Source organism: Bradyrhizobium sp. CCGUVB23 (assembly GCF_024199885.1).
Lineage (GTDB): Bacteria > Pseudomonadota > Alphaproteobacteria > Rhizobiales > Xanthobacteraceae > Bradyrhizobium.
Window position 1 is genome coordinate 1478752 of record NZ_JANADQ010000001.1, and the last position, 57671, is coordinate 1536422.

At 63.6% G+C, this 57671-nt stretch carries 52 protein-coding genes and 2 pseudogenes (1 of these 54 running past the window's edge); 12 read left to right on the forward strand and 42 right to left on the reverse strand.

All coding sequences use genetic code 11. The annotated features are described in order from the left end of the window. Nucleotides 1-215 precede the first annotated feature (215 nt). A complete protein-coding gene (locus tag NLN62_RS06925) occupies nt 216-389 on the forward strand; it encodes a hypothetical protein (protein ID WP_254108134.1) in 174 nt (57 codons plus the stop codon). 395 nt (nt 390-784) lie between these two features. Here NLN62_RS06925 and NLN62_RS06930 read toward each other — a convergent pair whose 3' ends face one another. After that, nucleotides 785-1357: a transglutaminase-like cysteine peptidase gene (locus NLN62_RS06930; protein WP_254108135.1), complete on the reverse strand. Its 573-nt coding sequence runs from the start codon at nt 1355-1357 to the stop codon at nt 785-787. A 588-nt stretch (nt 1358-1945) separates the two neighbouring features. Between NLN62_RS06930 and NLN62_RS06935 the strand changes: the two genes are divergently transcribed. Together NLN62_RS06935 and NLN62_RS06940 are read left to right on the forward strand one after the other, a co-directional pair. Next, nucleotides 1946-3352 carry an EAL domain-containing protein gene (locus NLN62_RS06935; RefSeq protein WP_254108136.1) on the forward strand — a complete coding sequence of 469 codons (1407 nt, stop codon included), beginning with the start codon at nt 1946-1948 and terminating at the stop codon, nt 3350-3352. Nucleotides 3353-3482: 130 nt separating this feature from the next. Beyond that, the gene (locus NLN62_RS06940; protein ID WP_254108137.1) at nt 3483-3848 is read left to right on the forward strand and encodes a VanZ family protein; all 366 of its coding nucleotides are present in this window, start codon (nt 3483-3485) and stop codon (nt 3846-3848) included. Between the two features lie 198 nt (nt 3849-4046). On the opposite strand, the gene NLN62_RS06945 is transcribed toward NLN62_RS06940, so the two are convergent. From NLN62_RS06945 to NLN62_RS07010, 14 genes and pseudogenes are all read right to left on the reverse strand, one after another. Further along, nucleotides 4047-4202 carry a hypothetical protein gene (locus tag NLN62_RS06945; protein ID WP_254108138.1) on the reverse strand — a complete coding sequence of 52 codons (156 nt, stop codon included), beginning with the start codon at nt 4200-4202 and terminating at the stop codon, nt 4047-4049. Between the two features lie 94 nt (nt 4203-4296). Further along, a pseudogene (locus NLN62_RS06950) lies at nt 4297-4593 on the reverse strand (CHRD domain-containing protein); the annotation flags it as partial. After that, nucleotides 4592-5701 (reverse strand): IS630 family transposase, encoded by a 1110-nt coding sequence (locus NLN62_RS06955; RefSeq protein ID WP_254108139.1) that lies wholly within the window; start codon nt 5699-5701, stop codon nt 4592-4594. The pseudogene NLN62_RS06950 and the gene NLN62_RS06955, both read right to left, overlap by 2 nt. Then, the gene (locus tag NLN62_RS06960; protein WP_254108140.1) at nt 5653-5895 is read right to left on the reverse strand and encodes a hypothetical protein; all 243 of its coding nucleotides are present in this window, start codon (nt 5893-5895) and stop codon (nt 5653-5655) included. The genes NLN62_RS06955 and NLN62_RS06960 overlap by 49 nt, the downstream gene beginning before the upstream one ends. 173 nt (nt 5896-6068) lie before the next feature. After that, nucleotides 6069-6350, reverse strand: a complete 282-nt coding sequence (locus NLN62_RS06965) for a hypothetical protein (RefSeq protein ID WP_371932927.1) — start codon at nt 6348-6350, stop codon at nt 6069-6071. 349 nt (nt 6351-6699) lie between these two features. After that, nucleotides 6700-8223: a sugar ABC transporter ATP-binding protein gene (locus tag NLN62_RS06970; protein ID WP_254108142.1), complete on the reverse strand. Its 1524-nt coding sequence runs from the start codon at nt 8221-8223 to the stop codon at nt 6700-6702. Then, nucleotides 8220-9338, reverse strand: a complete 1119-nt coding sequence (locus NLN62_RS06975) for an SMP-30/gluconolactonase/LRE family protein (RefSeq protein WP_254108143.1) — start codon at nt 9336-9338, stop codon at nt 8220-8222. The genes NLN62_RS06970 and NLN62_RS06975 overlap by 4 nt, the downstream gene beginning before the upstream one ends. 4 nt (nt 9339-9342) lie before the next feature. Further along, nucleotides 9343-11490, reverse strand: coding sequence for an SMP-30/gluconolactonase/LRE family protein (locus NLN62_RS06980; RefSeq protein WP_254108144.1), 2148 nt, complete (start codon nt 11488-11490; stop codon nt 9343-9345). A 57-nt stretch (nt 11491-11547) separates the two neighbouring features. Then, the gene (locus tag NLN62_RS06985; protein ID WP_027524893.1) at nt 11548-12570 is read right to left on the reverse strand and encodes a sugar ABC transporter substrate-binding protein; all 1023 of its coding nucleotides are present in this window, start codon (nt 12568-12570) and stop codon (nt 11548-11550) included. Nucleotides 12571-12632: 62 nt separating this feature from the next. Beyond that, nucleotides 12633-13658, reverse strand: coding sequence for an ABC transporter permease (locus tag NLN62_RS06990; protein WP_254108145.1), 1026 nt, complete (start codon nt 13656-13658; stop codon nt 12633-12635). Between the two features lie 270 nt (nt 13659-13928). Next, on the reverse strand, nt 13929-14384 hold the full coding sequence (locus NLN62_RS06995; protein ID WP_254108146.1) for a hypothetical protein: 456 nt from the start codon (nt 14382-14384) through the stop codon (nt 13929-13931). A gap of 218 nt (nt 14385-14602) precedes the next feature. Then, nucleotides 14603-14821: a response regulator transcription factor gene (locus NLN62_RS07000; protein ID WP_254108147.1), complete on the reverse strand. Its 219-nt coding sequence runs from the start codon at nt 14819-14821 to the stop codon at nt 14603-14605. 59 nt (nt 14822-14880) lie between these two features. Then, nucleotides 14881-15135, reverse strand: coding sequence for a hypothetical protein (locus NLN62_RS07005; protein ID WP_254108148.1), 255 nt, complete (start codon nt 15133-15135; stop codon nt 14881-14883). After that, nucleotides 15132-15284, reverse strand: coding sequence for a hypothetical protein (locus NLN62_RS07010; RefSeq protein ID WP_254108149.1), 153 nt, complete (start codon nt 15282-15284; stop codon nt 15132-15134). Before NLN62_RS07010 ends, NLN62_RS07005 begins: the two co-directional genes overlap by 4 nt. 254 nt (nt 15285-15538) lie before the next feature. Between NLN62_RS07010 and NLN62_RS07015 the strand changes: the two genes are divergently transcribed. Next, entirely contained in the window at nt 15539-16582 is a 1044-nt protein-coding gene (locus NLN62_RS07015) for an AraC family transcriptional regulator (protein WP_254108150.1), read from the forward strand. Here the strand turns inward: NLN62_RS07015 and NLN62_RS07020 are convergent. The 14 genes and pseudogenes from NLN62_RS07020 to NLN62_RS07085 form a co-directional block, all read right to left on the reverse strand. Beyond that, a complete protein-coding gene (locus NLN62_RS07020) occupies nt 16525-18756 on the reverse strand; it encodes an adenylate/guanylate cyclase domain-containing protein (RefSeq protein ID WP_254108151.1) in 2232 nt (743 codons plus the stop codon). The two genes, NLN62_RS07015 and NLN62_RS07020, sit on opposite strands and share 58 nt — an antisense overlap. Next, entirely contained in the window at nt 18684-19700 is a 1017-nt protein-coding gene (locus NLN62_RS07025; protein WP_254108152.1) for a transporter, read from the reverse strand. The genes NLN62_RS07020 and NLN62_RS07025 overlap by 73 nt, the downstream gene beginning before the upstream one ends. 61 nt (nt 19701-19761) lie before the next feature. After that, nucleotides 19762-21189, reverse strand: a complete 1428-nt coding sequence (locus NLN62_RS07030; protein WP_254108153.1) for a DUF1254 domain-containing protein — start codon at nt 21187-21189, stop codon at nt 19762-19764. Between the two features lie 11 nt (nt 21190-21200). Next, nucleotides 21201-22142 (reverse strand): HlyD family secretion protein, encoded by a 942-nt coding sequence (locus NLN62_RS07035; protein WP_254108154.1) that lies wholly within the window; start codon nt 22140-22142, stop codon nt 21201-21203. Further along, entirely contained in the window at nt 22142-22381 is a 240-nt protein-coding gene (locus NLN62_RS07040) for a DUF3302 domain-containing protein (protein WP_254108155.1), read from the reverse strand. The genes NLN62_RS07035 and NLN62_RS07040 overlap by 1 nt, the downstream gene beginning before the upstream one ends. Nucleotides 22382-22575: 194 nt before the next feature. Next, a pseudogene (locus NLN62_RS07045) lies at nt 22576-24249 on the reverse strand (arylsulfatase). 93 nt (nt 24250-24342) lie between these two features. Continuing rightward, a complete protein-coding gene (locus NLN62_RS07050; RefSeq protein WP_254108156.1) occupies nt 24343-25743 on the reverse strand; it encodes a BatD family protein in 1401 nt (466 codons plus the stop codon). Next, nucleotides 25740-27263: a VWA domain-containing protein gene (locus NLN62_RS07055; protein WP_254108157.1), complete on the reverse strand. Its 1524-nt coding sequence runs from the start codon at nt 27261-27263 to the stop codon at nt 25740-25742. Before NLN62_RS07055 ends, NLN62_RS07050 begins: the two co-directional genes overlap by 4 nt. Beyond that, the gene (locus NLN62_RS07060; RefSeq protein ID WP_254108158.1) at nt 27256-28254 is read right to left on the reverse strand and encodes a VWA domain-containing protein; all 999 of its coding nucleotides are present in this window, start codon (nt 28252-28254) and stop codon (nt 27256-27258) included. Before NLN62_RS07060 ends, NLN62_RS07055 begins: the two co-directional genes overlap by 8 nt. Continuing rightward, nucleotides 28247-28738, reverse strand: a complete 492-nt coding sequence (locus NLN62_RS07065) for a DUF4381 domain-containing protein (protein WP_254108159.1) — start codon at nt 28736-28738, stop codon at nt 28247-28249. The genes NLN62_RS07060 and NLN62_RS07065 overlap by 8 nt, the downstream gene beginning before the upstream one ends. Continuing rightward, complete coding sequence (locus NLN62_RS07070; RefSeq protein WP_254108160.1) at nt 28731-29717, reverse strand: DUF58 domain-containing protein; 987 nt, start codon at nt 29715-29717, stop codon at nt 28731-28733. The genes NLN62_RS07065 and NLN62_RS07070 overlap by 8 nt, the downstream gene beginning before the upstream one ends. Before the next feature lie 7 nt (nt 29718-29724). Further along, entirely contained in the window at nt 29725-30744 is a 1020-nt protein-coding gene (locus NLN62_RS07075; protein WP_051389899.1) for a MoxR family ATPase, read from the reverse strand. A gap of 82 nt (nt 30745-30826) precedes the next feature. Continuing rightward, complete coding sequence (locus NLN62_RS07080; protein ID WP_254108161.1) at nt 30827-32467, reverse strand: arylsulfatase; 1641 nt, start codon at nt 32465-32467, stop codon at nt 30827-30829. Nucleotides 32468-32477: 10 nt separating this feature from the next. Then, nucleotides 32478-33485: a formylglycine-generating enzyme family protein gene (locus tag NLN62_RS07085; RefSeq protein ID WP_254108162.1), complete on the reverse strand. Its 1008-nt coding sequence runs from the start codon at nt 33483-33485 to the stop codon at nt 32478-32480. A gap of 467 nt (nt 33486-33952) precedes the next feature. Here NLN62_RS07085 and NLN62_RS07090 point away from each other — a divergent pair, with 467 nt between their 5' ends. The 3 genes from NLN62_RS07090 to NLN62_RS07100 all read left to right on the forward strand — a co-directional run bounded on the left by NLN62_RS07090 (nt 33953) and on the right by NLN62_RS07100 (nt 37940). Then, a complete protein-coding gene (locus NLN62_RS07090) occupies nt 33953-34930 on the forward strand; it encodes a helix-turn-helix domain-containing protein (RefSeq protein WP_254108163.1) in 978 nt (325 codons plus the stop codon). A gap of 178 nt (nt 34931-35108) precedes the next feature. After that, a complete protein-coding gene (locus NLN62_RS07095; protein WP_254108164.1) occupies nt 35109-35777 on the forward strand; it encodes a hypothetical protein in 669 nt (222 codons plus the stop codon). An 18-nt stretch (nt 35778-35795) separates the two neighbouring features. After that, nucleotides 35796-37940, forward strand: coding sequence for an adenylate/guanylate cyclase domain-containing protein (locus tag NLN62_RS07100; protein ID WP_254108165.1), 2145 nt, complete (start codon nt 35796-35798; stop codon nt 37938-37940). 21 nt (nt 37941-37961) lie between these two features. Here NLN62_RS07100 and pobA read toward each other — a convergent pair whose 3' ends face one another. Next, nucleotides 37962-39134 (reverse strand): 4-hydroxybenzoate 3-monooxygenase, encoded by a 1173-nt coding sequence (pobA, locus tag NLN62_RS07105; protein ID WP_254108166.1) that lies wholly within the window; start codon nt 39132-39134, stop codon nt 37962-37964. A gap of 51 nt (nt 39135-39185) precedes the next feature. Between pobA and NLN62_RS07110 the strand changes: the two genes are divergently transcribed. After that, nucleotides 39186-40088: a helix-turn-helix domain-containing protein gene (locus NLN62_RS07110; protein WP_254108167.1), complete on the forward strand. Its 903-nt coding sequence runs from the start codon at nt 39186-39188 to the stop codon at nt 40086-40088. A 33-nt stretch (nt 40089-40121) separates the two neighbouring features. Here the strand turns inward: NLN62_RS07110 and NLN62_RS07115 are convergent, their stop codons facing one another. The 4 genes from NLN62_RS07115 to pcaH all read right to left on the reverse strand — a co-directional run bounded on the left by NLN62_RS07115 (nt 40122) and on the right by pcaH (nt 43918). Continuing rightward, entirely contained in the window at nt 40122-40661 is a 540-nt protein-coding gene (locus NLN62_RS07115) for a hypothetical protein (RefSeq protein ID WP_371933105.1), read from the reverse strand. Between the two features lie 204 nt (nt 40662-40865). Continuing rightward, nucleotides 40866-42350, reverse strand: coding sequence for an ATP-binding protein (locus NLN62_RS53320; protein WP_371932928.1), 1485 nt, complete (start codon nt 42348-42350; stop codon nt 40866-40868). A gap of 136 nt (nt 42351-42486) precedes the next feature. Further along, nucleotides 42487-43113: a protocatechuate 3,4-dioxygenase subunit alpha gene (gene pcaG / locus NLN62_RS07130; protein ID WP_027524914.1), complete on the reverse strand. Its 627-nt coding sequence runs from the start codon at nt 43111-43113 to the stop codon at nt 42487-42489. Nucleotides 43114-43117: 4 nt separating this feature from the next. Continuing rightward, entirely contained in the window at nt 43118-43918 is an 801-nt protein-coding gene (gene pcaH, locus NLN62_RS07135) for a protocatechuate 3,4-dioxygenase subunit beta (RefSeq protein WP_254108169.1), read from the reverse strand. 89 nt (nt 43919-44007) lie between these two features. Between pcaH and NLN62_RS07140 the strand changes: the two genes are divergently transcribed. Then, on the forward strand, nt 44008-44937 hold the full coding sequence (locus NLN62_RS07140) for a LysR family transcriptional regulator (RefSeq protein WP_254108170.1): 930 nt from the start codon (nt 44008-44010) through the stop codon (nt 44935-44937). Between the two features lie 67 nt (nt 44938-45004). After that, nucleotides 45005-46309 (forward strand): nicotinate phosphoribosyltransferase, encoded by a 1305-nt coding sequence (pncB, locus tag NLN62_RS07145; protein ID WP_027524917.1) that lies wholly within the window; start codon nt 45005-45007, stop codon nt 46307-46309. A 94-nt stretch (nt 46310-46403) separates the two neighbouring features. Here the strand turns inward: pncB and tcuB are convergent, their stop codons facing one another. Both tcuB and tcuA read right to left on the reverse strand, forming a co-directional pair. Continuing rightward, nucleotides 46404-47504, reverse strand: coding sequence for a tricarballylate utilization 4Fe-4S protein TcuB (gene tcuB, locus NLN62_RS07150; protein ID WP_254108171.1), 1101 nt, complete (start codon nt 47502-47504; stop codon nt 46404-46406). Next, the gene (tcuA, locus tag NLN62_RS07155) at nt 47491-48882 is read right to left on the reverse strand and encodes an FAD-dependent tricarballylate dehydrogenase TcuA (protein WP_254108172.1); all 1392 of its coding nucleotides are present in this window, start codon (nt 48880-48882) and stop codon (nt 47491-47493) included. The genes tcuB and tcuA overlap by 14 nt, the downstream gene beginning before the upstream one ends. Before the next feature lie 143 nt (nt 48883-49025). On the opposite strand from tcuA, the gene NLN62_RS07160 reads away from it, so the two are divergent. Then, nucleotides 49026-49706: a GntR family transcriptional regulator gene (locus NLN62_RS07160; protein WP_027524920.1), complete on the forward strand. Its 681-nt coding sequence runs from the start codon at nt 49026-49028 to the stop codon at nt 49704-49706. 120 nt (nt 49707-49826) lie between these two features. Beyond that, the gene (locus tag NLN62_RS07165) at nt 49827-50066 is read left to right on the forward strand and encodes a hypothetical protein (protein ID WP_027524921.1); all 240 of its coding nucleotides are present in this window, start codon (nt 49827-49829) and stop codon (nt 50064-50066) included. 31 nt (nt 50067-50097) lie between these two features. Here the strand turns inward: NLN62_RS07165 and ybaK are convergent, their stop codons facing one another. From ybaK to NLN62_RS07195, 6 genes are all read right to left on the reverse strand, one after another. Next, nucleotides 50098-50568: a Cys-tRNA(Pro) deacylase gene (ybaK, locus tag NLN62_RS07170; RefSeq protein ID WP_254108173.1), complete on the reverse strand. Its 471-nt coding sequence runs from the start codon at nt 50566-50568 to the stop codon at nt 50098-50100. Between the two features lie 107 nt (nt 50569-50675). Continuing rightward, entirely contained in the window at nt 50676-53441 is a 2766-nt protein-coding gene (gene fdhF, locus NLN62_RS07175; RefSeq protein ID WP_254108174.1) for a formate dehydrogenase subunit alpha, read from the reverse strand. After that, on the reverse strand, nt 53438-55141 hold the full coding sequence (locus tag NLN62_RS07180; protein WP_254108175.1) for an NADH-ubiquinone oxidoreductase-F iron-sulfur binding region domain-containing protein: 1704 nt from the start codon (nt 55139-55141) through the stop codon (nt 53438-53440). The genes fdhF and NLN62_RS07180 overlap by 4 nt, the downstream gene beginning before the upstream one ends. Before the next feature lie 150 nt (nt 55142-55291). After that, a complete protein-coding gene (locus tag NLN62_RS07185) occupies nt 55292-55573 on the reverse strand; it encodes a hypothetical protein (RefSeq protein WP_254108176.1) in 282 nt (93 codons plus the stop codon). Between the two features lie 97 nt (nt 55574-55670). Next, entirely contained in the window at nt 55671-57326 is a 1656-nt protein-coding gene (locus NLN62_RS07190) for an OFA family MFS transporter (protein WP_027524926.1), read from the reverse strand. A gap of 297 nt (nt 57327-57623) precedes the next feature. Next, a protein-coding gene (locus tag NLN62_RS07195; RefSeq protein ID WP_027524927.1) for a sulfurtransferase TusA family protein crosses the window boundary here: on the reverse strand, nt 57624-57671 show its 3' portion. Its footprint extends 216 nt past the window's final position; only the last 48 of its 264 coding nucleotides appear in the window; its start codon lies beyond the right edge, outside the window; the stop codon is at nt 57624-57626.

Sequence of the window (57671 nt, forward strand, 5' to 3'; positions counted from 1 at the left end):
CTCCCGTGGTTGTACGGAGCCATAAGCGCTGATTTCGTCGCGGTAAGGTTGAGCGGTTAGCTTAATCCGCGGTCTTTGTTGCGCATTTTCGCCAATTGCCTATCCCTCTTACGCACCGGGCTTCCCCAAGGCCCGGCCCCACCCAAGCAAAGCCGTCGAGCGAACATGGGGTCGCTTGGCGGCTTTGTCGTTGTGTTAAGAGGATCGTTGTCGTCATGCCGCGCAAGCCATGGTCGTTCAAGGAAGACCGCCGGTTAATGGAGCTAGCCAAGTCTTCAGTGTCACTGGAAGAGGCCGCCAAGCAGCTGGGCCGGTCGCCTGATGCGATCAAGCGCATGGCATTGCGGCTTGGTCTGTCGCTCAAGCGGAAGAGCGACAGGAAGGGCTAGGCCGGAAACGGCAAACTCTCTGGCAAGACAATTGACCAGCTGGCATGAACGCGAGAGCTAGAGAACCATCAACCTTCGCTGCAGCCATGGCCAGCACGCCCACATGGTCTGTTCGGCAAACTCACCGGAGAGCATGAGCGCGCGCAGCTCGCCCGGGCTGACGGAGACGCCCGGCTCCTGGAAAGTAACGGAGTTTGCGATGAGTTCGGTCGTCTTCGCCGGCTAGCCAACATCAAGACGCCATCAGGAAAAAGGATTGCGAGGCCATCCGCGCTAAGGCGGCGAGTGGAACTAGTCCCCTGCAATACTGAACTTGCAGCGGTCTATTGTGGCGAGGCTTGGACTCATTAACGCGCGGCTGGCCCTGGCCTGCGGTAAAGATTCGGTCCAGATACTTATTCCCCACGGTCGACGATTGTGGTCCACAGCCGAGGCTGGCTCGGCATCTGAATTCGAACCCAGCGATAGGGCACACGCGCCCACGGCTTGATCACCGGCGTCAGATTGTCGAGCACCAGATCGCCTCTGCGGGTGCGCACGACGAGAATGAGGTGATGCTTTCCCCAACCGGTCACGACCTCGCTCAGCAGCAACGCGCCTGAGGGCCAACCTCGATTGAGCAGTTCGTGGCGCTTGGTTACTGCGTAATCATTGCAATCCCCATGATCCGGATTGATCAACCAGGCTTCGACGCCCGAGCCTAATTCTGCGCTGTCCGGAATTATGCTGCGGTTCACGGTCTGATTGATCTGTTTGAGAAGGGTCCAGCGTTCCGCGGTCAGCCGAACCAAACCTCCGCGAAAGAGCGGCGGTGAACGACATTCGTCAGCATAGCGCAGACAAAACATCGTGTAGGCCATCGGCGGCAGCGTTGGCGTCTCGAACCGGATGTGCTGCAAGGTTGCCCCCTGCGGTTCCATCGGCATGTCCGGCCCCCCCGCGTTGACGGGCCCAAGCCCGGCGATCATCCCCGCAATCGCCAGCGGAACCTTTGCAAAAAAGGGCGCATGCTATTACTCCCCACTATGGTTGGAATACCTGCGCCGCGCCTCCACTTCAAAATCGTTAAAGTTGTATTTCTTGCCATACACAACTATGAGCAATTTGAAATTGCATATGTCATGGCAACACTTTTAACGGCAATCGGTTCCTGAAGGTGCCTTATGCCGATTTTCAGATATGGGGATGGTGTGAACCTACCGCCCTCCGAACCTGGCCCTTCGCGACATCTCGCGCTACCGCGGGAACTCAGGCGCTAACGGGGCAAGCGGACGTAGATAAAGCCGACAGTGGTCGGGGTCACGGCCGCCAGGTATGTGGATACACAGCCTAGCTAGCCATTGCGGTGGCGGGGTGGTCGGGTGTGGGTTCCTATTAGGCTTAAACACATGGATGCCGAGCTCAGACCATGGCACTCGGGCGCCCTGCTTTGATCGGTAATTAACATCACCTTCGACCGTCGTCGCGCGTGGCGTTGCACGTGCCTGTGAAACCTTATCTTAGCGCCTCGGCGGGTAGAATTCAGGTCATCCTCTCTTAACCACCTCGCCGACCGGATGAAACCAGCGCGGCCGCCCGTCTCCCTCATTGCGCTCGTGCTCGCAAGCACGCTGCTCTTTGGTCTGGCGGGCCACCTTGTCGCGACGAGCTTCATCCGCCATCAGCAGGCGCGCCGGCTCGACGAATTGACCGAGGTGGTGCTGCGCCGTTCCGAGTTCGCGATTGACTTTGCCGCTGCGAGCCTTGACGAGCTCGCGGGCCGCGGACTTGCCGATTGCAGCCCCGCGTCGCTCCAGGCGATCCGTCTCCACGTCTACCAGCGTTCCGCGGTCAAGGACGTCCGCCTCGTCAATGCCGACGGCTCGGTGATCTGTTCGGCCTATTCGGAGACGCTGGAATTCGACAAGGGCTGGGTCGACCGCACCGACATGCTGGGGTCACGCGATGCGGGATTGCTCCTGTTCCGCGTCGAGCAGTTCGGCGGTGACGCGCTCGGCGTGCTCCGCGACATCGACCGCAGGAAGGGGCTGGTCGCGATCCTCGGTGTCAATTCGAGCCTGTTCGACATCATGCCGGCCGAACTGCGCGCGCATAGCGAGGTGCTGCTCGCGCTGAGCAATGGCGAGAAGTTAGGCGAGTTCATGCTCGACGCCGACAAGGCACTGCGCGAGACCACCGATTCCGACAAGAGCTCGGCGCGATATCCGCTTCGCACCACCATTCGCGTCGAGCGCGCGGTGCTGTCGACGTGGAATTCGGAAGGCTATTGGCCGGCGATGGCGCTCGCTCTCGCGCTCGGCATCCTGCTGTCGCGGACCCGGCGCATGGAAGGCCCGGTCGCGGATCTTGACAGCGCGCTCGCGCGCGGCGAGTTCAAGCCGTATTTCCAGCCGATCTTCGCGCTGCGCACGGGCCGGATCATCGGCTGCGAGATCCTGGCGCGCTGGCTGCGCGAGGACGGCTCAGTGGTCCCGCCCATGAATTTCATCCCGCTGGCCGAATCCAGCGGGCGCATCCAGGGCATGACCTGGCAGATCCTGGAGAGCGCGCTTGCCGATCTGCAGCCGCACCTGAAGGTACGCGAGCTGCGCGACTACGGATTCCGTGTCGCCATCGACGACGTCGGCGTCGGCCACAGCGGCCTGTCGCGGCTAAAGGGATTGGGCGCCAACACCATCAAGATCGACAAGTTCTTCGTCGACACTATCACGGTGGATGCGTCGACCACGACGATCGTCGAGATGCTGGTCGAGCTTGCGCGCGAGCTGCACATGACGGTGGTCGCCGAAGGCATCGAGACCGAGGAGCAGGTCCGCGCGCTGATCTCCTGCGGCGTCGAGGAAGGCCAGGGCTATCTGGTTGCGGCGCCATTGCCGTTCGCCAGGTTCATGGCGCTTCTGGACGCACGGCGCCGGGAAACCGGGTCGGATGACACAACCACTGAGACGCCTCTCGTCGCCTAGCCGCGCGCGGCGAACCACGGTCAACCATGTCCACGAAAGGGCAGCCACGTTCCCGCCCTAGGGAGTACGACATCTTAACGATACCGGCAGCTTTTCCGGAGCCTTGTCTTGCGTTGCTCTATGGTAGGGCATGACCCGGAACAAGCTCATTGCAGCAACGGGCATTTGCCTCGCGCTGATCATCTACGCCACTCTTGCTGCGCTGACAGGGCGGCCGGTGCTGATCGGCCATGCCGAAGCCTATTGGGTCGTCGTGATCGAACGCTTTAGCGCCTATGGCCTCTTGGGCTTCCTGCTGGCCTTCCTGCTGCCCGGGCGCTTCACCCAGGCCTGCCTGCTCGTGGTCGGCGTCGCCATTTCGCTCGAACTCCTGCAAGCGCTACGGCCCGACCGGGATGCGGCATTCTTCGACGTCATCCAGAAGGTGGCCGGCGGCGTCGTCGGGGTCAGCATCGCGCAGACCGTTTTGGCGTTCTTGCCCCGGCCGCGCTCCTGATCCGGCACTTTCGCGCCTGGCGAAGGCGGCATCGGCAACAGAGCCGGTCGGCAGCAGACTTTGGTCGGTAACAGACTTGCCGAATGACGCCTTGCCCGCCTATTGTCCCGCGGACAATCGAGGAGAGACGTCACCCATGATCAGAATTGTAATTGCGCTTGTGGCAGCTTCGCTGATCGCCGGTGGAAGCGCGTGGGCTCAGACCACCTCGTCGAACGGAATCCGCAGCGGATATGGCGCTCCGGCGGGTTCGCCCACGTCGACGACGCCTACGACGTCAACTTCGACCACTTCGTCAGGCACACGCAATGTGGGAACCGGCCAGGGCCGCACCGAGGGAGCGATGGGCCTCACCCCACAACTCCAGAAGGAACTCGGAATTCGCCGCCAGCAATAGGCAGGAGCCGTAACGGCCGGAGTCTGGCGGCCTTCGCAGAGCGCTAAACGGTTACTTCGCCATCTGCCCGCGGAGCTCGCCCCCCGGATTCGCCGCGGTGTGGATGTTGGCGTACCACTTGCCTGCCAGAAGATCCGCGGCCTGTGCGTCAGAGAGCGTGGCTTTGTCCTGGATCGGGCTCTGGGCCAACTTGAAGGGCAACGCGATGCCGGCGTTCTTGCCAGGCTCGCTCGGGCCATGGAAATGCGCGCCAACCGCGGGCCCGGTCAGACCTGAATAGGTGACCGCATAGGTCAGGACCTTGCTGTCGGTATCGAAGGTCGCCTCGGCCTTGCCGGAGCCGGGACTAGTCACGTGAATCTAAAGTCTGCTGAGCTTTGTGACAGAAGCGTTTGACAGAAGCCAAGATCTGGTCTGCGGACTTGGTCCATTTGAAGGGCTTCGGGTTGTTGTTGTGCAGTTCGATGAAGGTACGGATGTCGGCCTCGAGCTGCCTGACGGAGGTGTGGACACCTCGCTGGATTTGCTTTCTGGTGAGCTCAGCGAACCAGCGCTCAATCTGATTGATCCATGACGCAGAAGTCGGCGTGAAGTGAACATGATAGTGCGGCCGGCGAGCAAGCCACGCTTTGATCTTGGGCGTCTTGTGGGTGGCGTAGTTGTCCATGACGATATGGACAGCGAGCCCCTCAGGGATTTGAGCGTCGACCTCTTTGAGGAACTTTAAGAACTCGACCGCCCGATGGCGCTTGTAGCATTTGCCAATGACAAACCCGGAAGCGACATCGAGCGCGGCAAAAAGCGTGGTCGTACCGTGCCGCACGTAGCTGTGCGTGCGACGTTCCGGTACGCCAGGCATCATCGGCAAGACCGGTTGCTCGCGATCGAGTGCTTGTATCTGACTCTTTTCATCAACGCTGAGGACAACGGCTCGGTTCGGTGGGGACAGGTAAAGCCCGACAATATCGCGCACCTTGTCGACGAATAGCGGATCGCTCGACAGCTTGAATGTCTGGCTGCGGTGCGGCTGCAAGCCGAACGCCGTCCACATTCGGCGGATCGTGGTGTGAGAAAAGCCAGTTTCCGCAGCCATCGAGCGGATCGACCAGTGCGTCGCATCGGGCGGCGTTGTACGCAATGTCCGCTCGATTACCTCAGCAACCTGATCGTCGTTGATGGTTCGAGGGCGGCCAGGGCGGGCTTCGTCAAGCAGGCCATCACAGCGATCCTTCAAGAATCGGCGGCGCCACTTGCCAACGGTGTGTTCATGGATGCCAAGTTCGGCAGCCACTGACTTGCTTGGCAAGCCATCTGCACACCGTAGGATCGCGCGGCACCGCTCAGATAGCGACCGGGCCACACGATGACGACGAACCTGCCTTTCCAAATATGCTCGCTCTTGCGGACTCAGCACCAACGACTCGATTGGCCGGCCTCTAACACCTGCATTCGCCACAAGCGCTCTCCTCTGCAGAGATTCGAGCCATCATATAATGTGACGAACTTTCGTTCCAGATGACTAGAATTCGGCGGCACCTCGTTGCTGCCCTTGAGCTCGGCCGTCAGCTTGATCACCTCGGCACTGGCCGTCGTGCCCAAGACTGTCGCACCCAACAGTATTGCACCCGCCAGACGCGCGGCTTTCTTCATGACATCCTCCCCAACCTCCAGGTCGTATTGCCGGTGTTCAACCAGAACGGGTCGAAGCGCGGCAAAGGGAAATTCCGGCAGCAGATTTATGCCTGATTCGAAGGCATCATGTCCGTTTGACGCGGAGTCGATCCTGTCATCCTTCGGGATGGGTTTCGACCGTGGAGGACGCCTCAAGCCACCCCGCGCCTGTCGCCCTCTTCGCACGTAAGAAGCTCGGCCATCTGCCGATGGGTATGGCGCAAGGCCTCGATCGCACCGTCGAGATCGAAATCCGACTTGCGAATGCTGGCGAAGAATCTGGCCGTCAGCGCGAGATTAAGCTTAACGCGCGTCGCGCCGTCGCTGCTCTTGCGGCGAGGAAGCGACAGATGTCGCACCGTGAGCCTGGCTTCCGCCGCGCTGCAATTGCAGAGCGTCGCGAGTTCATCATACGTCATCCAGACCTGGGGCATGTTCCTGACCGCCGGTTGCGAGAGCCGCAACCTAGGGCGCATTCGTAAAAGCGAGGTTCGTGATCGCCCGCCGCGAACGCCGGAGACGGCCGGATCACTCGAAAGGGTTAAGTGATCTACCCCAAATGGAACTGCGAGGCCGATGACAGATGCGGGCTAGGATCATCGGCAACTTCCGTGGATCAGGTGGCCATCATGGATTTCTTTCGTGGCCTTATGATCGCCATGCCCATCAGCCTCGAATTGTGGGTGCTGATTGTCGTCTTGGCCTATCTTGCGTTCCAATCGTTGGCACCAGCCGGTGACGTACCGGCTGTGAGGTCTTGACGCGGCCCTGTCGTCACGCACCTCAATGCACCGCCGCGTAGAGGATCTTGTCCTGCGTTGCCTCCGCCGCGTCGAACTCGGCGACGATGCGCCCGGTGCGGGCGACCAGGATGCGGTCCGAGACCGCGAGCACCTCCGGCAGGTACGAGGAGATCACGACCACCGCCTTGCCCTCGTCGGCAAGCCGCCGGATTTCCGCGTGAATATGCGGGATGGTGCCGACGTCGACACCGCGCGTCGGCTCGTCGAAGATGATGATCGAGGGATCCTGCACCAGCGTCTTGGCCAGCACCACCTTCTGCTGGTTGCCGCCGGACAGCTCGATGATCTTTGCCTTGCGCTGCAGCGCGCTGATCTTGAGACGCTCGACCCAATAGTTGGCAAGCTTGCCGCGCCTTGCGCGCGACAAGAGGAAGCTGAAACCCTTCTTGGTGGCGAGCTTGCCGAGATAGACATTGTCGTCGACCACCATGGTCTCGAAGAAACCGTTGGCCTTGCGGTCCTCGGTAATGTAGGCGATGCCGTCGTTGATCGCCTGCCGCGGCACGCGGTAGCGGATCGGCTTTCCGCGCAGGCGAATGGTGCCGCCATTGATCAGATTTCGCTTGAGCGCGCCGTAGATGACTTTTGCGATCTCGGTGCGGCCCGAACCGATCAGGCCGGCGATACCGACCACCTCGCCGGCATAGACGGAGAACGACATGTTCTTGACCGCCATGCCCATGGTGACGTTCTCGACCGTCAGCACCTTTTCGCGGCGCTGGTGGGTCTTCTCCTTGCGGCCATAGACGGCCTGCGCCACCTCGCGGCCGACCATGTGCTGCACCAGGCTGTCGCGCGTGAGCTGTTTTGCCGGCGCGGTGATCACCAGCCTGCCGTCGCGCAGCACCGTGATGCGGTCCGCGATCTGGAGCGATTCTTCCAGCGCGTGCGAGATGTAGATGATCGAGACGCCGCGGGCGCGCAGATCGCGCACCAGATGAAAGAAGTGCACGATCTCTTCCGGCGTGAGGGATGCGGTCGGCTCGTCGAAGATGATGATCCGTGCCTTGTTGTAGATCGCGCGCGCGATCTCGACCATCTGCTTCTTGGCGGTGCCGAGCATCGCCACGGGCGTTGCGGGATCGACGTGGAAGTTGAGCGATTGCAGGAGTTGCTGGGCCTGGATGTTCAGCGTGCGGAAGCGCGTCAGGAGCTTTTCGTTGCCGAGTTCGATGTTCTGCGCCGCCGTCATGGTCGGCACCAGACTCGTCTCCTGATAGACCATGCAGATGCCGGCGTTCAGCGCATCGCGCGGCTGCTCGAAATTGGCGGGCTTGCCGTCGAGCCGGAACTCGCCCGAGGTGAGCCCAATCGCACCAGCAATCGCCTTGCACAGCGTCGATTTGCCGGCGCCGTTCTCGCCGACCAGCGCATGCACTTCCCCGGGATAGAGGTTGAAGTTGACGCCTTCGATGGCGTGCACGCCGCCATAAATCTTGCTGCCGCCGATGATCTCGAGCACAGGCTCGGCCGCGCCGTTGGGGAGATTTGCGCCGTCGCTCATCTGAGCTCTCCCGAATGGAGCAGAAGACAGCCGGTGCCGCGTGCGGCGATCACCACGCCCTGGCGTACCTTGCAGGCGGCCGTGACGCCGTGGAAGCGGCCGCCAGCGCGACTGTGCAAGCTGTCGGCGGCTTCGCCCTCGGCGTCGAGATGCACGAGCAATCCGTAGGAGCGCGGCGGCGCCCATGGTTTCTGGATGCCGAGCGCCTTGACGCCGCCGATCTGCATCGGCTCCAGGCAGTCGGCGCCGCCGGCAAGCGACGGCGCGATCCAGTAGTTCTCCGGCATCGTGCGCACCATCTCCTCGCGGAAATCGTCCTCCTTCAGCACGAACTCGATGAGATGCGTGCGCCGCGCGAACAAGCCGAGGAAGAAGCCCCGATTGCCGTCAGGATGCAGTCTTGCAGGATAGCCCGGCAGATTGCCGGCGATGACCTCGCCCTGCCCAAGGCCATTGGCGGTCAGCGGGAAGCGGCTGAGACGATGGGCCCAGCCTTCGGTCAGCCACAGGCTGCCACCATCCGCCGAGACTGTAACGCCGTAGGGATACGGCAGATCGCGCAACAGTACGGACGCGTTCGCGAGGTCCGGTCCGCAGACGATCAGCCGGCCATTGCTCCGCTTCTCCATCAGATCGCGTCGCCACTGATCCGGCGTGCAGCCGGTCGACCCCTCGACCGCGAAGATGCGCCCGTCCGGCGCCGCCGTGACCGACAGCAGACCTGAGAGACCGCGGAGGTCGACGGTCTCCAGCCAGCGCGCGCTGGGGTTGGCCGGATCGATCGCGGCGAGGCCACGCCCGGCGACGCAAACCAGCAGCCGCCCGTCCGGGTGGATCGCGAGCCCACCCGCCTCGCCCTCGAACTCGGCAACCAGCGTCCGTGTCGATAGATCATCGCCCGAGAGCTTCAGGACCCGCTTGCCACCAGACACATAGATCGCGCCGTCCGCCGCGACGACGTCGTCGACGCCGGGCAAGGGTTCGCCGATCACCGTGCAGCCATCGAGCCAGTCGTTCGGGCTGAACGCGCCGTCGAGCGGCGGGATCGCGTTCTGGCCGCCATCGCGATCGACGACGCTGCGGATGTCGCGCAGGAGATGATCGAAGAACCCCATCGCCCTACCTCGCCACCCTGCTCTTGTCGCCCCAATAGGCGTCATAGCCGGTCCAGCTCTCGTCGACGCCATCGAGCTTGATGCGGCCGATGCGGTTGTTCTCGAGCCCCCCGAGATAGAGATAGCCCTTGTGCTCGCGCATCGAGGTCAGCGTCGAATGCGAGATGCCGGTCGGATCCCACCAGGATTCCAGCGCCTCACCCTGCTCGTTGAACTTCAGCACGCAGCCATGGTTCAGCGCCGGCGCGAGCCACTCGTCGGCAGGGACCTGCTTGACCATGCGCAGCCGGAAGCCAGGCTTGCGCACGGAGAGATCGAAGGTCGGCGTCCGGATACCGACCAGCGCCAGCCAGTAGGTGCCGTCGGAGGCGCGATTGATGTTGTCGGGGTTGCCCGGCAGCTCGTCGATCAGGACTTCGGTCTTGCTCTTCTTCGGTCCTTCGATCCAGTAGCGGAAGACCTTGCAGAGCGAGGTGCTCGCGATCAGCACAGACTTGCCGTCATGCGAGACGCAAACGCCATTCGGGAAATAGAAGTGGTTGATGATCGTGCGCGTCGTCCTGGTCGCGGGATCGTAGCAGACCACGCGGCCGTTGGGCCGTGCTTCGAGGATGTCGAGCGTGTTGGTCGTCATCTCGTAGCGCGTGGTGCAGTCGCTGAAATAGATCTTGCCGTCGGGCGCGATGTCGAGATCATCGGCCATGCGCAGGCGGGAGTCGTCGTTGAGCTTGTACCAGGTGCGGTTGGTCTCGTCGGTGACCTTGAACACGCGCTGGTCTGGCGCGATGCCGTAGACGCCCATGCCTGCCACCGCGACGATCAGATTTTCGTCGCGGTCGAACTGCATGCCGAGCGGCCGGCCGCCGATATGGGCGAACACCTCGCGCGTCTCGAAATTCTCACCCGAGAAGCGGATCACATTGCCGTCGCGGGTCGAGCCGTAGACCCGGCCCTGGCGGTCGAGGATGACGTCTTCCGGCCCCTCGACCTGGTCGAGCCCGATCGCCTGCGCACGGATCAGCCGATCGTTCTGGGCATAGGGCGAGGCCGCGCCCGGCTGCACCGAGGGCGCCGGCGCCAACGCCACATAGGCTGGGTTCACGTAGATCTTCTGGATCGCCTTGCCGCGGTTCTTCGACCATTTGACATCGATGCCGACGGCAGCGAGCAGGATCATGCCGGTCACCGCCGAGGTGACGTAGCCGGGGATGCCCATCCGCACGAGGCCGTTGATCAGGAGGAAGATGATCAACGCCCCGATCATCGCCCGCCACACCGTGCCCTTGCCGCCGGCGAGCGAGATGCCGCCGAGCACGACAGCGGTCAGAGCCTGGAATTCCCAGCCAACGCCGGTCGTGGAATCCGTGCTGGCCTGCCGTGCGGCATAAAAGATGCCGCTCGCCGCGCACAGCGCGCCCGACAGCACGTAGGTCAGGAACAGCATCAGCCGGACGCGGATGCCGGCGTGCCGCGCGGCCTTGCGGCTCGCGCCGATCGCCGTCAGATGCCAGCCATAGCGCGAGCGGGACAGGAAGATGTGACAGACGAGCAGCACGACGAACAGCGTCGCCGCATTGACGGGAATGCCGAGCACGCTGCCGGTGCCGATGAAGTCCCAGGCATCGCTGTCGACGGAATTGGTAGCGAACACCTGGGCGTAGCCGGTGTTGAGCAGGTTGACCGAGGCGCGCAGGATGATCAGCGTCACCAGCGTGGTCAGGAACGGCCGCGTCTTCAGAAAGCCGATCAGGAAACCGTTGATGCTGCCGAGCGCGGCGCCGACGGCAAGCGTCGCCACAACGACGAGGCCGACCGGCCATTCCATCACCAAGAGGAAGAACAGCGCGGCGAAATTGCAGAGGGCGAAGATCGCGCCGACCGACAGGTCGATGCCGCCGCTGATCAGGCAAAATCCCATCGCGAGCGCCACGAAGCCGAACTCGGCGAACAGCCGGAGCAGCGACAACGTGTTCTGCACCGATGCGTAATCCGGGATCGTGAGCGCGAAATAGAGCCACAGGCCGATCATCACCGTGAACGGCACGACCGGCTCGAACCATTGCTTCAGCAAGAGTTCGGACAGCAGCAGGCGGGGTGAGAACCGCCGCGCCGACATTGTAAGGGACTCTGCAAACGCTTCGATCGTCGACATGATCCTGGCACTCCCAAGCAGCCGGCGTGCAGCAGTGCACGCCGGCCAACGTTCAGATCAGCTCTTCTTGGGAAGTGCGAAGCAGTTAGCGCCGGAAGCATTGGTCTTATCGAGCCAGACCGGCCGCGTGTAGAACTCGAGGTTGCGCGTGCCGGGCTTATCGCCGAGCATCAGCAGCGTCTCGGCGGCGAACATCAGGTCGTGGCCCTGCTCTGTCGCCTTGTAGCTGAGGAATTTGTAGAAATTGCCGGAGTTGACCTGATCGCAGTCGAGCGAGGAGCCCTCGCCGGAGGCGAACACCTTGACGTCGTCGATCTTGCCGGCATTGCGGATCGCTTGCGCGGCTCCGGATTCCATGATGCCCCAGAAGCCGATTGAGGCGCAGAGGTCCGGATGCTGCTGGATCACCGTGGCGGTGATGTTCAGCGCGGTGTTGGCGTCCCAGTTTGCGGCCTGGTTCGAGACCACCTTGATGTTGGTATCCTTGTTCAGGACCTCCATGATGCCGCCGACCTGGTCGACGCTGGCCGCCGCCGTCAGCTCACCCTGCACGATCTGCACCTTGCCGGACTTGCCGGACCCGGTGCCGCAGGCCTTGACCACTTCGGTCGCAAGCATCTTGCCGATCTCGCGCCAGTCGGCACCGACGAAGGCACCGGACTTGTAGTTCGAGGACATGTTGATCTGGATGACATGCGTGCCCTGGCTCTCGGCGCGCTTCAGATCCTTCATCAGCAGCGTGACGCTCGGGTTCTGCACGATAAGCACGTCGGGCTTCTGGTCGACCAGCGCGGTCAGGGCCTGCTGCATCGCCGACGGGTTGTTGTTGGGATCGCGGACGATGAACTTCATGCCGCGCCACTCGGCTTCTTCCTGCACAACCCGGCCCCATTCATCGGAGAGGGGAACGCCGAGTGCGATCGGCAGGTATGCAACCGTCTTCCCTTGCAGCGACTTGTCGTAGGACGCGCGAAGCTCACGCGCGGTTTTGGTGCCACCCTCCTCCTGTGCAGCTGCCAGCATCGGCAGCGCAACAAGGGCCGCACCTGCCGCCGCGATCGTCCAGAACTTCCTATTCATGGAATCCTCCTCATCCTGTTTGTTGATTATCGAAACGGGATGCCGTTGACCGGCACTCCTCGTCAGTCACCTTGCCGTGCCGTCTCCTCGTCCCGCGGATGCAGGAAGTTGTCGAGCACGATGGCAGCGAGCAGCACCACGCCCTTGATGATGTTCTGCACCTCGCTGTTGACGTCCATGATGGTGAAGGCGTTGAGCAACGTGCCGATCAGGACGCAGCCGACCACGACGGAGAACACGCTGCCACGCCCACCGATCAGGCTGACGCCGCCGATGACGACGACCAGCACGACGTCGAAGATCATGGTGCCCTGCGTGATCGCCATCTGCATGCTGCCTGTCGTGCCGACCCATACGAGGCCGGCAAGCCAGGCGAGGAAGGCGACCAGCGCATATTCGAGGACGATCAGCGGCCGCAACGGAATGCCGGTCAGCCGCGCCGCTTCAGGGTTGTCGCCCTGCGCATAGATGAAACGGCCGATCGAGGTGCGCGACAGGAACAGGTGCATCGCGATCGCGGAGACGGCGAACACCAGGATCGGCACGGGAATGCCGAACAACCGTCCGGCGCCAGCGAACATCAGTCCCGGCGCGTCCTTCGGCGCATAGACCACCCAGGCCGGCGCGAGCCAGAACGCGAGCCCGTAGATGACGAAGCCCGCGGCAAGCGTCACGAACAACGGCGGCGCCTCCACGAACGCAACCATGACGCCGTTGATCACACCGATCAGGAGCGCGATCACAAGCGCCAACAGGACAGCGGCCTCGACCGGCATGCCGCGCTGCATTTCGATCAGCCCGATTGCCCAGCTGCCCGCCAGAGTCGCGACTTCGCTGAGATCGATGCCGCGGCTGATCACGATCAGCCCCATGCCGAGCCCAAGCACGCCGAGGATGGAAATGCTTCGCAACAGATTGAGCAGGTTGGAAATGGTCGCAAAGCCGTTCAGCGTGAAGCCAAACACGATCAGCAGCACGATCGTGATCAGGAGGACGATCTGCTCCTGGTTGGGCCTGGCGATATTGAAGGCGATGCGAGGGGTGGTGGCCGGTACAGCAACACTGCGCGATGCCAGAGGCCACCGCATTTGTTTCCTCCCACTCTTATTTTGGTTGCGAGTGTAGGAGCGGCAACCAGTATTCGTCAAATATATTTCTCAAATGCGAGCAGATCACGCTCTCGCGATCATCGCATCGTCGATGATCAGCGTTTGATACTTAGTTTGATTTGACGCGATGAAAATCCCTCTTCGCGGCGAGCAAAATCCGAAGTGGCGATTGTCACAACCAAAAGATGAGGATTTCCATGAAGCGGCATATTGCACGACGCAACAATCTCGTTGCCGCGAAAAGCGGCATCAGGTCAGCGGACTCTTTGACGGCCCGGGCACGCGTGGCGGACGCGGGCGCGAACGGCTGTCCATCGCTTTCGGCAGCTTGTCCGGCTTGAGCTTGACGACCGCGCATTTGGCGTCCGTCGCCGGCACCTCGTTCTGGCTGTAGATCAGCGTCGCCTCGAACAGCACTTCGGGCGCCTCGTTGGCGTGTCCGGAACAGGTCGCCATCGCGCCCGTGCAGATGCCGGACAAATTGACCTCGACCTCGTCGGGACCGAACACCGTCGGCATGCCGTCGGTATGGCGGCGGGTGGTCAGCACCGCGGTGAAGCGATCCTGATCGACCTGGTAGGATCCGCCATAGGTAAAGAAGCTGTCGCTGCCCGATATCCGGCCCTGCGCGAGGTCCACGATCCCGGTCCCCTGGCCACCATGCGAGGTCCTGAACCATGCAGCGTATTTGCCGTCTTTCAGCATGGAAAACACCCGCAATAAACGTCGCGCGTATTTGCTACCAAGTCTAGGGCGCGACAATGGCGGATCGCGCGGCCGTCCCGCGACGGTTAACGCTTCCGAAAGCAAATCAAATAAATTGCAGTCATCGCGGCCACGAGGGGCGCCCGAGAGGCGCCGCCAGGAACGACCGCCTCTCCATCCTCGGCTCTTGACCTCGGGTGACCAACAGCTTTCACATGTCAGTCCTGCACAGCGATTTGCGCGGGCTTCTCGTTACGTATGACCATGGCGATAAGCGCGGCTCGTTTGTCGATTTGCAGTTTCTGGAAGATATTGTGCAGATGGACCTTGACGGTGCCATCAGACGTCTCGAGCCGCCTCCCGATCGCCTTGTTGGATAATCCTTCAGACACCAGGTGCGCAATTTGTAGCTCACGTTTGGTGAGAAACTTCAGCACTGCAATTCCTCAGAGATTCTCGGCAGCGGCAACGGCTGCGCGGCCCACCGAACGAAACGTCAGCGTCTTGATCGCCGCACCGGTCGATCAAGCAACTGTCCAGCACCCACGGGAGACCGTTTCATGTCTTCCGGCAACTCGCCGCAAGACAGCCAGTGATGCAGCAGCGGCGAGATCGGCACCTGCATGCTATTCGAGCATCGGTGGTTTTCGCACCACTGCCGACCGGCCACGACCGTGCCTTGCATATTGATGTCCGGCGTGCGGATAAGTTGACCGCCGCATCGTGCGCAACGGATCTTCGCCTGGCTCATGTGGCCTCCTGCTCCAGAACCCGCTGCACGGCGTCCAGGCCGAGGACGACAAGCGCGCCATACACATGGTCGGCGCCACTGTCCGGCGCGGCGGCCAGAGCTGGCGAGGCCGCAGCAGCAATGGCAGGCACAACCGACGGGCGTTCCATAGTTCCAGGCTCCTTTTCATTCTGACGAGATCTGGTTTGGATCGCCCGCTCTCGATCTCCTCGCCGGTCAGATCGTCGAGCGGCAAGGGCTGCTCGACGTCGTTGCGGTCCATCGTGATGCTGTGCAGGCCGTCGCGCAGCGCCTCGGCGGCGTTTCGTCGTTTCGCCGAAGGTGCTCCAATCCGCCGAGTTCCATGTACGTTGCGGTCCGGCGCACCGCTTGTTATTTTCCGCCAAAGAGTTGGTTGCGAAGGATGCAGCGAAGCTCAACGCGAGGCTTGATCAAGCAGCTGTCGGGCCTGCCGACGGTGCAGGGGGGATTGTCGCGACTAGCCGCCGATCGCATGCGCAGGGCGGGTGTCAAATTGGAGCCGCTGTTGTCGCGCGTCGGGCTGACCATCGATGAGATCGATGATCCCGAACGACGTATCAACGCCCCTAACCAGATCGCTTTTCTTGAAGCCGCCGCCAAAGCGCTCAACGATGATCTCCTTGGCTTTGGCCTCGCCGAAGAGTTCGACCTTCGAGATCTCGGATTGCTGTATTACGTCATGGCATCTTCCGACACGCTCGGAGATGCGCTGAAGCGCGCCTCCCGCTACAGCCGCATCACCAATGAGGCCGTCGTGCTCCAGTATCAGGAGGCGCGCGAACCCAAACTGCGCCTGGTCTATTCGGGAATTCCACGCCACGCCGACCTGCAGCAGATTGAATTCTGCATCGTCGCAGTGGTTCGCGTATCTCGCGCGTTGAGTGGCCGCAAGTTCGTTCCCAAACACGTATCCATCAGCCACATCCGTCCACGAGGCTCCGCGAAGTTTGCCAGGGCTCTCGGGAAAGGCGTCGAATTCGGCAGCGAGGTCGATGAGATCGATTTCCCGGCCGGCTCGGCGGAGTGGACACTGGTCAATGCCGACGCGCGACTCAACAAAATCCTGCTCAAGACCTGCGAAGAGAGCCTGATTTCCCGCACGCGCAACGCCGGCAGGTTCCGCACCACCGTCGAGAATACGATCTCTCCCTTGCTTCCGCACGGCCAAGCCAAGGCGAGTGTTGTCGCCAGGAAGCTCGGGATGAGCGAGCGGACGCTGGTGCGGAGGCTTGCCGAGGACGGCGTGACCTTTACCGAGATCCTGCAGCAACTCAAGGCGAGCTTGGCCGTCCGCTATTTGGATGAAGATGGCATGTCGATTTCGAGGATCGCTTGGCTTCTCGGTTTCGAGGAGGTGAGCTCCTTCAGTCACGCCTGCCGACGGTGGACGGGCAAGTCACCCCGGGAGCTTCGGCTTTCGGGCTGATGATCCATTGTCGATTCGCTGGCGGCGGAGAGCCGGCGGACGTGGAATTGCGCAACGCCGTCGCCCGGATATTGCCGGAGAAACGCGGCGATGTCGGCCACGGCCGTTGGCCGGTCCTCTTCCAGAAGCCGGTCGATGTCATCCCAGCGCTGGCAGAAGGCAAATTCCGCGGCGACGTCGCCTGTCCGCTCGCATCTGAGCTCGAAGATCGTCACGGCCTGCGCAAATCCCTTCGGCCTGATCCGGTCCACCTTGCGAAACACGAAATCAGGCTCCGCGCGCTCCTTGACGGCCTCGCTGACCAGCATTTGCGTGCCGTAGCTCTTGTTGAGCTGCTCCAGCCGCGCCGCAAGATTGATGGTGGCGCCGAGCGCGGTGTAGTTCATGCGATCCGACGAGCCGATATTGCCGACCACCGCATCTCCGGTGTGCAGGCCGAAGCGGGTCTCGTAAGGCGGCCATCCTTCAGCTGCGAAAGTCTCGTTCAACTCCGCGCTGCGGTCGACGCAGGCAAGAGCGGACCGGCAGGCATGCCTCACGTGGTCTGGATCATCCGCAGGCGCATTCCAGAACGCCATCACGGCGTCGCCGATGAACTTGTCGATGGTGCCGTGGTGATCCATGATGATCGACGACAGCGCCGCGAAATAACGCGAGGTATAGATCATCACGCGCGAGGGGTCGGCGCGTTCGGTCTTCGCGGTGAAATCGGCAACGTCCGTGAACATCACGGTGATCTCACGCCGCGTCCCGCCGAGGCTGAGCGACGATCCGGACTGGATCAATTGCCGCACGATCTGCCGTGGGATGAAGCTCGCGAAGCTGCGCACGACGCTGCGCATGGTGAATACCGAGCGGCCGAGCTCTTCGATCTCGGCGATGACCGAGTGAACGCGCGGGCGCTCGGCGATCTCGAAGCGCTGGATCTCGTCGGTCTCGCGCGCGAGCTTGCGCAGGGGCCGCGCCATCAGAGACCCCAGCCAGAACGCAAACGGCAGAGTGGCACCGACGAAGGCGATCGCCAGCGCGAACAGCGCCCGCCGCTCGGCGATGATCCGTGAGAAGAACTCGTCGGGCGGCGCCATCACGGCGAGCCTGACGTCGGCCTCGCCGGTGGTCTTGATCGGATGAAACGCCACGGCGTAGGTCCGCCCACCTGGCCCCGCGAAGAACTGCTGCGCCGGCGCGCCGCCGCGCCATGCGTGAACCGCCGCGACGAGGCCGGGAAGCCCGATCGCGTCCAGCGCCGGCAGATCGTTGCCGGGCCCGGACCTGTCCTTCATCAGCCGACGCATGTCGGGATGGCCGACGATCCGGCCCACGTCATTGAAGAGGAAGGTCAATCCGGATTCCCCGAGCCGCTGCTCTGCCAGCATCTCCTCGAAGCGGTTGAGCAGCACGTCTGCAGCAATGACGCCGGCCCTGCCCTGCCTGAGCGGCATGCGCAGCGTATAGCCGGGCTCACCGGTCGCGTAGAAGATGTAGGGCCCCGTGAGGAGCGTCTGGTTATTTCCCAAGCCCTCGACGTACCAGGGCCGCAGCCGCGGATCGTAGTCGGCCGGTCCCGCACGTTCGGCCACCGCGACCAGCGCTTCGGAGAGAAAGGTCGTTCGCGACGGCGCACCGGGTGCGATCACGACGAGCCGGAATGCCGCGCTGTCGTCGACAGCGAGGCTCTCCCTGAAGGCTGGCTGCGCGCGGTCGATGACGTCCATCTCGAGGAACGATCCGTCATCATAGCCGACATAGAGATTGAAGAGCTGCGGATTGTTGCGCAGCATGGACGCCAGCACGGCGTAGAGCCGCGGATTGTCCGCGATGCCTGCTGCCTGGATCGAGGGCAACCCTGCCAGAACCCCGAGATTGTCCCGTACCGTCTTGAACTTCTCGTCGATGTGATCGGCGCTGAGCTGGGCCGCCTTCTCAATGAAGCTGCTTGCCGCGGCCCGGGTGATCGCGGTAACGCGCGCAAAACTCAAATAGACCAGCGTGAGGCCGACGATCAGCACCACCGCGACGAACACGGCGATGATCGAGGCCCGGAAGCCGATCCGGAACGGGCGGGCGGACTGGTCTGCGAAAAACTTCGTGGCGCCCTCCCCTAATACTTGCGCACGATCGGCTTCGGCGCCGCTGGCTCTGGCGGCGCCGGCGACACCGCAAAGGTAACCCACGCCGTCCAGGTGTTGGGGCGGTTCTCAACGTCGAGGTCTTTGTAACCTCTGACGTTCAGATAGCCCTGATAACCTTCAGATAGCGGAATGATGAATCCAATCTGCGGGCCGAGGCCGATCGCCCGCCCTCTGAAGCCGCCGAGCTTCGCGCCCGGACCGCTGTCGTCGGTGAGCTGCTGGAAGAAGTAACCCGCCACGCCGATTTGCACGTTCTTGCTGACGAACTGCGAGGCCGCCCACTCGACGTGGAAGTCGATGCCGTTCTGGTACTGAAGGAACGGATTCATGAAGCTGTAGGTGAGCCCGCCGACGACCGAGAACTCGTGCCCGGTCTTCAGGTCGAGATAGGTGTAGCCGGCGCCCGCATCGACAGCCGGAAAGCCGAAGCTCAAATTGGCCAGGCGGTTGGGATCGTAAGTGCCGCTCGGGATATTGCCGGTGACGTAGAACATCTCATTGTGGACACCTTGATTCCATTTCAAGCTCCCCTGATAGAACACGTCGGTCAGCGTCGTGCGATTGTCGCTCGCAGTCCCCGAGATGGTATTTCCCCTCGGCCCGGTCAGCGTAGCGTCAATGCCGACGCCGACATTTCCGGGCGCCGTGAGCACCGTGAAGGCGGCCTGTCCCCCGAGCACGGACATCGGCGAGGTGTAAGTGACGCCCTGCACGAGTGCGTCGGCATGGGCATTGATGCCGGCGACGACCGAGCCGCGCACGCCGTTGCTGGTGACGAAGTTTTGCCCCGCCCCGGCATTGCCCTGGAGATGGAGATAGATCGTCGAGTAGGCCCACCCCGGCACCGTGGGCACAGCGGCTAGGCTGCCAAAGATGCCGGGAAGCCAGAAGCTGACGCCGCCGGAGTCGGCCAGAGTAGGCTGAGCCGCGAAGCCGCTCGCTGCGAGCGCTGCCGCGAGTGCAGCCTGTCGGATTTGTACCGCCATATCGTGTTTCCCCATTTTGTCATTGCATTCACCCAACCTGTCCAAATGACTGCGCGGCCCACTACTTCGTGGCACCTCCGATTGTGGTGATGACCCGCTCGACGTCGGGTAGCTTCCAGCTATGGTCGAACAGCGGCTTCTCGGGCCCGTAGAGGCGGAACAGCAGCTCGAATTTTCGAGCCGGGTCGGTGGGCACCCAGTTGGCTTCCTTGCCGTCCGGCGCTTTCGGGCCGAAATAGACGTCGATGGAGCCGTCGGCGTTCTTCTGGATGCCGGGGCTGATCGAGGCTCGGCTGGCGCTCGGCGTGTTGCGCACCAGCGCGTGCGTCTCGCGGTCGTAGACCGTCGTCGACCAGTATTGCTTGACCGGCGCATTCGCCGGCACGGTCAGGCGGTAGGTCGTCGCGCCGTCGAAATCCTGGCCATCCTTGTCCTTTGCGACCATGAGATAAAACTGCGCGGTGCCGAGCCGTTTGATGCCGGTAAAGCCGAGCGTGTAGGTGACGCCGCGCGCGTCGATCGGATAGCTGTCGGGATCAGCGTAGCCCCCTTGCGCCGCCTTTACCATCTCGGGCATCGCCGCCGGGAACCAGCGGATGCCGGGATTAATCACGGGAAAACCAGCATCGTATCGCTGCGACAGCAGCGCGTGCGCTTCATGCGCAGCATCGTCCAGGATCGCGGCGTTCTTCTGATCGGGATTGAACGGCTTGCCCTTCTCGATGCCGATCGACCTTAGCTGATCGATCATCGCACGGTCGCGGTCGAGCCAAGGCTCGTTCTGCACGACGCGATCGAGGCTACGATAGAAGCGCGCATCGTAGGGAATCGTGGAATCGAACAGGATATCGTAAGCGTCGGTGAAATTGGTCGGCGGCGGGTTTTGCGCCTGCGCGAGCGGATAAATCTTCACCTGCTTGCCATAGGCGACCGACTTCGCGATATCGGCGTCGGCGTGGCTAGCGAGGTTGGAGCGCAGCAGCGCAAAGCCGCTGAAGGTGTCGGATTGAAGCCCGATGTAGCCCGAGGGCACCTCACCCTTGTAACCGGGCGGCAGGATCAGATACTTGCCGCCCTGCCCCTGATCGGCGCCCGCGGGGCCGGCATCCTCCAGCGGCATCTGCCAGGCGGTGACGATGTTGCCTGCGATCGAGCCGCCCTGCGCCGGCGGAATCTCCAGCACGATCGGCCCATCCTTCACGTTCCAGAACGACATGAAGTAGATCGAATCGGGGTTGGGCGTCAGCGTCTGGTTCTTCCAATTCACCGGCCTCGACCAGTAGACGATCTCGTTGACCTTGGCTTTGGTGCTGCCGAGCATTGCCTGGAGCATCAGATCAGTGTTGACCGCGGGCATCGCCCAGATCATCGCCTCGACCGCCCGGCGCTGGATGTTGCGCGCCGCGAGTTCGTCCGGCGACATGCTTTGCGCGTATGCGCTCGTGGTCATCAGTGCGATGCCGACGGCTCCGATGATGGCTCTCATCATGCTGCACTCCCTCAGAACGGATTGACGTAATTCAGGATCGCGACCTGGCGCAGGATAACGCGACGGACCACATGGGTCGGCTTGAGGCGATCCGTGTAGATCGCCGCCGTGCCGGCGCTGCCGGCCGGCAGGCGCGTGGCGAAATCGGCATCGTCGAGCCTGACCCGCACGATGAAGGGCGCGGCCTCGATCGCCTTTGGCACGACGGCCGTGCCCGACGTCTGCGCCTGTCCGGTCGCGATCGCCTGCAGCACACTCTCGACCTTGCCAGGAAAAATCTTCCCGGGTGCAAATTTGAAGGTGGCCTCCACCTCCTGCCCCGGCGCGACATAGCGCGCGTCGATCTGGTTGATCTGGACGCCGATGATGGTGTTGGAGGTGTCGATCAAGGCCATCACCGGCGACAGCGGCAGATTGGCGACGCGCGCGCCCTTGCGCAGCGCGAGATTGGTGACGTAGCCGTCGGTCGGTGCCCGCACGACCGTCTTGTCGAGATTCCACTGCGCGGCCTCGAGCTGGCCTGAGAGCTGATCGACCTCGGACTGGCGCTGCTCGACGTCGAAACCGCGGCCGGCGTCGCGCTCGTAGAGCTGCGTCATCTGGCCGAGGCGCGTCTTGGCGAGCTTGAACTGCGCGTCGATCGCCTTGACCTGCGCCGCGTACGGCGTCGGGTCGATCTTGAACAGAACGTCGCCGGATTTGAGCGGTACGTTAGCGACGACCGGGACATCCGTCACCTCACCCGCCACATCAGGTACGATCGACACCGCATTACGCACAACAAGCGCGTCGCCCTGCGGCGCTCCCCACCCCATCGGGATCAGCAACCCCAACAGCACGAGCCCCATCACGATCGCAGGTGACGCTTTCCAGAACAGGTTGAAGCGTACGATCTTGAAGTGCACCAGCAGGAAGAGCAGCACGAGATAGGTATTGAGGATCGCGATCGCCATCACGCATCTCCCGCCTTGCGCGCCGGCACGTCGACATAGGCCCAGATCAACGCGATCGGCCACAGCGCGAAGCCGAAGAACAGCGTGATCCAGCCGGCGACGGTCACGGCCTGCGCATGAGGATGGTTGCGCGATTTGGCGATGTGCCCTGGCAGCCAGCCGGCGATGCAGACGACGCCGATCGCGCTGGCAAGCAGGATCACCAGCACGATCCAGGCGAAGATGTCATAGCCGCTCATGACGGTCGCCTCGCTTTCATCGGAGCGCCGCCACTATTGGCAATAGTTCCAGAAGCCCTGCGTCCGGGACGGATCGGTACAGTACCAGCACATGCGGGCGTATGATCCGACATTGTCGCACCTCTTCTTGCTCGTCCGATTGTTGCCTGCCGAACCGAACGAACATCGCACCCGTCCTTCCCGTCGCCTGCGCACTATTGTGGCTTCATGCGCTCGAGCTCGTTGAGCCGCTTCAGGGCGGCCTGTTGCCGGAGCAGGCCGTAATTGATGCCGCTCGCGTTCAGCGAGCTGCCTTCCTGGTATGGGAACTGGTCGAAGTCGGAGAAGAACTCCTTGATCTTCCCCTGCACGGGCACGATCAGCCAGATATTCCGAGCAAGGAAATCGATGCCGCCTCCGCCTTCCTCCAGGCCGCGCTCATACGGATCCATGCGCAAGTTTGCGATCAGCGACCATGAGGGCACTTCGCGGGTCGCGGTCGCGATGTTTCCCTTGGACGCTGTTGCAAAGCTCAGCTTCCAGTCGTTCCACCTGATGGCATTCAGATTGCCGCCCTGATCAAAATAGTAGATCGTGTCGCGCGGCGCGGTGGTGGTCTCCCCCTTGAAGAAGGGCAGGAAGTTGTAGCCGTCGAGATGGACCTTGAAGTTCTTTCCATTGGCGGTAAATCCCGTTTTCATCTTCTCCTTGATGTCCGAAATTCCGGCCGCGGCACACAGCGTCGGGAACCAGTCGATCAGCGAGATGACCTCGTTGTACTGCGTGCCCGGCTTCACGACGCCCGGCCACCGCACCATCATCGGGATGCGCATGCCGCCTTCCCACGTGGTGCCCTTCTCGCCGTGGAACGGAGTCATGGCGCCATCCGGCCAAAGCGCGATCTCTGCGCCATTGTCAGTCGTATAGAGAACGATCGTGTTGTCGGCGATGCCGAGATCGTCGAGCTGCTTCAAAAGCTCGCCGACCATTCCGTCGTGCTCCACCATGCCGTCGGCATGGATACCCTTGCCCGTCTTGCCGAGCGACTCCTTCTTCAGGTGCGTGAACACGTGCATCCGCGTCGAATTGAACCAGCAGAAGAATGGCCGGTCGGCCCTGGCCTGACGCCCGATGAAATCCTTAGCGGCGCCGAGAAACTCCTCGTCAACCGTCGGCATGCGCGCGGTGTTCAGGGGGCCGGTGTCCTCGATCTTCCCGTCCGCGGACGCCTTGATGACACCGCGCGGGCCGTATTGCTTCCGGAAGTTCGGATCCTTCGGATAGAAATAGCCTTCCGGCTCCTCCTCCGCGTTGAGATGGTAGAGATTGCCGAAGAATTCGTCGAAGCCATGTTTGGTCGGCAGATGCTCGTCGCGATCGCCGAGGTGGTTCTTGCCGAACTGGCCGGTGGCGTAGCCCTGCGTCTTCATGACATCGGCGATCGTCGGCATCCAGTCCTGGATGCCGTGGGGATCGCCGGGCATGCCGATCGTGAGCAGGCCAGTCCGGAACGGCTCCTGGCCGAGGATGAAGGAGGCACGGCCAGCCGTGCAGCTCTGCTGGCCGTAGGAATCGGTGAAGATGGCTCAGTCGCGCGCGATGCGGTCAATGTTGGGCGTGCGATATCCCATCATGCCCATGGTGTAGGCGCTGATCTGGGGAATGCCGATGTCGTCGCCGAAGATGACGAGGATATTGGGCTTGCGATCGCCGGCGGGCGCCTGGGCCGGCGCAGCCTTCTGGGCCTGCGCGAGCGCCTGCGATGTCAGCGCCGCCGCTGCGACGATCGACGATGTGCCGAGCAGCACGGCCCGACGATGAATTGCTGAATTGTCGCTACAGGTGGAATCGGCAACGGCATTATCCTGCTTCTTCGTCTCACTGGTCATTCGACGCTCCTTGATCTTATTCGATGATGGTTGGCGCTGTTGATACCGAATGATGATCGTCCGTTCCGTCTGAGTGCTCTCCTTGTGCTTCGCTCATCTGGCGGGCTTTTTGCTGCCATACGCAGCAACGTTCGTAGTCCCGACCGGATTCAGATGTTGGGGTAGACCCGTCGTGTCGCGGCGCCTGGCGCGCGGGCGCAGGCTGCGGCGGGCGGCGGCGACGTGGTGCAGCAATTGGCGAGGAGACCAGGAGGCCGGATCACGCCTATTTGCGAACAGCGCGCTCTCGAGCGCGCCGATCTGATGGTCCAGCACCGGATCGCCTGCGACCGCCTTGAAGGCTCCAGCCGTGTTCGAAGGCGGCGTCGCATTGAGATGCGGCAGCCATTCAAGCAGCGCGAAATACGATGCTCTTGCGTCGCGATGGCGGATCGCGCGGCGGAGCCGATTGAAGGCGAAGATCTCCGACCGGCGATAGGCCTCGTGGCGGCGGCGATGGTCGGCGGCGATGCGCCTGATCACGCGCGGCGCGACCAGGCCAAGGCCTGCAGCGATAACAGCTGCGAGCAACGCGATCAGCCAGTGATCCGCGACGAGGTCGCGGATGCCGGACCATGTCCATGCCCGCCCCGATCGATCGATGGGCATCTGGCTCATGGCCCCGGCGCTGGCGGCAACCGCGAGAGGCACAGCATCGAGGTGGATCCGTTCAACCTTGCGGTTCGCGGTGCTCCACCAGCCGATCTCGATTGCGGGCAGCGAATATTCGCCCGCCCGTTCCAGCATGTATGTCGCCGAATCGACGCGGGTCGACGTCATGACGTCGGTTCGTCCGTCAATCCTGTCCTCGAGCTTCGGCTGCGCCGGATAGAGCCGCAGTCCATCGACGGCAAGGAATTGCTGAGGAGGCAGCAGCATCGCAGGCGTACCCTCCGCCTTGATCGTCACTGTTCGGATGAGGGCGTCGCCGGCCTTGAGCTCAACCGACGAACGCTGGATCTCCTGTTCCGCGGTCAGGCTGCTCGCCGATACGAACGGCTGAAGCGCGCCCGCCGCGTCCGGGATGAACGCTTCAAACGACACGCGCGGCAGCGCGATGGTCACCTCGCGCGTGACCGGCGGCTCGGCGGCATATTTGATCTTCACGCTCTGGTCGGCGACGGCGTACGAGCCCGGCTCCTGCGGCGAGATGGCGTATTCGAAGCGCACACCGGCGTAGGACACACCGTCCCGCTGATCGCTGGTGTTGACGCTTTGCAGTTGCCGGGTCACTGCGTTGCGGACCTGGAAGCCGGGCAGTTCGGGCGGCGATGTCATGTAGTTCGGCGCCATGGTTGAGATCGCAAGCGTGGTCTGCTGTCCCACCACGACGCGCGGCGGATCGATCGTCACCTGCACGATCGGCTCGGGCGCAGCCGCCTGCTGCGCGCGGTCATCTTGCGACGGGAGCACTGCCGCGAGCAGCAGGGCGATGGAGCCAATCCAACCTCTCACCGCGACGCCCTCCCCTGTTCCGGAGCGGCCGCCTGGATCGCGAATTTCAGCTTGAGGAAATCCGCAGGCGAGGTCTGGACCTGACGCATCCAGGCTTCGGCTGCGCCGGAGGTGGTGACGTCCTCCGGCGTGACCGCGATCTTCTTGCCGCCCTTCTGCTTGGGATCGACTTTCATCTCGTCGGCCTTCTCGTCCGGCGGTGCACTGTCGTCCTGCTCCTGCTTGCGGCGTTTCGCTTCTTGCGCATCCAGCGCAGACTGGACGATGGCCCGGTTGGTCTTTGCGGCGGCATTGCCGGGCTGCTCCTTCAGCACGTCGTCATAGGCCTTGAGAGCCTTTTCATAGGCGTGGTTCTGCGCCTGCGAATTGCCGAGCGCGAATTTGCCCTCCAGCGTCTCAACGCGCGAAAATTCCTCGGCAGCGGCGAGAAAGTCGTACGCACGATAGGCCGAGATGCCGCGCCACATCGGATCGGCGAACAGATTTTTCGCGGCGGCATAGTCACCACGGTCAAACGCAAGCCGCCCCTGCTGATCCGGCGTCAGCCACAGATTGACGAAACGATGGGTCTCTTCCGCCCTCGCGGACTGCGCATGCATCACGATGATCAGGGCAAGCGCCCAGGCGACCGTCGTGCCGCGCCGGAACCAGATCACGCTGAGGAATGCGAGCGGCAGCAAGAGCCAGTAGCCTTCATCCTGCCATCGTGTGCCGAACGCATCACCTTGCGCGGCCTGGAAGCGTGTTTCGATCCGGCGCTCCAGTCGCACGACGTCCGAGCCGTCGACACTGACCTGCACGACATCCGTGCCGGCCGGCAGCGATGGTGTGTCCGCGTTCACCGCCAGCACGACGAGATTGTTCCGCCCGGCCGCTTGCCGGACCGTGGCCGCATCCACGGTCCCGAGATCATCTGCGACCAGGAGGATGGTGCCGGCGACCGGCTCGGTCGCGAGTGATTCCGCCGCCAGGGCGATCGCGCGCGCGACGTTCTTGCCATCCGCCGGCATCAATCCCGGCGCAAGCGCGGCCAGGAACGGCGCGATGACGGAACGGTCATCGGTCAGCGGCATCACCAGATGCGCGGTCCCGGCGTAAGCGATGAGCCCGGTGCGGGCGCCGGCACGCGCTGCGAGGAGATCACTGATCTTCTGCTTGGCGCGTTCGAGTCGCGACGGCGCGACGTCGGTCGCGCCCATCGAGGAATCGACGGCGAGCGCGACCATCAGCGGCGCCTTGTCCTCGACGAAGGGCGGCAGCTCGCGCCGCCAGGTCGGACCGGACAGCGCGATGATGCCGAGCATCAGGGCCGCCGCAACGAGATAGAGCGGATTGATGTGGCGCCCCTGCTGCGGCCGCACGATAAGATGCGTCAGGAGGTGCGGCGCGATCACATTTCCCCATTGTGCGCGCACATTCTGCCGCCGCAGCAGCACCGCGAACACGATGGCGAGCGGGATCAGCGCGAGCAGCCAGAGCGGACGCAAGATGTGGAAGGAGATTGCGGCAACGTCATGCATGGCTGGAGGTCCTGATCCGGCGCCATTCGCTGCCGAGGAGAAGCGCGATCCACAGGAGCAGTCCAAGCATCACCGCGCCTCCCAGCGGCCACTGAAACAACGGCAGCTTCGGCCGCCACGATTGGGTCTGAAGCTTTGCCGGCGCGAGGCGGTCGATGTCGGCATAGATCGCCTGCAACTGTGCGCCGTCCTCGGCGCGGAAGAAGTGACCACCCGTCGTGGCCGCGACAGATTGGAGAACGCTGAGGTCCACGCGGTTCTCGCCCGAGGCCGCGGGATCGCCGACGCCGATCGTGTAGAGCGTAACGTCATTCTGGCGGGCGATGTCGGCGGCGTGTTCGGGCGGCACCCGGCTCGCCGTGTCGTTGCCGTCGGTCAGGAGGACCAGCAGCTTTTGCTTCGCCGTGCTGGCCGCTAACGTCTTGATGGCAAGCCCGATGGTGTCGCCGATCGCCGTCTGCTGGCCGGCCATGCCGACCGCGCTCTGGTCGAGCAGTTGCTGCGCCGTCTGAAGGTCCTGCGTGAACGGAACCTGCACATAGGCTTTGGTGCCGAACAGAATCAGCGCGATGCGGTCGCCTTTGCGGCGCGCGATGAAATCCTTGATGACGCGCTTGACCCCGTCGAGCCGCGTGAGCGTCGTGCCGTCGGACGTCTTGAAGTCGCGCTGATCCATCGACCCGGATATGTCGATGGCAAGGATCAGATCGCGCGCGGAGACATCGCGTGTCACGGGATCGCCGACCCATTGCGGCCACGCCAGTGCCACAACAAGCAGCGTCCAGATTACCGCCGCCACGATCATCTGCACCGCGCGGCGTTCCAGCACGACAGCGCCCCGCTGCGGCGTCTGTCCGGTCGCAGCCGCCAGCCGCTCGAAGAAAGGCACCTGAACAGAGGCTTGGCGCGCCCGGTATGGCGGCAACAGCCACCACACCAGGATCGGCAGAGGCAACAAAGCGAGCAGCCAGGGCCAGGCGAATTCAAGCATGGTGCCCCCTGATCCAGCGGCGGACGAGACGGACCAGCGATTGCAGCTCGGCCCTATCAGGCGGACTTTGCTGATAAGGCCCGCTCACGAGCAGGCGGCCTACGCCGCCGGCGAATTCCTCGCCGCCATAGCTGCGATCGAGGAAGGAGAGCCAGGACGACCCGACCAGAGGCGCCACCTGCTCGCGCGGAAAGGCCGCGAGCGCGGTTCGCCGCACCAGCACGGTCAGCTTCGAGAGCAGCTCAGTCGGCCCGGTCTTGCCGGCGTGCTCGATCCGATCGAGCTCCGCGAGCGCTTCCCGTCGGTAGCGGTTGACGCGGCGCAGATGCACAAAGCGCCACACGCCCGCGACGATGGCGGCGAGCAGCAGGACAATTGCGAGCCGCGCCTCCCAGGTCTGCGGCCAGAGGCTCACCTCACGCGGCAGCGGAAAGTCGATCAGGCCGGCAACGGGATCGGCTGTCGTGGATGGAGCTTCAGCCAAGCGCCGCCTCCGTCCGATTGTAGCCGGCGCCTGCGCCGTGATGGGCCGACAAGCCGCCAAGAAGACGACGAACCTGGCCAGCGGTATCCTCTGAGGCGCTGAGCGGCAACACGGGTACCCCGAGTTCGTGCGTCCAGGAAAAGATGCCTTTCAGCCGCTCCTGCGTGGCCTGCGATACGCTCTGGCGGACGCTGTGGCGTCCAACTTCGAGCCGGATCTGCAATTCGCCATCGGTCACGGTCATGCTGGCTGAAGGCGGCAAGTCGCTTTGCAGGGGGTCATGGACCAGCGCGGCGATCACGTCGTTGTGCCGGGCCATGGCGGCGACCATCTCGCGCGTGGCATCGTCCGCGCCGTCGAAATCGCTGATGATGACCACGGCGGCATCATGTGGTGCCCGGCGCCTCGCATGATCGAGCGCAGTGTTGAGCATGGCCGGAGCGGAGACCAGGCCGCGCCCGACGCCGAGCGCCTCGTTGTACGTGACGATGGCAGCCAGGATCTGAAGCACGGTCGCCCGGCTGCGCCGTGCCCTTACCTCGACGAGATCACGATCGCCGAACACGACGGCGCCGACGCGATCACCGACGCCGAGCACCCGCCATGCCCCGATCGCCGCGGCCTCTGCCGCCGTCACCGATTTCATGGCGCGCCGGCTGCCGAAGAACATCGACAAGCGCTGGTCGACCACGAGAATGGTCTGCCGGTCACGCTCCTCGTTGAAGACGCGGATATGCGGCTTGCGCAGCCGCGCCGTCACCTTCCAGTCAATCGAGCGGACGTCGTCGCCGGCGCGATAATCCCTGATCTCTTCGAAGTTCAGGCCGCGACCGCGCATGCGCGAGGCGAAGCGGCCCGAGAGCAGGCTGTGCACCGGCTGGCGCGGCAGGAACGAGATCTTGCGTCCGCGATATTCGAGCGCGATCAGATCGTCGAGACCGACATAGACACCTGGCGTTTTTGCTGATGTCCCGGTCATCCTGGCCTCAGGCTGCTGCGACCAATTCAGTGATCTTGTCGATCACCTGGTCGGGCGTAACGCCCTGCGACACCGCCTCATAGCTGAGGATGATCCGGTGCCGCAGGCAGTCATGGATCACGGCGCGGACATGATCGGGTGTCACGAAGTCGTATTCGTCGAGCCAGGCCCGGGTGCGGGCGCAGCGGTCGAGCGCGAGGCTGCCGCGCGGGCTGGCGCCGACCTGCATCCATTTGCTCAGGGGCTCGCCGTAGCGGCCGGGAAAGCGCGTCGCGTAGATCACGTCGACCATGTATTTCTGCGCGAGATCGGAGACGAAGATGCCGTCGATCTCGCCGCGCGCATCCAGGATCGCCTGTTGCGGGATCGGCGGCGGCTCGGCTGCGTGGTCTTTCGGCTTCTGGGCGTTTTCGGCCCGATTGAGCGCGATGATTTCGCCTTCGATCGCCTCGTCGGGATAGGTGATGACGACGTGCATCAGGAAGCGGTCGAGCTGCGCCTCGGGAAGCGGGTAAGTACCCTCCTGCTCGATCGGGTTCTCGGTCGCGAGCACCATGAACAGATCGGGCATCTTGTAGGTCTTGCCGGCGACGGTGACCTGGCGCTCCTCCATGGCTTCTAGCAGCGCGGACTGCACCTTGGCCGGCGCGCGGTTGATCTCGTCGGCGAGCACGAGGTTGGCGAAGATCGGCCCCTTCTGGAACTGAAACTGGCCACCCCTGTCGGTCTGGACGTAGATCTCCGCACCCGTCACATCCGACGGCAACAGGTCCGGCGTAAATTGCACGCGCGAGAGATCGGCCGCGAGATTCTTTGCAAGAGTTTTGACCGCGCGGGTCTTGGCGAGGCCGGGGAGGCTCTCGATCAGCATGTTGCCATTGGCGAGCAGGCCGATCAGCATGCTCTCGACCAGGTGATCCTGGCCCAGCACCGCCTTTGCGATGCGCGACTTGAGCTCGAGCACGGAATCACGGGCCGCCGATTTCGTCGTGCTTCCCGGCTCTGTCACGGTTTGCGGCCGGTTCATCCTAAGATCAGGCATGGCTGTCCGCCGATGAGAATGGTCTCCGGCCGTCCGGATCGGCGACCGGAGCGCTTGTGCTCGCTGGCTATTTCGGTGCCGTCTTGTCGAGGCTCTTCATCAGCGCATCGATCATCTGATCGATGCTGAAGCTCGCCGACCGCTGGCTTGGCGGATACTCCTTGAAGGTCTGAAGGAACGGCGCCACGCGCCAGACACCATACTGGATCAGATAGGCGTTCTTCGCGAACCAGTCATAATATTGATCCGACACAATGTCGGCGCGCTCGAAAGGATCCATCCGCAGGTTGAACACCTTCGGTGCGCGCAAACAGGTGAACGGGTTGGCCCAGACCACGAAACCGCCGGGCTCACGCTGCTCGCAGAACACGATCTTCCAGTCGTTATAGCGATAAGCGACCATGTTGCCGTCATCGTTGAAATAGTAGAATTCGCTGCGTGCCGACTTCGGCTGCTGGCCGGTCAGGTAGGGCAGCTGATTGTAGCCGTCGAGATGGACCTTGAAGGTCTTGCCGCCGAGATCGGTACCCTTCAGGAGCCGATCCTTGATGTCGGCATCACCGGCCGCGGCGAGCAGCGTCGGGAACCAGTCGAGACCGGAAACCATCTCGTTGGAGACATCGCCGGCCTTGATGCGGCCGGGCCACCGGATCATGGCGGGAACGCGGAACGCACCTTCCCAGTTCGTGTCCTTCTCGCTGCGGAACGGCGTCGTCGCGGCGTCCGGCCAAGACCATTGATTGGGACCATTGTCGGTCGTGTAGACGACGATGGTGTTGTTGGCGATGCCGAGATCGTCCAGCGCCTTGAGCAGCTTGCCGACGTCGCCGTCGTGCTCGATCATGCCATCTGCGTATTCATTGCCCGGCATGCCGCTCTGGCCCTGCATCGATGCGCGCACATGGGTGAACGCGTGCATGCGCGTCGTGTTCATCCAGGTGAAGAATGGCTTGTTGGCCCGCGCTTGCCGCTGCATGAAATCGATCGCCGCCGCCGTCGTCTCGTCGTCGACCGTTTCCATGCGCTTGCGGTTGAGCGGCCCGGTATCCTCGATCTTGCCATCGGCGGACGCCTTGAGCACGCCACGCGGCGAGTTGCTCTTGGTGAAGGTGGTATCGTTCTTGGGATAGTAGGGACGCTCCGGCTCCTCCTCCGCATTCAAGTGATAGAGGTTGCCAAAAAACTCGTCGAATCCGTGCTTCGTCGGCAGGAATTCGTCCCGGTCGCCAAGATGGTTCTTGCCGAATTGCCCCGTTGCATAGCCAAGTGGCTTGAGCGCTTGGGCGATTGTGACGTCGCGGTCCTGCAGGCCGACGGCCGCGCCGGGAATACCGACCTTGCACAGGCCGGTGCGCAGACAAACCTGACCCGTGATGAACGTCGAGCGGCCGGCCGTGCAGCTGTTCTCCGCATAGTAGTCGGTGAAAATCATGCCTTCATTGGCGATGCGGTCGATGTTCGGCGTCTTGTACCCGACCAGCCCGCGGGTGTAGGCGCTGATGTTGGACTGGCCGACGTCGTCGCCGAAGATGACGAGGATGTTGGGTTTTGCCGTAGTCGGCTGCTGTGCGTTTGCAGGCGACTTGACGAAGGGAGACACACTTGTCGCGACCAGAGCCGCTGTAAGCAGGCCGCGAAGCAGCGGTCTCCGGCTTCTGACAGCCGAGTTTGCCGCAGCCTTGCCCTTGTCTTTGACTTCGTCATCCATTCGGCACTCGTTACTTTCCAGAAGGCGGCGGCGAGGGCGCAGAAGCCGGCATCCGCACCACGCACCTGAATCCGACATGGCACGTCGACGTGTCGACCGGTTCCGCATGACGCGCAGCGGGGCGATAGCGGCGGCAATAGTTCGGTGCGCAAAGATGCGATCCGCCTTTCAGGACCTTACGGGGAATGCGGATGCTTGGTTGACATGGATCAAAGCTCGCCTCCTCGCGGCCGCCGCGCGGATTGAGCGGGATGCAGCAGGGCTTCGCCGCGTCGGCCTGATGCCTCGGCGACCACCAGTCCGAGGTCCACTCCCAGACATTGCCGATCATGTCGTAGAGGCCGTAACCGTTCGGGGGAAAGGCCATGACCGGCGAGGTACGCTCGAACCCATCCTCGCCGAGGTTTTGGACAGGGAAACTTCCCTGCCAGATATTGGCCATGTGCCTGCCGCCCGGCGTCAGCGTGTTGCCCCAGGCGAATTCCTCGCCGTCGAGCCCGCCGCGCGCGGCGAACTCCCATTCCGCTTCGGTCGGCAGGTCCTTGCCGGCCCAGCGCGCATAGGCGAGCGCATCGCTATAGGAGACGTGGACGACCGGATGATCGTCGAGCCCCCTGAGGTTGCTTTTCGGTCCGTAGGGATGCCGCCAATTGGCGCCGCGCATGAACGTCCACCACTGGCTCCAATCCTTCAGATCCGTGATGCGCGGGAGCGGCGAGAAGACCAGCGATCCGGCATAGAGCATCTCGCGCACCGCGCCGGGATAATCCTTCGCGTCGGGAACGATCTGGGCTTCGGTGACATGGCCGGTCGCGTTGACGAACTCCTTGAACTGCCGGTTGGTCACTGGCGTGCGATCGATCCAGAAGCCGTCGACCGAGGCGCGGTGGCTCGGCGCTTCCTCGGGATAGTGGTGATCGGATCCCATCAGGAAGGTGCCGCCGGAGACGAACACCATCTCGCCGGTCCGCGTGTCGTCCGGTCGCCACACGCAGTGATCCATGTCCACCCGCAACATGGTCAGACTCCACATCGTTCCCGCTGCCTCAGGGTAGTGGTATTCGGCGATTTCGACGGCTGCGGTTGGCGCGTCTCAGGCGGCACATTGGTCGGGTTCCCATGTCTGCCGGAGGTTTGAGAAAGCCGATGGCCCCTCCCCTCCTTTTCTCTGCGCACGCAGCCGGCCTTGCGGCGCGCGATCCGCCTTCAGCGGATGATCGCGACGAATATCCTTGAGGTTGCAAAGGCTAACCCAACTTTCGCGCGCTGTGATGTGCAGATCGTGCCAGCACGCGTCGCGTGCAGGCGCCGCGCATTAGCGCGTGAGGCGAGATTTTCCAATAGGCTCCGCGCAACCCCAAGTTCCTTTATGTGGAATTCAAGGAAGATTTTCCTCAACTTCGGACGTCGGCTCGTCGCGCCGCCGTGATGGCAGGGGACTGAACTTGCCGCAGAATCAACACGCTTCGGCATCACGCTCACGGAATGGGGACGCATCTACTGGTTGATTCGCGAAGGCTCGACGGTTTCGAAGGGCTGCATCAGGCTGTCCACGGGACCCATGTCGACGTGATGCAGCTCGGGCGCGGCAGGCTCCGCGGCACCTTGTCTCATGTGGGCATCGGCGACTTTTCGCTCAGCATCGGCTCCTTCAACGTCGGCATGCGGACGCAGCGGATCTCAAGCGACGACAAGCTGATCGTCGGCATGCTGCTGACGGCCGAAGACCGGGTCAATCACTGGTCGTTCGATATGCGGCCGACCGACGTTCTGGTCATGCCGCCGCTGGTCGAGCATGACGGCATCTTCCACGGCGCCTCCGCCTATGCGGCGATGCGGTTCGACCTCGATGAGGTCGCCTCGATCTTCGGCGGTGAACCGCGACTTGCCGATCCCGAAAGCTGGCGCCACAAGAACCACTTTCGCGCCGATCTCGACGTCGGTCACGTCGCCGCGTCCCGGCTGAGCCGGATCGTGCTCCAGCTCGGAACGCATGACGGCGCCCTGTCCGACTCGTCCGCCGAGTTCTGGAAGCGAGCGATCGCCGAATGCATGGGAATGACGGTCCTGTCCTCATTGCCGCCGGATGGAAACGCGCGTCTGCCGTCGGCGCGACGGATCATCCGCAAGGTCGAGGATTATCTGGATGAAGCGGGCATCCGTCCGGTCCATATCTCGGAGATTTGCGTCGCGCTCGGCGTGCCGCGTCGCTCGCTGCACCGCGCCTTCAATGAAGTGTTCGGCGTCGGACCGGTGACTTTCCTGCGCCACAAGCGCCTGTGCACCATCCACTCGATCCTCCGCGAAAGCATTCCCGGCTCGACGACGGTGGCAACCGTCGCAATGCAGCAGGGCTTCTACGAGCTCGGACGGTTCTCGCATTACTACCGCGCGATGTTCGGCGAGTATCCGTCGCAGACGCTGGGCGTGCCGGTCGCCGAACTCGTCGATCGGCCGCTTTGACGGCGGCCTCCAAACGGGCTTCCCGGCCGACCGTGCGGCGTCACGCCCTGCGTGCTTCGCATTGAACCTATCCCGGATAAAGTGCACCAATAACCAGAGTGATTCTGGTCACATTTCCTGCGGCTGCCCCCTTGCTACGCGGGGACGCCAGGATCTTTTGAATTGGATGAGAAAGCCCATGAGACGCCTGATCGGTGCCACGGCCGGCGTGTTTTGCCTTGCGGCGCCCGCGTGGGCCGAAACTCCGGCCGCGATCGTCGAGGACGTGCAGGGCAAGGTCGACGGCGTCGAGTTCATGGACTACGTGGCGCCCGGCAAGGTCATCAAGCTCGGCCCAAAGGGCACGCTGGTGCTCGGCTATCTCAAATCATGCTGGCGCGAGACAATCACCGGCGGGGTCGTCCTCGTCGGCGCCGAGCAAAGCTCGGTGCAGCTCGGTGACGTCCAGCGCGTCAAGGTGCCCTGCGACGCCAACGCCGCGCAGCTCTCCGAGCGCGAGGCCAACCAGAGCGCAGCAACCACCTTCCGCACCGTGCGCTCGGACACGAAGGGCGCGCCGGCAAAGCTGCCCACGATCTACGGCGTATCGCCGCTGGTCCAGGCCAAGAGCGGCAGCACGCTGGTCATCGAGCGCACGGACGGCAAGGAGCCGACGATCACCGTACCGCTGAAGAGCGATAGTCTGGTCGCCGGCAAGTTCTACGACTTCGCAAAGGCCGGCAAGACGCTGACCCCCGGCGGCACCTACCTCGCGACCCTCGGCGCGCGGCGCTACACCTTCCAGGTCGACGCTCAAGCGACTTCGTCCGCGGCGCCGATCGTCGGCCGGCTGCTGCGGCTCGAATAGGCGGCACGCGACGGGGCGATGCGGGGGATCGGCAGGCGGGACATCGTAGCGGCGATCGTGATCGCGCTGCTCGCAGGCGCCGTCTTCACGTCACCGCCCCTCAACACGCTGCAAGGGCTTTCGCTCGATATCTTGACCGCCCTGCGCGCGAGGCTTTCTCAAGATCGTCGCGATGCCGCCGCCTCACCTGTCGTCGTCATCGCGATCGACGACGAAACCCTTGACACCCCCCCGTTCAGGGGGTCGCCGACGCTGACCTGGACGCGCGAGATCGGACGTGTGATTGGCGCCGTGGTCGACGGCGGTGCTAAGGTGATCGGCTTCGACGTGATCTTTCACAGTTCGATCGAACAGTCGGAGATTCCCTTTGGCGATGCGCCGCTCGGCGATCGCATGAAGGGCTTTGACCGCGATTTCCTGATCTCTTTACGGAAAGCATCCGATGCCGGGAAGCTCGTGCTCGGCGCGGTCGTGAGCAACGAGCGTCCGGACTTTCCCTTCCGCGCGCAGCAGTTGGCGGTAAAGGGCAATGTCCGCGCGCTCAACGTCAACACCGACCCCGACGACGTCATCCGGCGAATGCCGCTGAGCTTTTCGATCGATGGCAAGCAGGTTCCCGCGATGGCTGTCGAGCTGGCCTCGCGCGCGCTCGGCGCAGGGCCCGAGCTTACTCCGGACGGCAGCACGGCGCTCGCCGGCTATGCGATACCGAGCGCCGTGCCGAACTCGCTGACGCTCAATTTTCGCGGCGTCGGCCGCGATGTTCCGAAGTTTTCCTTCGCGGATTTGCGCGCCTGCGTCGAGAAAGGCGACGGTGAGTTCTTCCGCCGCGCCTTCGATGGCAAGGTCGTCATTTTCGGCAGCGTGCTCAACGTCGACGATCGCAAGCTGACCTCGCTGCGTCTTGCCGGTGGATATGACGGAACGCCCGCCCCGCGCTGTGCGCTGCCCGCCCCTTCACGGGCGGCGCCCATGGCACGCCGCGACATCGCCGGCGTCTTCGTGCACGCGACCGTGGTGCGCAACCTGATGGAGCGCGATGCGGTGAACGAGCTCGGCTTTCCCATGCGGGCAGTTCTCACGATCGCCATCGCGGCGATCATCGCATTCGCTTCCTGCCTGCTTGCGCCGGGCCGCGCAGTGCTCGCTTATCTTACAATCATGGCCGTCTACACCGCCTGCGCCGTGAGCCTGTTCGCCCGCGGGCATGCCTTGCCGTTGACCGAGCCGGCACTTGCAGGGCTTGCTGCCAGCGCCATGATGATCGGTTACCGTTTCGTCATCGCCGACCGCGACGAACGCTTCCTGCGCAGGAGTTTTGCGCTCTACCTCGCCCCACAGGTGATCGAGAGCATGGTGGCTTCCGGCAAGATGCCCGCGCTCGGCGGCGAGATGCGTAACGTCACCGTGTTCTTCTCGGACCTCGCCGGCTTCTCCGCGATCGCCGAGAAGATGGCACCTGGTGAGCTAGTCGCGCTGATGAATGAGTATCTCTCCGCCATGACCGACGTCATCGAATGCCATGGCGGGTACGTCGACAAATATATCGGCGATTCCATCGTGGCCGTGTTCGGCGCCCCGGTCGCCGATCCCGATCACGCCCGCAATGCCGTCCGTGCCGCGCTTGCCTGCACTGCGCGGCTGGACGAGCTCAATCGCAGCCACGCCGCCTTCGAGAGCCTTGCGCACCGCATCGGCCTCAACACCGGTGAGGCCGTGGTCGGCAATATCGGCTCGCGCCGGCGCTTCAACTATACGGTCATGAGCGATACCGTGAACGTCGCCTCGCGCCTCGAGGGCGCCAACAAGTACTTTGCGACCTCGATCATGGCCTCCGAAATGACGGTCGCGCAAACCGCCGACAGTTTTGCCTGGCGCGAGCTCGATGCCGTCCGTGTCAAGGGCCGCGACGAGGCGATAAAGGTCTATGAGCCGCTTGCCGCGCGAGGCGCGGAGACGGCGGAGCAAGCGAAAGCGGCGATGGGCTATGCCGAGGGGCTTGCGTATTGGCGGGCGCGCGAATTCGCGAAGGCCGCAACTTGCTTCGACCACCTCGCTGCGACCGATGCGCCATCAGCCTTGTTTGCAAAGCGCGCCAAGGAACTCGCCACCAATCCGCCAGCCGCGGATTGGACGCCGGTGAATACGCTGGAAGGCAAGTAGCGCCAAGCAAGCCGGCGCGCCCTAGAACGGCAATCCAACGTAATTCTCGGCGAGCAGCCGCTGCGCCGTCTCGGACGAGAGCAAATATTCCAGCTCGGTCTGCTGCAGCCTGTCCTCGTAGTCGATCCGGTCGGGGAAACGATGCAGCAGCATCGTCATCCACCAGGAGAAACGCTGTGCCTTCCAGATTCGCGCGAGCGCCTTGGCTGAATAGCCCTCGAGCCCGGAATCGTCGCCCTTCTGATAATGGGCGAGCATCGCGTGATAGAGATAGTAGATGTCGGAGGCTGCGCTGTTGAGCCCGCGCGCGCCGGTCGGCGGCACGATGTGGGCGGCATCGCCCGCGAGGAACAGCCGGCCATAGCTCATCGGCTCGGCGACGAAGCTGCGCAGGGGTGCGATGCTTTTCTCGATCGATGGACCCGTGATCAGGTGCGCCGCGACCTCGCCCGGCAAACGGCGCTTCAGCTCGCCCCAGAACGCCTCGTCGGGCCAGTCCTCCACCTTGTCAGTCAACGGCACCTGGATGTAGTAGCGGCTGAGCACCTGCGAACGCAGCGAGCAAAGCGCAAAGCCGCGCTCGTGCTTCACATAGATCAGTTCCGGCGAGACCGGCTTGGTACGCGACAGGACGCCGAGCCAGCCGAACGGATAGACCTTCTCGTATTCGCGCAATACGTCCGTCGGGATCGACTTGCGGCTGACGCCGTGGAAGCCGTCGGCGCCGACGATGTAGTCGCAGTCGACGCGGATGGTCTCCCCGTTCGCACGATAGGTCACGAACGGCTTGTCCGACTTCAGATCGTGCGGCGTGACGTCCTCGGCATTGTGCACCACCTTGCCGCCGAGACGGTCGCGCGCCTCGTAGAGATCGCGCGTCAGCTCGGTCTGGCCGTAGACCAGCACCGAATTGCCACCGGAATGCTTGTGGAGGTCGATATGCGAGAGCACGCCGTCATGGGCGATCTCGAACCCCTTGTGGATCTCGCCTTCACGGTCCATCCGCTCGCCGCACTGCGCCTCGCGCATCAGCTTGGCAAAGCCATGCTCCAGCACGCCGGCGCGGATGCGCGCTAGCACATGGTCGCGGCTGTATTTCTCCAGCACGACCGTGTCGATACCCTTCAGGTGCAGGAGCTGGGACAACAGCAGTCCCGACGGGCCGCCGCCGATGATACAGACCTGAACTTTCATTTTCCCGTTCTCCCGTGCACGAGTTTTTCGCAGATTTCGCGCGGCAAACCGATGGAGGGATCGGCCTTTATCTTGTACAATTCGAACATGCCCCCTGCCCCCTCGACATCGGCCATCAAGGTCTACAATTTGTTCGGCGAATCCGGCGATCTGCCCGACGTCGTGCACTGCGAGACCATCGCCTCCCGCTCGGTGCTGCATGATTGGACGCTGGCCGTGCACCGCCACGCGCGGCTGCACCAGGTGCTGCTGATCGAGCGCGGCGGCGGCGAGGCGACGCTCGACGGGCGCATCGTGCCGCTGAAGCCGATGCAGATCGTCAACGTGCCGGTCGGCCACGTCCACGGCTTCCGCTTCGTGCCTGATACCCAGGGCTGGGTGCTGACGATCGCCGCCGAAATTCTCGACGAGGCGCTGCTCGCCTCGGAAGGGCTGCGCGCGGCGCTGTCGCAATCGGCCGTGGTGCGCGGCACGCCGCAGATCCGCACCACCATGAAGCAGATCTTTGCCGAGCACGCAGCCCGAAACTTCGGCCGCGCGCATGTGCTGCGCGCGCTGTCGGCGGCGGTGATCGGCCTCGTGGCACGCGAACTCGCCGGCACGAGCGGCGGCGGCGGCTCAGCGGATTCCGACCTGTTCCGCCGCTTCGAGGCGCTGCTCGAAGCGCACCATCTCGAACGCTGGAGCGTTGCTGACTATGCCGGGGCACTGTCGGTGACGCCGACCCATCTCAACCGGATCACGCGCACCGCCACGGGAGATACCGCTTCGCATCTGATCCTCAACCGGCTGATCCGAGAGGCGCGGCGCAACCTCGTCTACACCAACCTGCCGGTGTCAACGATCGCCTATGCGCTCGGCTTCGAGGATCCTGCCTATTTCAGCCGGGTCTACGCCGCGGCGACCGGCCGTTCGCCGCGCGCTTTTCGCGCGCAGCTCCATAGCGATGAATGATGATTTCTACGCGGGAGAACGACCTACTTGCCGTTACGTCGCGTGCGGGTTGACGACGGTATAGCCTCGCAGCGACCGCGCGTGAATTCGCGTTGACCGACCACCTGAATTGGCATCATACGCCATCCACATGTCGCCCTGCAGGTGTTGCTCCAAGACGAAGACGTGTCCGCGTCGGGCCGCAACCATTCCCGGTGCGGGCGATGTCCGTGGGAAGCGCAGCCAGTTGGCCGCAAGGTTCAATTCCGGGACGATCCGGCCGAAGACGTGCAGAGCCGCCCCGCAACCGCAGAAACTCCGCGGACACCCGGACGGGCGACCGCTGACGATCTGGGTGCCGGAAACATTCACCTGTGTCACGGCGGCTTGAGCGTCATCGACCGCTCCTCGCATCACGAGGTGCGTTCGTCGCGTGTCCCGCGAAACTTTCTCGCGACGAACTTGAGAGAACGAGAAGTCGCACGGCATCGTCACATTGCATTCCGGTGTCGTGTTGGTGCGGGAAGGACGTGCTTCCGCAGCGATCGAACTGGTCACGACAAGGAAAGATGCAATAAGAACAGATTTAAACAACATGCAGGACTCCATATTGAACAGTCCTGCCCCGGCACTTAAGGGCCAATACCAGTTTGGCGAAATTTGGCCTAAACAAAGGCCGATCGCGGTCTTCGGAGCGTTCGAAGACGTTGAAGCGAACAGCGTGCGAGCCGCACGCGGTGCCGGGGTCGCGACCGCGATCATGGAGTGACGGATGGGGGCCGGATCAACCGGCCCTGTTCATTTCGCCACGAACTCCGGCGGGGCTTCGCGCGGCACGATGATGCGGAATGTCGTCCCGCCGCCGGGCTCGGTCTCCAGCTTGATCCGGCCGCCCAGACGGCTCGTCACGATGTTGTGGACGATGTGCAGTCCGAGGCCGGTGCTGCCCTGGTCGCGCCTTGTCGTGAAGAACGGATCGAACGCCTGGCGCCTGACATCGGCGGTCATGCCGCAGCCGTCGTCAGAAAACAGCACTTCGACCTTGTCCTTGCCGAGCGCCTGCGCCGCGATATGAACCGATCCGCGCACGCCGTCCGGAAAGGCGTGCACCGCCGAGTTGATCACGAGGTTGGTGAGCACCTGGCCATAAGGCCCGGCATAGCTGTTCATCGCGAGATTGGGTTCGCATTCGACCCTGACCAGGAGATTTTCGCTGCGTAGCCCGGAGCGCAGTCCCTTGACGACCTGCTCGGTGACCTCGCCAAGATCGAAGCGCCTGCGATCCGACACATTGCGATCGGCCGCGACCTGTTTGAACGACTGGATCAGATCGACGGCGTGATTGAGGTTGATGATGATCTGCGATGCCGCCTCGCGGCTTGCCGCGATGAATTCGTTGAGGGTTGAGCGACGCAGATCGCCGCGTGCGACGTCGGCTTCAAAACGGTTGGCCTTGTTGGCGAAGGCGGAGGCGACCGTCAGGCTGGTGCCGACGGGCGTATTGATCTCGTGCGCGACTCCCGCCACGAGCCGTCCCAAAGCGGCGAGCTTCTCCGTTTGTAGGAGGCCGTCCTGGGCGGCACGCAGTTCGTCCAGCGATTGCGACAATTGCCGCGTGCGCTCCTGCACCTCGGTGAAAAGCCGCGCGTTCTCGATCGCGATGACCGCTTGTCCCGCGAAGGTCTTCAACAGCTCGACCTGCGCCTTGGGGAATAGTTGCGGCACGAGCCGCATGACGGCGATGGCGCCAATTGCGACCTCGTCTCGAAGCATCGGTATCACGAGGATGCTGCGGTAGCCCGACGTCCGCTGCAATTCGCTATATCCGCCGGAGACGAGCACGTCCGGCTCGTGCACGACGCGCCGCTCGCGAACGGCAACCGAGATGAGGTTTCCGCTAGTGATCGGCGCCGGATAGGCTGTCTGCACCGCCGCGATCGATTCCGGCGAGAACTGGTCGTAGGCGACAAGGTGAACGCGCTCGCCGTCGCTGCGATAGACGGCGCTGAGAACGCTCTGGCAGAGCCGTGCCGCATTCCTGACGATCCGGTCGAACACGCGCGGAAGATCAGTCGGCGCGTCCGAGATGAGGCTCAGGACCTCGGCCGTCGCGGCCTGCCGCTCTCTCGCTTCCTGGAGCTCGAGAGCAAGCTGCGTTGCTCCAGGTTTTGTCCGCCCGGAAACGAAAGCGCGAGGCGTCTTCGGCGCGCTGCGTCGCTTTTTCGTCTTCGCCGTGCGGCTGCCCGATTTGCTCGGCCCGCCTGCCCGAGAGTGCTTTCCCATGGCCCTCCTCCGGCCCCAGAATAAGCCATCGTATCGGCTCGGGCGAATAACGGGAACGGGTGATCAGCCGCGGAGCCTCAGCAAAAAGCCGGCCTCACCATCCGATGCGGCCGGCCTTCGTAGGATTCGAGGGCTATCAGACGTCGAAGAACACAGTCTCCTCGGGTCCCTGCAGATTGATCGTGAAGGAGTACACGACCTTGCCGGCGCGCTCGCTGCGCTTGGCGATCAGGGTCGACCGCCGCACCGGCTGCTCGATCAGATTGAGAACGGGATCGGCGGCGTTGGCGGCCTCTTCATCCGAGAAATAGAGCCGCGTGTTCAGCCCGATATTGATGCCGCGGGCGACGATCCAGACGTTGACGTGCGGGGCACATTTGCGCCCCGCTTTATCGGTGATCGCGCCCGGCTTGATCGTCTCGAAGGTGATCAGCCCGCTGTCGAAATCCGAACCCGCGCGACCCCAGCCGCGAAAGTCCTCGTCCAGTGCGCCAGCCGAGCGGTCGGCCGGATGGTTGTAGCGGCCGGCCGCATTGGCCTGCCAGATCTCCAGCAGCACGTCGCGCAGCGGCGTGCCCGTGCCATCGAGCACGCGGCCCTCCAGCGTAATCCGCTCGCCCTTGGTGTCCGGCGTAACGAGCACGTTGGAGAAGTTCTTCTCAAAAATGTCGAAGCCGGCCATGCCCGGAATCAGTCCGATATGGACGTAGGGCCCGGCAGTCTGGGAGGCGGTTTCCTTGAGATAGTTGAGCGGCTGCGCCATGACTTTAGTTTCCTTCCCGGCGATTTTCGAAATAGGTGGAGCGCGCCCCGCGCAGCACGACGTCGAAGCGGTAGGTGAGCGAATCGAACGGCGTAGAGGCGTTGAGATCGAGCGGGGCGACGAGACGGTCGAGCGCGTCCTTGTCCGGGATCGTCGTGAGGATCGGGCAGACCGGGATCAGAGGGTCGCCCTCGAAATACATCTGGGTGATCAGCCGCTGCGCAAAACCCGAGCCGAACACCGAGAAGTGGATATGCGCCGGGCGCCAGCTGTTGACGTAGTTGCGCCAGGGATAGGGGCCGGGCTTGATGGTGCGGAAGTAGTAGTAGCCGCTGTCGTCAGTCAGCGCGCGGCCGCAGCCGCCGAAATTCGGATCGACTGGCGCCAGATACGTGTCCTTCTTGTGCCGGTAGCGACCGCCGGCATTGGCCTGCCAGAACTCCACCAGCGTGTTGGGCACGCCGCGGCCGGTCTCGTCCATCACCCGGCCGTGCACGATGATGCGCTCGCCAATGGGATCGCCGTCCTTGGCGTAGTTGCGGATCAGGTCATTATCGAGCGGCCCGAGGTCGTTGTGACCGAACACCGGCCCGGTGATCTCCGAGATCGAGTTCTCCAGCGAAAGCAATGACTGGCGCGGTGAGCGCAGCACCGAGGATTTGTAGCCGGGCGCGTGCGCCGGCGGGTGGATGGAACGGTCACGCTGGAAGAAGCCGCCATCGCCAAGCGGCGGCGTGAACGGCTCGGGGCGGTTGAGGCGGGCGGCGTCCTGCGCGGCTGCGATACGAGCGGCCTGGGCGGTCATCTGGCGTTGTCTCCCTCTGGCGCCCGGTCGGGCGCGGCTTATCGGAGAGGATGCGCCGGCCTATTCTCAAGATAAATAGATGAATTATAATGTATCTCATGAAGGAAATCGATCATTTGGCCCTCGACGGCCATTCGCTGTCGCTGTTCCTCGCCGTGCTGGAAGAAGGTTCGGTGACGGGGGCCGCGACCCGGCTCGGCCTCACCCAATCCGCCGTCAGCCACGGGCTGAAAAAGCTGCGGCGCATCGCCGGCGATCCCCTGTTCGCCAAATCCGGTCGCGGTATCGTTGCCACCGCGCACGCGCAGGCGCTCGCCGCCAAGGCGCGCGCGCTGATCGACGAGATGCGGAGCTTTGCCGGCGGCGTCACCTTCGAGCCGAAAGCGGCGCTCCTGTCGCTGACGATCGCCGCCAATGATTTCCAGCGCGACCTGTTGCTGCCGCGCTTCTTCGGCCATGTCGCAGCCCAGGTGAAGAGTCTGAATCTGCGCGTGATCCCCTCGCAATCACCCTCGCCTGCCATGTTGCGCGAGAACCGTTGCGACCTCCTGATCAGCCCGCTGCCTCCGTCCGGCATCGACATCGTGCAGAAGCGCCTGCTGCGAGACCACTACGTCTGCTACTACGACCGAACTGCGCGTTCTGCGCCGGCGACGCGCAATGCCTATCTGGCCGCGCGCCACGTCACCGTGGTCTATACCGACAACGAGCGGCTCGACTTCGATCGCAGGCTTGCGGCAAACGGCTTCCACCGCGACATCGCGATATCAGTGCCGAGCTTCTCCGGCGTGCCGTCTTTCCTGCGCGGCTCGGACATGCTGGCGAGCATGCCGAGCCTGCTTGCGGACGGCCTGATGCGCGACTTCGCGCATGTGCACATTCCGCTCGCCTCGCGCGCCAGGACGCTCGCCGAGCTGCCGATGTTCATGGTCTGGCACCAGCGCTACCAGAAGGACCCGGCCCATCGCTGGATCCGCAGCCAGCTCGAGGCAGTGGCGACGACCGCGGCTGGGGCATGAACAGGGGGCGCCCTGCCCCCCGCCAAACCCACTGGTTGCGCCGCATCCGCCACGCTAGAATTCGGCCATGACCGTGACCGATATTGCGAGCCGAACCTATAACCACAGCTGGCGGCTGGACCCGATCGTCCGCAGCCTGCTTGATACCGATTTCTACAAGCTGTTGATGTTACAGATGATTCGGGAATTTTACCCGGATCAGAGGGTGACGTTTTCGGTCATCAACCGCTCGCGCCATGTGCGCCTCGCCGAGATCATCGACGAGGGCGAGCTGCGCGCCCAGCTGGACCATGCCCGCACCATCCGCTTCACCAAGAAAGAGCTGATCTGGCTTGCCGGTAACACCTTCTACGGCAAGACCCACATGTTCTCGGCCGACTTCATCCGCTGGCTCGCCGAATTCCGCTTACCCGAATACGAGTTGCGCAAGGTCCAAGGCCAGTACGAGCTGCACTTTCACGGGCCGTGGACCCACACCACGATGTGGGAGATTCCGGCGCTCGCGATCCTCAACGAGCTGCGCTCGCGCTCGGCGATCAAGGGCCGCGGCCGCTTCGAGCTCGACGTGCTCTATGCCCGCGCCAAGGCCAAGCTCTGGACCAAGGTCGAGCGGCTCCGCCAGCTCGAAAACCTGAGGCTCTCGGACTTCGGCACGCGCCGCCGCCACGGCTTCCTCTGGCAGCGCTGGTGCGTCGAGGCGGTGAAGGAAGGGCTCGGACAATCCTTCATCGGCACCTCCAACGTCCTGCTCGCCATGGACAATGATCTCGAGGCGATCGGCACCAATGCGCACGAGCTGCCGATGGTGGCGGCCGCGCTCGCCAAGGACGACGAGGAGCTGCGCTTCGCGCCCTATCGCATTCTCGACCAGTGGCGCCAGACCTATGGCGGCAACCTCCTGATCGCGCTGCCCGACGCTTTCGGCACCAAGGCCTTCCTGCGCGATGCACCGGAATGGGTTGCCGACTGGACCGGCTTCCGCCCCGACAGCGCACCGCCGATCCAGGCCGGCGAAGAGATCATCAAATGGTGGGAGAAGAAGGGCCGCAATCCCAGGGACAAGCTGCTCGTCTTTTCCGACGCGATGGATGTCGGCTCGATCGAGGAGACCTACCATCACTTTTCGGGCCGGGTGCGCCTATCCTTCGGCTGGGGCACCAACCTCACCAACGATTTCGTCGGCTGCCCACCGGACGGCTCGGTCAATCTCGATCCGATCTCGCTGGTCTGCAAGGTGACGTCGGTCGACGGACATCCGGCCGTCAAACTGTCCGACAATCCGGAGAAGGCGACCGGCATGCCGTCCGAGATCGAACGGTATTTGCGCGTGTTCGGCGACGCCGGCCGTGTGCGCAAGGCCGTGCTGGTCTGACGCCTCGCGGAGAGCCCACGCCGGTCGCGCACGGCCCCGCGGACGGTCGATGCAGCATTCTTCGAGACGGTGCGAGGAGGCGTGAGCCGGCAGGCTAACTTGCTCTGCGCCGCTCCTGCGCGTAGCGCAGCAGGGCCGTGAAGCGGTAGATGCCGTGCACGAACTTGCCATAGGGCATGGTGATGAACAGCGCGAACACCGCGCCGAGATGCAGAGCCAGCAGCGGCCCCATCGCGGCAGTCTCACGCAGGACCAGCAGCACGAGGCCCGTGATGCCGGTCAGAAACAGCATTGCGATGAAGCCGACGTCCATCCCGTAGCGGCCCTCATCCAGCAGCGCAGGATCGCGGTCTCTCTTGGCAACAAAGAGCCCGATCGGTCCGACGACGAGGCCGATGCCCCCGAGCGTACCGAGCACAACCGGCAGGTCCCACCACGGATAGGGCGCTTCACGTCCGAGCAGATAGTGGTAGAGCGTGCCGACGCATGTCGCAGCAAAGCACAACAGGAAGCCGTAGAATGTGAGGTGATGGTAGAGCTTGCGGTGGTCGGTCGGACGGTCGTCCTCATTGTAGCAGCCGACGCCGCCGCCATGGAGATAGCGAAGCTCGCCGGCATCGCGGATCGCCTGAAAGATCGAGCCACCATCCGCGCGGCCGCCGATCGGCGCGCCGATGTCGCGCCAGAACGCGCGAACGCTCATCACCAGCGCCAGGATCGCGTAAAGGAACGCGGCACCGAATAGTGCCGCCATCGCGTTGTGCGGCATCAGCTTGTAGAAGGCGCCGGGGCCGGTGTGAACGCCGAATAGCACGTCGCGGTCGTGCGCGACCACAAAGCCAAGGATGAACGCGGCCATGCTGAGCGCAGCCATGACGCTGATGACGAGACCGTTGCGCGCGAACACGCCGGACAGGGCCCGCGGCCAGGCATAGGCCGCATAGGACTCCGCGCGGGCGACGGCGAGCGTCTTCGGGACGTTGACGTTGAACTCGTGCGGCGGCGAAAACTGGCAATCGACGTAGCAGGCGCCGCAGGCATGGCAGAGATTGGCGAGATAATTGAGGTCGCCGTCCGAAAACGCGCGGCGCATCTCCATGGCTGGAAACACCGCGCATAGGCCTTCGCAGTAGCGGCAGGAATTGCAGACCGTCATCAGGCGGTCGGCTTCGTCGAGAATCCTAGTTCCGTGCATGTTTCGCCGCTTCTTGTCCTGCGATCCGCCCGAACACGCTGCCGATGGTCATGCCCATGCCGGCGGCATAGCCCTTGCCCAACACATTGCCGGCCATGATTTCGCCGGCCGCGAACATATTGGCCGATGGCCTGCCGTCCTTCATCAGCATGCGCGCTTCCTTGGTCACGCGTGTGCCGAGATAAGTGAAGGTGATGCCGGGGCGCACCGGATAGGCGAGATAGGGCGGCGTCTCGATCCGCCGCGCCCAATGCGTCTTCGGCGGCGTGATGCCCTCGGTGCGGCAGTCGTCGAGGAGGGTGTGGTCGAAGGTGCCGGGACGCACCGCAGCGTTGAAATCGGTGACGGTCTTTTCCAGTGCGACCGGATCGAGACCGAGCTTGTCGGCGAGCTCGGCAACCGTCTGCCCTGCAATCGGTGGAAACAACGTCGGCATGAAACTCGTGACGACGGTCGAGTCGAAGATGATGTAGGCGATCTGGTCCGGCTGCGCCGCGACCAGCCGGCCCCAGATCGCGTAGCGCTTCGGCCAGAGGTCCTCGCCCTCATCGTAGAAGCGCTGCGCGTGCTTGTTGACGACGATGCCGAACACGACGGAGTCGTGCCGTGTGATGATGCCGCCGTCGAACTTCGGCGCCCGCGCATCGATTGCGACCGCATGGCACTGGGTGGGATCGCCGACTTCCTGCACGCCCTTGGCAAGCAGCATCTTCAGGATGGAGCCGCGGTTATAGGGCGTGCCACGGATCAGGAAATTGTCGGCGGCCTCGCCCCAATATTCCTTCAGCCATTCGATATTGGCCTCGAAGCCGCCGGCAGCGGCGACCAGCGACGTCGCGCGGATCTCGTTTACGGCATCGATCGGCCGCTTCAGACGCGCGGCCAGGAACATGGCGTCCTCGATGACGAGATCGGTGACCTCGGCATCATAGTGGATCTCGACACCGAACTGCTCCGCGGTGAGATACAGCGCATTGAGCATCGCCCGGCCGCCGCCGAGGAAGAAGGAGTTGGTGCGCCCGAGACTGAGCGTGCCGCCGAGCGAGGGTTGCCAGCGCACACCCTGCTCCACGATCCAGTTCAGGATGTCCTTGGACTCCCGGATCATGTGGCGCGCCAGCTCCTCGTCGGTCTGTCCGCCCGTGACCAGCAGCAGGTCCTTCCAAAACTCGTCTTCGGTATAAGGGCCGGTCAGGATCTCGGTCGCGGCATCATGGGCGCAGCGCATGTTGCGGGTGTGGCGCGTATTGCCACCGCGATAGAATTTGGGCGCGCCTTCCAGCACGATGACCGAGGCACCGCCGCGCCGCGCGGCGATCGCCGCGCAGAGCGCTGCATTGCCGCCGCCGATCACCAGCACGTCGTATTTTTTGCTCATGCCGCCTGCCAGGACCCCAGAGCCGGAGCGATTCCGTGTCTTACTGACGCTACCGCCATTGCGCACCTTTGTATACAAAGATATACAAGAATTGCGCAACGCTCCGCTTTGCATGGGAACGATGCGCCGGGATCGGAGAGAGCATGGCCAGGCGCCCGGCAAAGACAAGCGGATCGATCGATCGCGGTTCCGGCGTGGCGCTGGGCGAAGCCGTGTTCCGCTCGCTGTGCGAGGCACTCCAGGCCGGCAGCTACCGCGCCGGCGATCGCTTGCGAGAGGAGGAGGTCGCGCAGCGGCTGAACGTCAGTCGCACGCCGGTGCGCGAGGCACTGGGACGGCTTGCCGCGCGCGGCTTCGTGCAGCCGGCCGCGGGCCGCGGGCTGATCGTCCGCAACCTCGACATTTCCGAGGTGCTCGAGCTCTACGCCATGCGCGAGATCCTGGAGGGTGCGGCGGCGCGGCTCGCCGCCGAGCACGCCTCGCGCCCCGAGATCGACTCGATGACGGATATCGAGCAGGCTTTCACCGAACATTCCGCCGACGCTATCGAGATGGCCAGGCTCAACCGCGCCTTCCACGAGGCGATCTGCCGCGCCGCGCGCAACCGCTATCTCGACAGCGCCTCGAAGGAGCTCCAGGACTGGATCGCGCTGCTCGGCCCGACCACGTTCTCGGTCACCGGTCGGCCCTCGACCAGCCACAGAGAGCATCAGGCCATCATCAGCGCCATTGCCGCCCGCGACGGCGACAAGGCCGAAAAACTGGCGCGCGCCCACATTCGTGAGGCGCTACGGTGCCGGCTGAAGCTCCTGCAGAAACAATAGCAAGAGGTCACCGAACGATCGATCACGAAACCTTGTGGGAATGAGATCGCGGCGGCCGCGATCTCAGGGAAGAGCGGCAGGCTGTCGGAGCCTGCTGGAACATCTGCAAGGAGAGCTCCTATGACTGTCCGCAAGACGCATGCCGCTGCCCTGGCACTGACAGCGCTCGTGGTCGGCACAGTAGCATTTGCCGTCGCCCCCGTCGCGGCAACGGCCCATCCGATCGCCGGCGCGCGAGTTGCGCCGACGCGGCCCGCAGCACATGCCTATCAGACTCGCGAGACGCCCGCGCCGCATGTCCAGATGCCGCATCCGTCCGACCATCCCGATGGGACATTCCCGTTCATATGGCTCGGATGATCGAGCGGGAGCCGGACTGGTCCCGCGCTGATCAGGCAAGCACGTCTGCAGCCGCGGCTTTCAAGACGTCACGCACATCGCGCGGGCTGAGCCGCACTTGCAAGCCGCGTTGACCGCCATTGACGTAGACGAGGTCATGCGCAAGCGCGCTCTCCTCAACGGTCGTCACCGCGCGCCGCTGCCCGAACGGGCTGATGCCGCCGACCTTGAAGCCGGTGACGCGCTCGGCCTCGAACGGCTTCATCATCTGGGCCGACTTGCCGCCTGCGGCGGCCGCGAGCTTCTTCATCGAGACTTCCCGGTCGGAAGGAACGACGACGCAAACCGGCTTGCCGTCGACGAGCGCCATCAGCGTCTTCAGCACCCGCGCCGGATCTTCACCAAGCGCGGCAGCAGCCTGAAGCCCGATGCTCTCGGCGTCGGGATCATAGTCATAGGCATGGACGGTGAAGGATACGGAAGCGGCAGCGAGCGCGCGTGTGGCTGGGGTCACTTTGGACATGCGCCATCGTTTAGCACCGTCATTGCGAGGAGCGAAGCGCGGTGAACCGTATGGGCACACGCCTCGATACTCGCGCTGTCATCGCCCGCAATGAGAGGAGTACGCGCCTACTCCGCCGCGTCGCGCATTTCGACGCGCTCGGCCCTTGCGGCGCAGAACTTGAACTCGGGGATCTTGCCGAAGGGATCTAGCGCCGGGTTGGTGAGGAGGTTGGCGGCCGCTTCCGCGTAGCAGAACGGCATGAACACCATGTTCTCCGGCACGTCGCGGTCGGAGCGGACCTTGACCTCGACCGCGCCGCGGCGGGTCTCCAGGCGAATGAAATCGCCGGGCGTGAGCTTCTTCTTCCGCATGTCCTTCGGCGACATGAACGCCACCGCCTCCGGCTCGATCTGGTCGAGCACCTGCGCGCGTCGTGTCATCGAGCCGGTGTGCCAGTGCTCAAGCACGCGGCCGGTCGAGAGCACCATCGGATATTCGTCGTCCGGCAACTCGTCCGGCGGTATCACCTTGGCCGGCACGATCTTGCCGCGACCGCTCGCGGTCGGGAAGCCCGTGGTGAAGATGATCTCGTTGCCGGGCTTGTCGGGAGCGTCGGCCGGATAGGTAACAGCGCCTTCGCGCACCAGCCGCTCCCAGCTGATGTTCTTGAGCGACGGCATCAGCTCCGCCATCTCGCTGTAGACGTCGCCGGGACCCGAATAATTCCATGGCAAGCCCATCCGCTTGCCGATCTCCTGGATGATCCAGAGATCCTGCCGTGCATCCCCCGGCGGCTTGATGACCTGGCGGGCGAGCTGCACGCGGCGATCGGTGTTGGTGAAGGAGCCGTCCTTTTCCGCAAACGCAGAGGCCGGCAGGATGACGTCGGCGTGGAACGCCGTCTCCGTGACGAAGAGATCCTGCACCACGAGATGATCGAGCATGGCGAGCGCCTGGCGCGCATGCTGGAGATCGGGATCGGACATCGCAGGGTTCTCGCCCTCGACATACATGCCCTTGATCTCACCGGCGTGGATGGCGTTCATGATCTCGACCACGGTCAGGCCGCGGACGGGATCGAGCTCCTGGCCCCACAACTTCTCGAAATTACCGCGCATGTCGTCGCGGCCGACCGGTTGATAGTCGGGCAGGAACATCGGGATCAGGCCGGCGTCGGAGGCGCCCTGCACGTTGTTCTGGCCGCGCAGCGGATGCAGGCCGGTACCGGGACGTCCGACCTGGCCGGTGATCAGCGCGAGCGCAATCAGGCAACGCGCATTGTCGGTGCCGTGGACATGCTGGCTGATGCCCATGCCCCAGAAGATGATCGAGGATTTTGCGCGCGCATAGGTGCGCGCCACCTCGCGCAGGGTTTGCGCCGGGATGCCGCAGATCGGCGCCATCTTCTCCGGCGTGAATTCCTTGATCTTCTCCTTCAGGTCATCAAAACCCTCGGTGTAACCGGCGATGTACTGGTCGTCGGTCAGGCCTTCGGTGATGATCGTGTTGATCATCGCATTCAGCATGGCGACGTCGGCGCCGGGCTTGAACTGCAAATGCTTGGTCGCATGACGCGACAGCGTCTGCCGACGGGGATCCATCACAAAGAGCTTTGCGCCCTTCTTGGCCGCGTTCTTGATGTAGGTCGCCGCGACAGGGTGGTTCACGGTCGGATTGGCGCCGATCACCCAGATGACTTCGGCGTCCATCGCGGCCGCGAACGGCGCCGATACAGCGCCCGAGCTTAAGCCTTCGAACAGCGCCGCGACCGACGAGGCGTGGCAGAGCCGCGTGCAGTGATCGACATTGTTCGACCCGAAGCCGGTGCGTACCAGCTTCTGGAACAGATAGGCCTCTTCATTCGAGCCCTTGGCCGAGCCGAACCCGGCCAGCGCCTTGACGCCCTTGGTATCGCGGATCTTGACCAGGCCCTTGGCCGCGATGTCGAGAGCCTCCTCCCATGAGGCTTCGCGGAAATGGGTGAAGGGGTTGGCGGGATCGACCTGGTCGTTGGCATCCTTCTTCGCGTTCGGCAGCCGCACCAACGGCCTCGTCAGGCGATGCGGATGGTGGATGTAGTCGAAGCCGAAGCGGCCCTTGACGCAAAGACGGTTGTGATTGGCCGGGCCGTCGCGACCCTCGGCATAGATCACCTTCTCGTCCTTGACCTCGTAGGTCACCTGGCAGCCGACGCCGCAGAAAGGGCAGAGCGAATCGACCTTCCTGTCGGCATAGGTGACGCGGGTCTGGTTCTCGTCGAGCATCACGGCCGGCATCAGGGCGCCGGTCGGGCAGGCCTGCACGCATTCGCCGCAGGCCACGCAGGTGGACTCGCCCATGGGATCGTCGAAGTCGAACACGATCTTGGCGCCGGCATTGCGGTAGGCCATGCCGATGACGTCGTTGACCTGGACCTCGCGGCAGGCGCGCACGCAGAGGCCGCACTGGATGCAGGCATCGAGATTGACGCGCATCGCCGGATGGCTGGCGTCTGTTGCCCAGCGCTCGGCGGCGGGGAAACGGCTCTCGGTGACGCCGGTGGTTTCAGCCCAGTGCCAGAACTTCGAGTCCGGATCGTGCGAGGTCTCGCGCGCCGGCTGGTCGGCGACGAGCAGCTCCATCACCATCTTCTGCGCAGCGACCGCGCGGGCGCTTTCGGTCTTCACCTTCATGCCGACCGACGGGGTGCGCTTGCAGGAGGCGGCAAGCACGCGCTCGCCCTCGATTTCGACCATGCAGGCGCGGCAATTGCCGTCGGGCCGATAGTCGGGCGCCGGTGAATAGCAGAGATGCGGGATATCGCGGCCCTGACGTTTTGCGACTTGCCAGATGGTCTCGCCGGGCCTCGCCTCGACCTGCTTGCCGTCGAGCTCGAACGTAATCTTGGTCATTCGGCCGCTTCCTTGAACTCGTCAGGGAAATATTTGATCACGGTTGTGAGCGGATTCGATGCCGCCTGGCCGAGCCCGCAGATCGAGGCATCGCGCATCGCCTGGCTCAATTCGTCCAGCAGGGCACGGTTCCAGACCGGCCGCTGCATCAACAACGCCGCCTTCTGGGTTCCGACACGGCACGGCGTGCACTGGCCGCAGCTCTCGTCCTCGAAGAACTTCATCAGGTTCAGCGCCGCGGACCTGACGCTGTCCTTCTGCGACAGGATCACGATCGCGGCTGAGCCGATGAAGCAGCCGTATTTTTCCAGCGTGCCGAAATCGAGCGGGATGTCGTCCATCGATGCCGGCAGAATGCCGCCGGACGCTCCGCCCGGCAAATAAGCGTAGAACGTGTGGCCGTCGGCCATGCCGCCGCAATATTCGTCGATCAACTCGCGCACGGTAATCCCGGCGGGCGCGAGCTTCATGCCGGGATTCTTGACGCGGCCCGAGACCGAGAAGCTGCGCAGGCCATGGCGCTCATGACGGCCATGGCTCTTCCACCAGTCGGCGCCCTGCTCGACGATGTCGCGCACCCACCACAGCGTCTCGATATTGTTGATCAGCGTCGGCAGGCCGAACAGGCCGACCTGGAACGGATAAGGCGGCTTGTGCCGCGGCAGGCCGCGCTTGCCTTCGATGCTTTCGAGCAGCGAGGACTCTTCACCGCAGATGTAAGCACCGGCGCCGCGCCGCATGTGCAGCGTCGGGCCGCCCGCGGGAAGCTTCGCGATCTCGCGCTCGAGAATCTCGCGGCAGGCGGGATATTCGTCACGGAGATAGATGTAGACGTCGGAGGCCTCGACCACATGCGCGCCGATCAGCATGCCCTCGATGAAGCGATGCGGATCGGTTTCGAGATAATAACGGTCCTTGAACGTGCCGGGCTCGCCTTCGTCGCCGTTGATCGCCATCAGCCGCGGACCGGGCTCCCCTAATACCGCGCGCCATTTGCGTCCCGTCGGAAAGCCCGCGCCGCCAAGGCCGCGCAGCGAGGCATTGTCGAGCGCCTTCAAAAGGTCATCCTTCGAAAGCTCGCCGGTGCGCAGGCGATTGAGAAGCTTGTAGCCGCCGCCGGCGACGTAGGCATCGTAATCGACATATTTCGGCAGATGCGCGTGGGTGTCGCCGGCCCTCGCGGCGGCCAGCACGTTGCCTACGGTGGCGTGATCGACGAAGTTGTGACCAACCTCGGCCGCCGGCGCGGTGTCGCAACGGCCAACACAGGGCGCCCGCACCACGCGGATGCCCGGGCCGCTCGCGCTCTGGAGGTCCTCGAGCAGCTTCTCTCCGCCGAGCATCGCGCAGGTCAAGGAGTCGCAGACCCGGATGGTGAGCGGCGCGATGTTAGGCTCGCCCTCCTTCACGACGTCGAAATGCGCATAGAAGGTCGCGGTCTCGAACACCTCGGCAAAGCCGAGCTTCATCTCGTCGGCAAGCGCCGCAAGATGCGCCGCCGAGATCTGGTGAAACTTGTCCTGGATCAGGTGGAGATATTCGATGAGCAGGTCGCGCCGCCGCGGCCTGTCGCCGAGCAACTGCTCGATCTCATGTGCGGCGGTCGGGTCGACCTGCCGCCCCTTGGGCGTGGCCTTGGCTCGCTTCCGTCCCTCGCCCGGATGTTCGAACGAGCGGACCTGGTGCACGTCGTGGCTCATCGCTGCGTCTTGGTCCCTACTCTTAGAATGGCTCCAAACCTAGCCTCTGGCATGCCAGATGCCAAGAAGATTCTTGCGTTCCATGAAGCAGTTAAGGGGCATGTAGCCGCCGCTTCATGCCCCCAACATCCAGTTCCCTGGCACCTAATCTCAGCTCTTGCCCATGCAGTCTTCAATGTAGAACCAGCGGTCGTCGCCGGCGAGGCCCTTGGCTTTCACGTCCTTGCGGCATTCCTTGAGCTTGGACTTGTTGGCGCTCCACTTGGCCTTCATGTCCTTCAGCTTCTGGGCGGTCAGCTTGAGCTTGCCGGGCTTGGCCTCGGCGGCCGCTTGTGCCGGCGCTGCAGGCGCCGTCGCCGTCTGGGCTGAAGCGGAATGAAGTGCGCCGGCGACAACGAGCATGGCGGCGACACAAACGAGTTTGCGAACCATCGAAAATCCCCCGGATGTTCTTTTTCAATCGATCGAGAAAAGCGAAACCGCGAGACGCGCGCGCATGACGCACACCCCGCGGCAATTTCACAGAGGGTCAGAAGATCTTGACCGCGCTCTCCAACGTCTTCCATACGCCCCAGGCAAGGGGAACGCCGACGAAGGCCCAGAACAGCGCGGCCTTGGCATCCAGCCCGCCTGTGCCGATGCCGAACGAGCCGTGCTGGATCGCTGCTTCGCTCTTGGCGCTTGCGGCCTGGAGCTTGGCAACCTCCGCCTCGCTCATGTTCCACTTCGGATCGACCGGCTTGATCAGATAGTTGCAGATCAGGCCCGCGATCAGCATCGCGCACAGGATGTACATGGTGGTGTTGTAGAGCTGATCGCGCGGCACGCCTGCGGCGAGCTGGAATTCGCGGATGTAGTTCACCACCACCGGACCGATGATGCCGGCGGTCGACCATGCCGTCAGCAGCCGGCCGTGGATGGCGCCCACGAACTGGGTGCCGAACATGTCGGCGAGATAGGCCGGCACGGTGGCGAAGCCGCCGCCATACATCGACAGGATGATGCCGAAGCCGAGAACGAACAGCAGCTTCGAGCCCATCGCCGCAAACGTAGGCGCCAGCGCGTAGAGCACGATGCCGAGCAGGAAGAACGTGTAGTAGGTGTTCTTGCGGCCCATATAGTCTGACAGCGATGCCCAGAAGAACCGGCCGCCGATGTTGAACAGCGACAACAGACCGGCAAAGCCCGCGGCGATCGCCGCGATCGCGGTCTTCTGCTCAACCGAGAGCTGGCTGAAGGTCAGCTCGGGCAAGCCGATCAATTTGCCAGCGAAGATCTCCTGGAGCATCGGCGAGGCCATGCCGATCACGCCGATACCGGCCGACACGTTCAAGCACAGCACCCACCAGATCAACCAGAACTGCGGAGTCTTGTGCGCATTGTTCAGATGCACGTGATGCTCGGAGATCATCGATTTCTTTTCGCTCGGCGGCGTCCAGCCTTCCGGCTGCCAGCCGCTCGGCGTGACGCGATAGGCGAAGGCGCCGATCATCATGAAAACGAAGTAGATGACGCCCATCGTGAGGAACGTCTCCCAGACGCCGACCGAGGTGGACGTCTTGAAATAGTTGATCAGCAGGTTTGCCAGTGGCGCGCCGATCATGGCGCCGCCGCCAAAGCCCATGATCGCCATGCCGGTCGCCATGCCACGGCGGTCCGGAAACCATTTGATCAGGGTCGATACCGGTGAGATGTAGCCGAGACCCAGACCGACGCCGCCGATCACGCCGCAGCCGAGCCACATGATCCAGAGCTGGTGCACGTATACGCCGAAGGCGCCGATCAGAAGACCACCGCCCCAGCAGCAGGCGGCGACGACGCCCGCCTTGCGCGGACCGGCGCGCTCGAGCCAGCCGCCCCAGATTGCCGCGGAGACGCCGAGCAGCACGAAGAACAGCGTGTACATCCAGCCCAAGCTCGCGACCTTCCAGTCGCACGTCGTGGTGAAGAGTTCCTGCCACAGCGTGATATCCGCGCACGCCTTGCTCTGGGTGATGCCGATGGCGCGCGACAGCGGCAGCCAGAACACCGAGAAGCCGTAGGCCATGCCGATGCAGAGATGGATGCAGAGCGCGGCAGGCGGCACCAGCCAGCGATTGAAGCCGGCCTTCGCGACCGTATGCTCGCGATCGAGAATTCCCGCGCCAGCGCCCGAAAGTCTCCCAGCGCTTTCAACTGTAGCCATACAAATCCTCCCCTGCAGCCGCCCTTCTGAGCGCCTGCTGTTGCGATCCCGTTCCTCAGCCCGCGCGCCTCAGCTTGCTGATTGCTCCGCAAGTCATCCCAGAGATGCGCCAGGATCACGAGCGCACACGAAATGTCTAACCCCTTTGAGGGAGTTTTTATGCCGGACACCGACAGGCGATGTCCCTCCGCCCATCGAACCACGCGCAATCAATGCGGATAGCACAACTTGTGTGCCCATGCGGAGAGCCAATTGCCGGCGTGGCGATGCCGATAGACGAAAGTCGATAGTCGCAATCTAAGAGTGCAGTGCGTCATTCGCGCTTTCTATCGAGCCATTCGTCTT

Bases quoted from the DNA above. Each gene is read 5' to 3' on its own strand.
- NLN62_RS06925 (WP_254108134.1), top strand. From the start codon at position 216: ATGCCGCGCAAGCCATGGTCGTTCAAGGAAGACCGCCGGTTAATGGAG.
- NLN62_RS06930 (WP_254108135.1), bottom strand. From the start codon at position 1,357: ATGATCGCCGGGCTTGGGCCCGTCAACGCGGGGGGGCCGGACATGCCG.
- NLN62_RS06935 (WP_254108136.1), top strand. From the start codon at position 1,946: ATGAAACCAGCGCGGCCGCCCGTCTCCCTCATTGCGCTCGTGCTCGCA.
- NLN62_RS06940 (WP_254108137.1), top strand. From the start codon at position 3,483: ATGACCCGGAACAAGCTCATTGCAGCAACGGGCATTTGCCTCGCGCTG.
- NLN62_RS06960 (WP_254108140.1), bottom strand. From the start codon at position 5,895: ATGAAGAAAGCCGCGCGTCTGGCGGGTGCAATACTGTTGGGTGCGACA.
- NLN62_RS06965 (WP_371932927.1), bottom strand. From the start codon at position 6,350: ATGCCCCAGGTCTGGATGACGTATGATGAACTCGCGACGCTCTGCAAT.
- NLN62_RS06970 (WP_254108142.1), bottom strand. From the start codon at position 8,223: ATGAGCGACGGCGCAAATCTCCCCAACGGCGCGGCCGAGCCTGTGCTC.
- NLN62_RS06975 (WP_254108143.1), bottom strand. From the start codon at position 9,338: ATGGGGTTCTTCGATCATCTCCTGCGCGACATCCGCAGCGTCGTCGAT.
- NLN62_RS06980 (WP_254108144.1), bottom strand. From the start codon at position 11,490: ATGTCGACGATCGAAGCGTTTGCAGAGTCCCTTACAATGTCGGCGCGG.
- NLN62_RS06985 (WP_027524893.1), bottom strand. From the start codon at position 12,570: ATGAATAGGAAGTTCTGGACGATCGCGGCGGCAGGTGCGGCCCTTGTT.
- NLN62_RS06990 (WP_254108145.1), bottom strand. From the start codon at position 13,658: ATGCGGTGGCCTCTGGCATCGCGCAGTGTTGCTGTACCGGCCACCACC.
- NLN62_RS06995 (WP_254108146.1), bottom strand. From the start codon at position 14,384: ATGCTGAAAGACGGCAAATACGCTGCATGGTTCAGGACCTCGCATGGT.
- NLN62_RS07005 (WP_254108148.1), bottom strand. From the start codon at position 15,135: ATGAGCCAGGCGAAGATCCGTTGCGCACGATGCGGCGGTCAACTTATC.
- NLN62_RS07010 (WP_254108149.1), bottom strand. From the start codon at position 15,284: ATGGAACGCCCGTCGGTTGTGCCTGCCATTGCTGCTGCGGCCTCGCCA.
- NLN62_RS07015 (WP_254108150.1), top strand. From the start codon at position 15,539: ATGCAGCGAAGCTCAACGCGAGGCTTGATCAAGCAGCTGTCGGGCCTG.
- NLN62_RS07025 (WP_254108152.1), bottom strand. From the start codon at position 19,700: ATGGCGGTACAAATCCGACAGGCTGCACTCGCGGCAGCGCTCGCAGCG.
- NLN62_RS07030 (WP_254108153.1), bottom strand. From the start codon at position 21,189: ATGATGAGAGCCATCATCGGAGCCGTCGGCATCGCACTGATGACCACG.
- NLN62_RS07035 (WP_254108154.1), bottom strand. From the start codon at position 22,142: ATGGCGATCGCGATCCTCAATACCTATCTCGTGCTGCTCTTCCTGCTG.
- NLN62_RS07040 (WP_254108155.1), bottom strand. From the start codon at position 22,381: ATGAGCGGCTATGACATCTTCGCCTGGATCGTGCTGGTGATCCTGCTT.
- NLN62_RS07055 (WP_254108157.1), bottom strand. From the start codon at position 27,263: ATGCATGACGTTGCCGCAATCTCCTTCCACATCTTGCGTCCGCTCTGG.
- NLN62_RS07060 (WP_254108158.1), bottom strand. From the start codon at position 28,254: ATGCTTGAATTCGCCTGGCCCTGGCTGCTCGCTTTGTTGCCTCTGCCG.
- NLN62_RS07070 (WP_254108160.1), bottom strand. From the start codon at position 29,717: ATGACCGGGACATCAGCAAAAACGCCAGGTGTCTATGTCGGTCTCGAC.
- NLN62_RS07075 (WP_051389899.1), bottom strand. From the start codon at position 30,744: ATGAACCGGCCGCAAACCGTGACAGAGCCGGGAAGCACGACGAAATCG.
- NLN62_RS07080 (WP_254108161.1), bottom strand. From the start codon at position 32,467: ATGGATGACGAAGTCAAAGACAAGGGCAAGGCTGCGGCAAACTCGGCT.
- NLN62_RS07085 (WP_254108162.1), bottom strand. From the start codon at position 33,485: ATGTTGCGGGTGGACATGGATCACTGCGTGTGGCGACCGGACGACACG.
- NLN62_RS07090 (WP_254108163.1), top strand. From the start codon at position 33,953: ATGGGGACGCATCTACTGGTTGATTCGCGAAGGCTCGACGGTTTCGAA.
- NLN62_RS07095 (WP_254108164.1), top strand. From the start codon at position 35,109: ATGAGACGCCTGATCGGTGCCACGGCCGGCGTGTTTTGCCTTGCGGCG.
- NLN62_RS07100 (WP_254108165.1), top strand. From the start codon at position 35,796: ATGCGGGGGATCGGCAGGCGGGACATCGTAGCGGCGATCGTGATCGCG.
- pobA (WP_254108166.1), bottom strand. From the start codon at position 39,134: ATGAAAGTTCAGGTCTGTATCATCGGCGGCGGCCCGTCGGGACTGCTG.
- NLN62_RS07110 (WP_254108167.1), top strand. From the start codon at position 39,186: ATGGAGGGATCGGCCTTTATCTTGTACAATTCGAACATGCCCCCTGCC.
- NLN62_RS53320 (WP_371932928.1), bottom strand. From the start codon at position 42,350: ATGGGAAAGCACTCTCGGGCAGGCGGGCCGAGCAAATCGGGCAGCCGC.
- pcaG (WP_027524914.1), bottom strand. From the start codon at position 43,113: ATGGCGCAGCCGCTCAACTATCTCAAGGAAACCGCCTCCCAGACTGCC.
- pcaH (WP_254108169.1), bottom strand. From the start codon at position 43,918: ATGACCGCCCAGGCCGCTCGTATCGCAGCCGCGCAGGACGCCGCCCGC.
- NLN62_RS07140 (WP_254108170.1), top strand. From the start codon at position 44,008: ATGTATCTCATGAAGGAAATCGATCATTTGGCCCTCGACGGCCATTCG.
- pncB (WP_027524917.1), top strand. From the start codon at position 45,005: ATGACCGTGACCGATATTGCGAGCCGAACCTATAACCACAGCTGGCGG.
- tcuB (WP_254108171.1), bottom strand. From the start codon at position 47,504: ATGCACGGAACTAGGATTCTCGACGAAGCCGACCGCCTGATGACGGTC.
- tcuA (WP_254108172.1), bottom strand. From the start codon at position 48,882: ATGAGCAAAAAATACGACGTGCTGGTGATCGGCGGCGGCAATGCAGCG.
- NLN62_RS07160 (WP_027524920.1), top strand. From the start codon at position 49,026: ATGGCCAGGCGCCCGGCAAAGACAAGCGGATCGATCGATCGCGGTTCC.
- NLN62_RS07165 (WP_027524921.1), top strand. From the start codon at position 49,827: ATGACTGTCCGCAAGACGCATGCCGCTGCCCTGGCACTGACAGCGCTC.
- ybaK (WP_254108173.1), bottom strand. From the start codon at position 50,568: ATGTCCAAAGTGACCCCAGCCACACGCGCGCTCGCTGCCGCTTCCGTA.
- fdhF (WP_254108174.1), bottom strand. From the start codon at position 53,441: ATGACCAAGATTACGTTCGAGCTCGACGGCAAGCAGGTCGAGGCGAGG.
- NLN62_RS07180 (WP_254108175.1), bottom strand. From the start codon at position 55,141: ATGAGCCACGACGTGCACCAGGTCCGCTCGTTCGAACATCCGGGCGAG.
- NLN62_RS07185 (WP_254108176.1), bottom strand. From the start codon at position 55,573: ATGGTTCGCAAACTCGTTTGTGTCGCCGCCATGCTCGTTGTCGCCGGC.
- NLN62_RS07190 (WP_027524926.1), bottom strand. From the start codon at position 57,326: ATGGCTACAGTTGAAAGCGCTGGGAGACTTTCGGGCGCTGGCGCGGGA.